This is a genomic window from Rhodococcus sp. IEGM 1379, assembly GCF_030056815.1.
GTDB lineage: Bacteria > Actinomycetota > Actinomycetes > Mycobacteriales > Mycobacteriaceae > Rhodococcus_F.
The window spans coordinates 1-57,671 of sequence record NZ_JASHKR010000019.1 but is presented as its reverse complement, the minus strand read 5'-3'; the positions used below and the strand labels follow the sequence as shown (position 1 = coordinate 57,671).

The 57,671-nt window shown below is 60.7% G+C and carries 57 protein-coding genes and 4 tRNA genes (1 of these 61 running past the window's edge); 29 read left to right on the top strand and 32 right to left on the bottom strand.

Going from position 1 to position 57,671, the window contains the following annotated elements:
* Positions 1–204: the final stretch of a hypothetical protein gene (locus tag QM600_RS13550; RefSeq protein ID WP_283261968.1), read on the top strand. The gene continues 780 nt to the left of window position 1, outside the view; 204 of the gene's 984 nt are visible here — the last part of the coding sequence; its start codon lies beyond the left edge, outside the window; its stop codon occupies positions 202–204.
* A gap of 124 nt (positions 205–328) precedes the next feature.
* A complete protein-coding gene (locus tag QM600_RS13545; RefSeq protein WP_283261967.1) occupies positions 329–1,054 on the top strand; it encodes a queuosine precursor transporter in 726 nt (241 codons plus the stop codon).
* On the opposite strand, the gene tgt is transcribed toward QM600_RS13545, so the two are convergent.
* From tgt to QM600_RS13520, 5 genes are all read right to left on the bottom strand, one after another.
* The gene (tgt, locus tag QM600_RS13540) at positions 1,045–2,334 is read right to left on the bottom strand and encodes a tRNA guanosine(34) transglycosylase Tgt (RefSeq protein WP_283261966.1); all 1,290 of its coding nucleotides are present in this window, start codon (positions 2,332–2,334) and stop codon (positions 1,045–1,047) included. The genes QM600_RS13545 and tgt overlap by 10 nt on opposite strands.
* 375 nt (positions 2,335–2,709) lie before the next feature.
* Complete coding sequence (locus QM600_RS13535) at positions 2,710–4,641, bottom strand: ABC transporter ATP-binding protein (protein WP_283261965.1); 1,932 nt, start codon at positions 4,639–4,641, stop codon at positions 2,710–2,712.
* Positions 4,638–6,371, bottom strand: coding sequence for an ABC transporter ATP-binding protein (locus tag QM600_RS13530; RefSeq protein WP_283261964.1), 1,734 nt, complete (start codon positions 6,369–6,371; stop codon positions 4,638–4,640). The genes QM600_RS13535 and QM600_RS13530 overlap by 4 nt, the downstream gene beginning before the upstream one ends.
* A 124-nt stretch (positions 6,372–6,495) precedes the next feature.
* Complete coding sequence (locus tag QM600_RS13525; protein WP_283261963.1) at positions 6,496–8,844, bottom strand: MMPL family transporter; 2,349 nt, start codon at positions 8,842–8,844, stop codon at positions 6,496–6,498.
* Between the two features lie 66 nt (positions 8,845–8,910).
* Complete coding sequence (locus QM600_RS13520) at positions 8,911–9,525, bottom strand: TetR/AcrR family transcriptional regulator (RefSeq protein WP_283262016.1); 615 nt, start codon at positions 9,523–9,525, stop codon at positions 8,911–8,913.
* 231 nt (positions 9,526–9,756) lie between these two features.
* On the opposite strand from QM600_RS13520, the gene QM600_RS13515 reads away from it, so the two are divergent.
* Complete coding sequence (locus QM600_RS13515) at positions 9,757–10,872, top strand: diguanylate cyclase (RefSeq protein ID WP_283261962.1); 1,116 nt, start codon at positions 9,757–9,759, stop codon at positions 10,870–10,872.
* A gap of 72 nt (positions 10,873–10,944) precedes the next feature.
* On the opposite strand, the gene QM600_RS13510 is transcribed toward QM600_RS13515, so the two are convergent.
* Complete coding sequence (locus tag QM600_RS13510; RefSeq protein WP_283261961.1) at positions 10,945–11,400, bottom strand: RrF2 family transcriptional regulator; 456 nt, start codon at positions 11,398–11,400, stop codon at positions 10,945–10,947.
* Positions 11,401–11,525: 125 nt separating this feature from the next.
* Here QM600_RS13510 and QM600_RS13505 point away from each other — a divergent pair, with 125 nt between their 5' ends.
* Complete coding sequence (locus tag QM600_RS13505) at positions 11,526–12,467, top strand: sterol desaturase family protein (RefSeq protein WP_283261960.1); 942 nt, start codon at positions 11,526–11,528, stop codon at positions 12,465–12,467.
* Here QM600_RS13505 and QM600_RS13500 read toward each other — a convergent pair.
* From QM600_RS13500 to QM600_RS13470, 7 genes are all read right to left on the bottom strand, one after another.
* On the bottom strand, positions 12,433–12,771 hold the full coding sequence (locus QM600_RS13500; RefSeq protein WP_283261959.1) for a DUF202 domain-containing protein: 339 nt from the start codon (positions 12,769–12,771) through the stop codon (positions 12,433–12,435). The genes QM600_RS13505 and QM600_RS13500 overlap by 35 nt on opposite strands.
* Position 12,772: 1 nt before the next feature.
* The gene (locus QM600_RS13495; RefSeq protein ID WP_283261958.1) at positions 12,773–13,123 is read right to left on the bottom strand and encodes a YidH family protein; all 351 of its coding nucleotides are present in this window, start codon (positions 13,121–13,123) and stop codon (positions 12,773–12,775) included.
* A gap of 110 nt (positions 13,124–13,233) precedes the next feature.
* The gene (locus tag QM600_RS13490; RefSeq protein WP_283261957.1) at positions 13,234–13,917 is read right to left on the bottom strand and encodes a YceI family protein; all 684 of its coding nucleotides are present in this window, start codon (positions 13,915–13,917) and stop codon (positions 13,234–13,236) included.
* A 193-nt stretch (positions 13,918–14,110) separates the two neighbouring features.
* A tRNA-Ser gene (locus QM600_RS13485) sits at positions 14,111–14,201 on the bottom strand.
* 56 nt (positions 14,202–14,257) lie between these two features.
* Entirely contained in the window at positions 14,258–14,449 is a 192-nt protein-coding gene (locus QM600_RS13480; protein ID WP_283261956.1) for a CsbD family protein, read from the bottom strand.
* Between the two features lie 141 nt (positions 14,450–14,590).
* Complete coding sequence (locus QM600_RS13475) at positions 14,591–15,052, bottom strand: nucleoside deaminase (RefSeq protein ID WP_094270801.1); 462 nt, start codon at positions 15,050–15,052, stop codon at positions 14,591–14,593.
* Positions 15,053–15,592 carry a tRNA adenosine deaminase-associated protein gene (locus QM600_RS13470; protein WP_283261955.1) on the bottom strand — a complete coding sequence of 180 codons (540 nt, stop codon included), beginning with the start codon at positions 15,590–15,592 and terminating at the stop codon, positions 15,053–15,055.
* Positions 15,593–15,663: 71 nt separating this feature from the next.
* Between QM600_RS13470 and QM600_RS13465 the strand changes: the two genes are divergently transcribed.
* Complete coding sequence (locus tag QM600_RS13465) at positions 15,664–16,635, top strand: prephenate dehydrogenase (protein WP_283262014.1); 972 nt, start codon at positions 15,664–15,666, stop codon at positions 16,633–16,635.
* Positions 16,636–16,641: 6 nt separating this feature from the next.
* Here QM600_RS13465 and QM600_RS13460 read toward each other — a convergent pair whose 3' ends face one another.
* Positions 16,642–17,229 carry a putative glycolipid-binding domain-containing protein gene (locus QM600_RS13460; RefSeq protein ID WP_283261954.1) on the bottom strand — a complete coding sequence of 196 codons (588 nt, stop codon included), beginning with the start codon at positions 17,227–17,229 and terminating at the stop codon, positions 16,642–16,644.
* A 248-nt stretch (positions 17,230–17,477) separates the two neighbouring features.
* Between QM600_RS13460 and QM600_RS13455 the strand changes: the two genes are divergently transcribed.
* The 5 genes from QM600_RS13455 to QM600_RS13435 all read left to right on the top strand — a co-directional run bounded on the left by QM600_RS13455 (position 17,478) and on the right by QM600_RS13435 (position 21,901).
* On the top strand, positions 17,478–18,623 hold the full coding sequence (locus QM600_RS13455) for a DNA cytosine methyltransferase (protein WP_283262013.1): 1,146 nt from the start codon (positions 17,478–17,480) through the stop codon (positions 18,621–18,623).
* Positions 18,620–19,477, top strand: coding sequence for a hypothetical protein (locus tag QM600_RS13450; protein ID WP_283261953.1), 858 nt, complete (start codon positions 18,620–18,622; stop codon positions 19,475–19,477). Before QM600_RS13455 ends, QM600_RS13450 begins: the two co-directional genes overlap by 4 nt.
* A gap of 9 nt (positions 19,478–19,486) precedes the next feature.
* Positions 19,487–19,891, top strand: a complete 405-nt coding sequence (locus QM600_RS13445) for a very short patch repair endonuclease (protein WP_283261952.1) — start codon at positions 19,487–19,489, stop codon at positions 19,889–19,891.
* Positions 19,892–19,900: 9 nt separating this feature from the next.
* Entirely contained in the window at positions 19,901–20,560 is a 660-nt protein-coding gene (locus tag QM600_RS13440; RefSeq protein ID WP_283261951.1) for a DUF998 domain-containing protein, read from the top strand.
* Positions 20,561–20,662: 102 nt separating this feature from the next.
* Positions 20,663–21,901, top strand: coding sequence for an alpha/beta hydrolase family protein (locus QM600_RS13435; protein WP_283261950.1), 1,239 nt, complete (start codon positions 20,663–20,665; stop codon positions 21,899–21,901).
* On the opposite strand, the gene QM600_RS13430 is transcribed toward QM600_RS13435, so the two are convergent.
* The 4 genes from QM600_RS13430 to QM600_RS13415 form a co-directional block, all read right to left on the bottom strand.
* A complete protein-coding gene (locus QM600_RS13430; protein WP_283261949.1) occupies positions 21,898–23,085 on the bottom strand; it encodes a cation:proton antiporter in 1,188 nt (395 codons plus the stop codon). The genes QM600_RS13435 and QM600_RS13430 overlap by 4 nt on opposite strands.
* Positions 23,086–23,230: 145 nt before the next feature.
* A tRNA-Arg gene (locus QM600_RS13425) sits at positions 23,231–23,303 on the bottom strand.
* A gap of 73 nt (positions 23,304–23,376) precedes the next feature.
* Positions 23,377–23,468 (bottom strand) — tRNA-Ser (locus QM600_RS13420).
* A 96-nt stretch (positions 23,469–23,564) separates the two neighbouring features.
* Positions 23,565–24,290: a dienelactone hydrolase family protein gene (locus tag QM600_RS13415; protein WP_283261948.1), complete on the bottom strand. Its 726-nt coding sequence runs from the start codon at positions 24,288–24,290 to the stop codon at positions 23,565–23,567.
* Positions 24,291–24,352: 62 nt separating this feature from the next.
* Between QM600_RS13415 and hisC the strand changes: the two genes are divergently transcribed.
* From hisC to QM600_RS13400, 3 genes are all read left to right on the top strand, one after another.
* The gene (gene hisC, locus QM600_RS13410; RefSeq protein WP_283261947.1) at positions 24,353–25,429 is read left to right on the top strand and encodes a histidinol-phosphate transaminase; all 1,077 of its coding nucleotides are present in this window, start codon (positions 24,353–24,355) and stop codon (positions 25,427–25,429) included.
* Positions 25,430–25,547: 118 nt separating this feature from the next.
* Positions 25,548–27,233, top strand: a complete 1,686-nt coding sequence (locus tag QM600_RS13405; protein WP_283261946.1) for a bifunctional metallophosphatase/5'-nucleotidase — start codon at positions 25,548–25,550, stop codon at positions 27,231–27,233.
* Between the two features lie 37 nt (positions 27,234–27,270).
* Positions 27,271–28,140 carry an MYG1 family protein gene (locus tag QM600_RS13400; RefSeq protein ID WP_283261945.1) on the top strand — a complete coding sequence of 290 codons (870 nt, stop codon included), beginning with the start codon at positions 27,271–27,273 and terminating at the stop codon, positions 28,138–28,140.
* A 100-nt stretch (positions 28,141–28,240) separates the two neighbouring features.
* Here the strand turns inward: QM600_RS13400 and QM600_RS13395 are convergent, their stop codons facing one another.
* Positions 28,241–29,227 carry an alpha/beta hydrolase gene (locus QM600_RS13395; protein WP_283261944.1) on the bottom strand — a complete coding sequence of 329 codons (987 nt, stop codon included), beginning with the start codon at positions 29,225–29,227 and terminating at the stop codon, positions 28,241–28,243.
* A 396-nt stretch (positions 29,228–29,623) separates the two neighbouring features.
* Between QM600_RS13395 and QM600_RS13390 the strand changes: the two genes are divergently transcribed.
* The 3 genes from QM600_RS13390 to QM600_RS13380 all read left to right on the top strand — a co-directional run bounded on the left by QM600_RS13390 (position 29,624) and on the right by QM600_RS13380 (position 31,077).
* Positions 29,624–30,244, top strand: a complete 621-nt coding sequence (locus QM600_RS13390; protein ID WP_283261943.1) for a LysE family translocator — start codon at positions 29,624–29,626, stop codon at positions 30,242–30,244.
* 81 nt (positions 30,245–30,325) lie between these two features.
* Positions 30,326–30,730 (top strand): DUF4259 domain-containing protein, encoded by a 405-nt coding sequence (locus QM600_RS13385; RefSeq protein ID WP_283261942.1) that lies wholly within the window; start codon positions 30,326–30,328, stop codon positions 30,728–30,730.
* 116 nt (positions 30,731–30,846) lie between these two features.
* A complete protein-coding gene (locus QM600_RS13380) occupies positions 30,847–31,077 on the top strand; it encodes a hypothetical protein (RefSeq protein ID WP_283261941.1) in 231 nt (76 codons plus the stop codon).
* A gap of 71 nt (positions 31,078–31,148) precedes the next feature.
* Here the strand turns inward: QM600_RS13380 and QM600_RS13375 are convergent.
* The 3 genes from QM600_RS13375 to QM600_RS13365 all read right to left on the bottom strand — a co-directional run bounded on the left by QM600_RS13375 (position 31,149) and on the right by QM600_RS13365 (position 33,021).
* Positions 31,149–31,238, bottom strand: a tRNA-Ser gene (locus QM600_RS13375).
* A gap of 50 nt (positions 31,239–31,288) precedes the next feature.
* On the bottom strand, positions 31,289–31,714 hold the full coding sequence (locus QM600_RS13370; protein ID WP_283262012.1) for a MarR family winged helix-turn-helix transcriptional regulator: 426 nt from the start codon (positions 31,712–31,714) through the stop codon (positions 31,289–31,291).
* Between the two features lie 128 nt (positions 31,715–31,842).
* On the bottom strand, positions 31,843–33,021 hold the full coding sequence (locus tag QM600_RS13365; RefSeq protein WP_502942965.1) for an alpha-hydroxy-acid oxidizing protein: 1,179 nt from the start codon (positions 33,019–33,021) through the stop codon (positions 31,843–31,845).
* A gap of 57 nt (positions 33,022–33,078) precedes the next feature.
* Between QM600_RS13365 and QM600_RS13360 the strand changes: the two genes are divergently transcribed.
* Positions 33,079–34,068, top strand: a complete 990-nt coding sequence (locus QM600_RS13360) for an NAD(P)H-quinone oxidoreductase (RefSeq protein ID WP_283261940.1) — start codon at positions 33,079–33,081, stop codon at positions 34,066–34,068.
* Between the two features lie 15 nt (positions 34,069–34,083).
* Here QM600_RS13360 and QM600_RS13355 read toward each other — a convergent pair whose 3' ends face one another.
* Positions 34,084–35,286, bottom strand: coding sequence for a cysteine desulfurase-like protein (locus QM600_RS13355; RefSeq protein ID WP_283261939.1), 1,203 nt, complete (start codon positions 35,284–35,286; stop codon positions 34,084–34,086).
* Positions 35,287–35,418: 132 nt separating this feature from the next.
* Between QM600_RS13355 and QM600_RS13350 the strand changes: the two genes are divergently transcribed.
* The 6 genes from QM600_RS13350 to QM600_RS13325 all read left to right on the top strand — a co-directional run bounded on the left by QM600_RS13350 (position 35,419) and on the right by QM600_RS13325 (position 40,696).
* Complete coding sequence (locus QM600_RS13350) at positions 35,419–35,973, top strand: bacterial proteasome activator family protein (protein WP_283261938.1); 555 nt, start codon at positions 35,419–35,421, stop codon at positions 35,971–35,973.
* Positions 35,974–36,027: 54 nt separating this feature from the next.
* On the top strand, positions 36,028–36,900 hold the full coding sequence (gene wzm, locus QM600_RS13345; protein WP_283261937.1) for a galactan export ABC transporter permease subunit Wzm/RfbD: 873 nt from the start codon (positions 36,028–36,030) through the stop codon (positions 36,898–36,900).
* Between the two features lie 9 nt (positions 36,901–36,909).
* The gene (wzt, locus tag QM600_RS13340; RefSeq protein ID WP_283261936.1) at positions 36,910–37,716 is read left to right on the top strand and encodes a galactan export ABC transporter ATP-binding subunit Wzt/RfbE; all 807 of its coding nucleotides are present in this window, start codon (positions 36,910–36,912) and stop codon (positions 37,714–37,716) included.
* Positions 37,713–38,609: a galactofuranosyltransferase GlfT1 gene (gene glfT1, locus QM600_RS13335; RefSeq protein WP_283261935.1), complete on the top strand. Its 897-nt coding sequence runs from the start codon at positions 37,713–37,715 to the stop codon at positions 38,607–38,609. The genes wzt and glfT1 overlap by 4 nt, the downstream gene beginning before the upstream one ends.
* A 155-nt stretch (positions 38,610–38,764) precedes the next feature.
* Positions 38,765–39,823: a ribosome small subunit-dependent GTPase A gene (gene rsgA, locus QM600_RS13330; RefSeq protein ID WP_283261934.1), complete on the top strand. Its 1,059-nt coding sequence runs from the start codon at positions 38,765–38,767 to the stop codon at positions 39,821–39,823.
* A gap of 45 nt (positions 39,824–39,868) precedes the next feature.
* On the top strand, positions 39,869–40,696 hold the full coding sequence (locus QM600_RS13325) for a TylF/MycF/NovP-related O-methyltransferase (protein WP_283261933.1): 828 nt from the start codon (positions 39,869–39,871) through the stop codon (positions 40,694–40,696).
* A gap of 3 nt (positions 40,697–40,699) precedes the next feature.
* On the opposite strand, the gene QM600_RS13320 is transcribed toward QM600_RS13325, so the two are convergent.
* Both QM600_RS13320 and QM600_RS13315 read right to left on the bottom strand, forming a co-directional pair.
* Positions 40,700–42,565 (bottom strand): glycosyltransferase, encoded by a 1,866-nt coding sequence (locus QM600_RS13320; RefSeq protein WP_502942970.1) that lies wholly within the window; start codon positions 42,563–42,565, stop codon positions 40,700–40,702.
* A gap of 70 nt (positions 42,566–42,635) precedes the next feature.
* The gene (locus tag QM600_RS13315; protein WP_283261931.1) at positions 42,636–43,430 is read right to left on the bottom strand and encodes a glycosyltransferase; all 795 of its coding nucleotides are present in this window, start codon (positions 43,428–43,430) and stop codon (positions 42,636–42,638) included.
* A gap of 104 nt (positions 43,431–43,534) precedes the next feature.
* On the opposite strand from QM600_RS13315, the gene QM600_RS13310 reads away from it, so the two are divergent.
* A complete protein-coding gene (locus QM600_RS13310; RefSeq protein ID WP_283261930.1) occupies positions 43,535–45,745 on the top strand; it encodes a putative glycosyltransferase family protein in 2,211 nt (736 codons plus the stop codon).
* On the opposite strand, the gene QM600_RS13305 is transcribed toward QM600_RS13310, so the two are convergent.
* Positions 45,700–46,680, bottom strand: a complete 981-nt coding sequence (locus QM600_RS13305) for a Gfo/Idh/MocA family protein (RefSeq protein WP_283261929.1) — start codon at positions 46,678–46,680, stop codon at positions 45,700–45,702. The two genes, QM600_RS13310 and QM600_RS13305, sit on opposite strands and share 46 nt — an antisense overlap.
* Positions 46,681–46,682: 2 nt before the next feature.
* Positions 46,683–47,783, bottom strand: a complete 1,101-nt coding sequence (locus QM600_RS13300) for a DegT/DnrJ/EryC1/StrS family aminotransferase (RefSeq protein WP_283261928.1) — start codon at positions 47,781–47,783, stop codon at positions 46,683–46,685.
* Positions 47,784–47,891: 108 nt separating this feature from the next.
* Here QM600_RS13300 and QM600_RS13295 point away from each other — a divergent pair, with 108 nt between their 5' ends.
* Positions 47,892–48,608, top strand: a complete 717-nt coding sequence (locus QM600_RS13295) for a DapH/DapD/GlmU-related protein (protein ID WP_283261927.1) — start codon at positions 47,892–47,894, stop codon at positions 48,606–48,608.
* 173 nt (positions 48,609–48,781) lie between these two features.
* On the top strand, positions 48,782–49,735 hold the full coding sequence (locus QM600_RS13290; protein WP_349307259.1) for a lysylphosphatidylglycerol synthase transmembrane domain-containing protein: 954 nt from the start codon (positions 48,782–48,784) through the stop codon (positions 49,733–49,735).
* Positions 49,736–49,739: 4 nt separating this feature from the next.
* On the opposite strand, the gene rfbB is transcribed toward QM600_RS13290, so the two are convergent.
* Positions 49,740–50,744: a dTDP-glucose 4,6-dehydratase gene (gene rfbB / locus QM600_RS13285; RefSeq protein ID WP_283262010.1), complete on the bottom strand. Its 1,005-nt coding sequence runs from the start codon at positions 50,742–50,744 to the stop codon at positions 49,740–49,742.
* Between the two features lie 111 nt (positions 50,745–50,855).
* Here rfbB and rfbA point away from each other — a divergent pair, with 111 nt between their 5' ends.
* From rfbA to QM600_RS13270, 3 genes are all read left to right on the top strand, one after another.
* Positions 50,856–51,731 carry a glucose-1-phosphate thymidylyltransferase RfbA gene (gene rfbA, locus QM600_RS13280; protein ID WP_283262009.1) on the top strand — a complete coding sequence of 292 codons (876 nt, stop codon included), beginning with the start codon at positions 50,856–50,858 and terminating at the stop codon, positions 51,729–51,731.
* Between the two features lies 1 nt (position 51,732).
* Complete coding sequence (locus tag QM600_RS13275; RefSeq protein WP_283261925.1) at positions 51,733–52,338, top strand: dTDP-4-dehydrorhamnose 3,5-epimerase family protein; 606 nt, start codon at positions 51,733–51,735, stop codon at positions 52,336–52,338.
* 100 nt (positions 52,339–52,438) lie between these two features.
* On the top strand, positions 52,439–53,590 hold the full coding sequence (locus QM600_RS13270) for a S1C family serine protease (protein ID WP_283261924.1): 1,152 nt from the start codon (positions 52,439–52,441) through the stop codon (positions 53,588–53,590).
* A gap of 1 nt (position 53,591) precedes the next feature.
* Here QM600_RS13270 and QM600_RS13265 read toward each other — a convergent pair whose 3' ends face one another.
* The 4 genes from QM600_RS13265 to QM600_RS13250 all read right to left on the bottom strand — a co-directional run bounded on the left by QM600_RS13265 (position 53,592) and on the right by QM600_RS13250 (position 57,614).
* Positions 53,592–55,022 (bottom strand): HNH endonuclease signature motif containing protein, encoded by a 1,431-nt coding sequence (locus tag QM600_RS13265; RefSeq protein WP_283261923.1) that lies wholly within the window; start codon positions 55,020–55,022, stop codon positions 53,592–53,594.
* 128 nt (positions 55,023–55,150) lie between these two features.
* Positions 55,151–56,092, bottom strand: a complete 942-nt coding sequence (locus QM600_RS13260; protein ID WP_283261922.1) for an alpha/beta hydrolase — start codon at positions 56,090–56,092, stop codon at positions 55,151–55,153.
* 19 nt (positions 56,093–56,111) lie between these two features.
* Positions 56,112–57,050, bottom strand: a complete 939-nt coding sequence (locus QM600_RS13255; RefSeq protein WP_283261921.1) for a PIN domain-containing protein — start codon at positions 57,048–57,050, stop codon at positions 56,112–56,114.
* Between the two features lie 54 nt (positions 57,051–57,104).
* Positions 57,105–57,614, bottom strand: a complete 510-nt coding sequence (locus QM600_RS13250; RefSeq protein WP_502942964.1) for a GtrA family protein — start codon at positions 57,612–57,614, stop codon at positions 57,105–57,107.
* Between the last annotated feature and the right edge of the window lie 57 nt (positions 57,615–57,671).

Genomic DNA, 57,671 nt, shown 5'->3' with positions numbered 1-57,671 from the left:
GCAATCAGCGGCATCAAGTCCAGCTTTGCCCTCACATCTAAGAACGTGGGGCCACTGCTCCTTCTGGCGCTGGCACTGATCGGCATCAACATCGTCGGAGCAATCCTGTTGCTCGTCGGATTGCTCGTGACCCTACCGATCTCGTTGATCGCGTCGACCTACGCGTACCGCGTCCTCACCGGCCGGTTCGTCGCTGCCATCTGATCCGTTCTTCACACCTGAAGGCCCGGCAGTTTCCCCGTGAAACTGCCGGGCCTTCAGTGTGTTCTCGACAACTGGACGGTCGCCAACTCGCCTCCAGGCACCCTGAGGTGCTTGGATTGCTGACGTGACAGCTCAGGATCAGCAAGACGAAACAGCCCAAGAGACCAAGTTTGCGCACGTCAGTACGGGTTACTACCCGACGATTGTCGCCCTCTTCACCGCGACACTACTGATCTCGAATGTGGCCGCAACCAAGGGCGTCGCATTCTTCTCGGACTCCGAGTTTTCTTTGGGACCGCTTCAGCTTCTCCCGATCATCACCGACGGCGGGTTCTTCCTCTTCCCCCTCGCGTACGTCCTCGGCGACGTCCTCAGTGAGGTCTACGGCTTCAAAGCCACCCGACGCGCTATCTATCTCGGCTTCGGGGCTCTCATGCTTGCAGCTGCGTGCTTCTGGCTCGCCGTTCAGTTGCCGCCAGCCGCCTTCTACGAAAACCAGGAATCCCTCGAAACCGTCGTCGGCGTCATCCCCAGACTCCTGGTCGCCGGATTGGCTGCCTACCTCGTCGGACAGCTCCTGAACTCGCTGGTTCTGGTCATGATGAAGAAGCGCATGCAAGAAAAGCACCTGTGGGCGCGTCTCATCGGCTCGACCGTTGTCGGAGAATTCGCCGACACCCTCATCTTCTGTTCCATCGCGGCCGGCGTAATCGGCATCAGCACCTGGGAAGACTTCATCAACTACGTGCTGGTCGGCTTCCTCTGGAAGACACTCGTCGAGGTTCTGGTCATGCCGATCACCTACCGCGTCATCGCGTACGTGAAGAAGCGCGAACCGACCTACAGCTGAGCCGCCTGAATCTTCTTGGCGTAGAACTTTCCGAGCATGTCTGCCTTGAAGTCGTGGAAATATCCACCTTCGATGCTGGCCCGGATGTCGTCGACCAACTTCACGGTGAATCGCTCGTTGTGAATGGTGCAGAGCGTCGACGCCAGCATTTCCTTCGCCTTGAACAGGTGATGGATGTACGCGCGGGTGTAGTTGGCGCAGGTGTAGCAGTCGCACTCGTCGTCGATCGGCGTGAAATCACGGCGGAAGCGGCTGGTGTTGATGTTGAATCGACCGGAGCGCACATAGATCGCGGCGTTGCGCGCCACCCGTGACGGGTTGACGCAGTCGAAGGTGTCCGCGCCGTTCTCGATGGCGACAAAGAAGTCGTCGGGCTCACTGATGCCGAGCATGTGGCGGGGCTTGTGCTCGGGCAGTTCCTCGTTGCACCAGCGAACGATGGTGCCGAGGTTCTGCTTCTCGAGTGCGCCGCCGATGCCGTACCCGTCGAATCCGTAGCCGTTCTCACCCTCGATGGACTCGAGGCCACGGCAAGCTTGGCGACGCAGATCCTCGTACTGCGCGCCCTGAACCACACCGAACAGCGCCTGGTACGGCTTGTCTGCGCGCTCAGCGGTGAGCTTTTCATGCTCGTTGATGCAGCGAATGGCCCACGCTTGCGTGCGTTCGACGGACCGCTCCTGGTAACCACGAGTGTTGAGGAGCGTGGTGAGCTCGTCGAAAGCGAACATGATGTCTGCACCCAGCTGATGCTGAATCTGCATCGACACCTCAGGCGTGAAGCGATGCTTGCTGCCGTCGAGGTGCGATTTGAAGGTGACACCCTCGTCGTCGACCGTGGCGAGGCGTTCCTTGCCCTTGGCGATGACGTCGTCGGACTGCACGCCGACGGCTTCCATCGCGAGCACTTTCTTAAATCCGACGCCCAGCGACATGACCTGGAATCCACCGCTGTCGGTGAAAGTGGGTCCGTCCCAGTTCATGAACTTGCCCAGGCCACCGGCTTCGTCGACGATGTCGGCGCCAGGCTGCAGGTACAGGTGATAGGCGTTGGCAAGCACCGATTGTGTGCCGAGGTCCTTGATGGATTCGGGCAGCACGGCCTTGACCGTCGCCTTGGTTCCGACCACCACGAACGACGGCGTCGCAATGTCTCCATGCGGCGTGTGGATGGTGCCGGTCCGACCCAGACGGTCTTCGAGGCGGGTCCCGATCGTGAAAATAGATTCGGGGCGCTTCGAAGGAGACGCATCAGGCTGGGGCTGTACTGCAGAATTCACGGCACAATCCTGTCACAGCTGTACGAACATCTTCATAGTCCCTGGTCACGATCCTGGCGAAGTCGATGCCCCAAGCGATGCAGCGATTGCCGCAGTAGTAGAGACCGGAGTTGCTGCGATGGATTGACTCCCCCGGTCCTGCAAACTCGCATAGAGCGCCTTGCGGGTGCCTTTCGCCAGACGATTGACTGCTGAAACCGGCCTGATCGGTGCCTTCCCTGCCCGAGGGATACGACACCGTCATCGACCAACAGCGCACCACCCAGTGCGGCGTCGACATATGTCGACGAGCGCAGTAGTTTCCCACTGATGTCGTCGGTGGCGAGCAACAGTAGATCCTCAGCGATCAGCGTGCTCGCCACCGTAAATGTCCGACTAGATTTCCGCCCCCACGAACTGACTGTTGTACAGGCGGAAGTACGCACCCCGCGACGCGAGCAACGCGTCATGGCTGCCTTGCTCCACGATCCGACCGTCCTCCATCACGACAATCAGGTTTGCATCACGAATTGTCGAAAGACGGTGCGCAATAACAAAACTGGTGCGGTCACTGCGCAGCACGGCAGTAGCACTCTGTACCAGGAGTTCGGTACGGGTATCCACGGAACTGGTGGCCTCGTCGAGGATCAGTATGGACGGCTGCGAGATGAATGCACGCGCGATGGTGATGAGCTGCTTCTCACCCGCACTGATGTTGTTGCCCTCTTCGTCGATGACGGTGTCGTATCCCTCGGGCAGGGAATGCACGAACTTGTCGACGTAACTCATCTGCGCGGCGCGCTGAATTTCCTCTTCGGTGGCATCAGGTTTGCCGTAGGCGATGTTCTCGCGAATGGTGCCGCCGAACAGCCAGGCATCCTGAAGGACCATACCGATACGCGAACGCAGATCATCGCGGGTCATCTTTGAGATGTCGATACCGTCGAGAGTGATTCGACCCGAATTGAGTTCGTAGAACCGAAGAATCAGATTGACGAGCGTGGTCTTGCCGGCGCCGGTGGGGCCGACGATGGCGACCATCTGACCGGGCTCGGCGACCAACGACAGGTCCTCGATAAGAGGCTGTTCGGGCTTGTAGCTGAACGTGACGTTCTCGAAAGCCACGCGGCCCGTGGACGTTGCGGGCGACTGAGCATCCGTGGGATCGGTGGACTGCTCTTCCTGATCGAGGAGAGCAAACACCCGCTCGGCCGACGCAACACCGGACTGGAGCAGATTCGTCATCGAAGCGATCTGTGTCAGAGGCTGAGTGAACTGGCGTGAGTACTGGATGAAAGCCTGCACATCACCGAGCGTCATGGTTCCCGAAGCAACACGCATGCCGCCGACAACAGCGATGGCAACGTAGTTGAGGTTGCCGAGGAACATGACGGCCGGCATGACCAGACCGGAAATGAACTGCGCCTTGAAACTCGACTGGTAAAGATCTTCGTTCTGCTTACGGAAGCGCTCTTCGACCTCGTTCTGACGGCCGAACACCTTGACCAGCTCATGGCCACTGAAAGCTTCTTCGACCTGTGCGTTGATGCCGCCGGTGCTCTTCCACTGCGCCACGAAGTGTTTCTGCGAACGCTTCGCGATCACGGCCGTCACGATGATCGACAAGGGAACAGTCGCGATTGCAATCAAGGCCAGGATCGGGGAAATGAACACCATCATGACAAGAATGCCGATCACCGTCATCACCGACATCACCAGCTGGCTCAGTGTCTGCTGCATGCTCTGCGCAACATTGTCGATGTCGTTGGTGACGCGCGAGAGAACATCACCACGAGCATGAGTATCGAAGTACCGCAACGGAAGACGATGGATCTTCTGCTCGACGTCCTCACGCAACCGGCGAACGGTGCGCTGAACCACGATGTTGAGCAGGTACGACTGCAACCAACTGAACAGCGCCGCACAGACGAACAGCAGCAGCACAATCATCAGCACTCGGCCGACTTCGTCGAAGTCGATTCCGGTTCCGGGTACGACGTTCATGCCGGACACCATGTCGGCGAACTGGCCCTGACCGTCCGCACGTAGGCCCTCGACCGCTTGCTCCTTGCTGACTCCGGCAGGAAGTTGCTTGCCGACAATCCCGTCGAAAATGAGGTTCGTGGCGTTACCCAATATCTTCGGAGCAATCGATGTCAGCACCACGCTGATCGTCACCAAAACGAAAATCAGGACGACGATCGGCTTGTCGGGACTGAGCCGCGAGAGCAGACGCTTGAGCGAAGGCCCGAAGTTCATGGCCTTCTTGGTGGGATCGCCACCACCGGGCGGGCCGATCGGGGGCGAAGAACTCGGTCGATTACTCATGATGCGTCCTGTACGGCTAGCTGAGAGGCGACAATTTCGCCGTAGGTGGGACAAGTGACTTGCAGTTCTTCGTGCGTGCCGACGCCGACGATTGCACCGTCGTCGAGCACGATGATCTGATCGGCTTCGACGATGGTGGAAATACGCTGCGCGACAACGATGATGCACGCATCCTGGGTGACCGGCCGCAGCGCTGCACGAAGGCGGGCGTCCGTGGTGAGGTCGAGGGCGGAGAAGGAATCGTCGAACAGGTAAATCTGCGGCTTACGCACCAAAGCTCTGGCAATCGCGAGTCGCTGACGCTGACCACCGGAAACCGTCGTACCGCCCTGGGCGACCGGGGTGTCCAAACCTTCGGGCATGTCCCGGACAAAATCTGCGGCTTGCGCAATTTCGAGGCACTCCCACAACCACTCGTCGGTGGCGTCGGGATTTCCGTAGCGAAGGTTGGATGCGATGGTGCCGGAGAACAGGTACGGCTTCTGCGGGACCAACCCGATGACCGAACACAACAGTTCCGTATCGATCTCGCGGACGTCGACGCCACCGACCGATACCGATCCGGAAGTGGAATCGATGAGGCGCGGAATCAGATTGAGCAGCGTCGTCTTTCCCGATCCGGTACCACCGATGATTGCGGTGGTCTTGCCGGGTTCAGCGCGGAAGGTGATGTCGCGCAGCACCGGTTCCTCGGCTCCGGGGAACTGGAACTGAGCTCCCCGAAGTTCCACGACACCGGGGGTGCGAAGTTCGTGGATCGGATTCTTGGGCGGGATGACTGAGGAGTCGGTGTCGAGGACCTCGGAAATACGTTCGGCGCACACCGACGCGCGTGGCAACATGACGGCCATGAACGTCGCCATCATGACGGCCATCAGGATCTGCATGATGTAGCTGAGCATCGCGGTGAGTGAGCCGATCTCCATGGACCCGCTGTCGATCTGATGCCCACCGAACCAGATCACGGCCACGCTGGTGACGTTGCTGATCAGCATCACCAACGGGAACATGAGCGCCATCAGCTTGCCGACTCCGAGAGCAGTCTCGGTGAGTTCGTCGTTGGCCTGACCGAAGCGCTTGACCTCGGAAGGTTCGCGAACAAACGCTCGAACTACGCGAATACCGGTGATCTGTTCACGGAGAACACGGTTGACTGCGTCGAGGCGCCCCTGCATGAGACGAAAACCTGGGACCATGCGGGCAATGATCAAGCTCATCGCAATCACGAGCAGTGGGACGCTGACGCCGAGAATCCACGACAGGTTTACGTCCTGACGCACCGCCATGATGATCCCGCCGATACACATGATCGGAGCCATGACGAGGATGGTGCAACTCATCACGACCATCATCTGAACCTGCTGGACGTCATTGGTATTGCGCGTGATCAGTGACGGTGCACCGAAATATCCGACCTCGCGGGCCGAGAATGTTCCGACTTGATGGAGCACCGAGGCTCGCAGGTCACGCCCGATGCCCATGGCGACGCGGGCTCCGAAGAACACCGCACCCACCGAGCACAGGATTTGCGTCAGCGTGACTATGAGCATCATCCCGCCCGTGGACAGAATGTATCCCGTATCGCCTTTGGTGACACCATTGTCGATGATGTCAGCGTTGAGGCTCGGAAGGTAAAGGGCAGCCATAGTCGCAATGAACTGCAGGACAACAACGCCCGTGAGTTCGCCGCGGTACGGCTCGAGGTAAGTGCGTAGCAGCCTGATCAGCATAGTGAGCGAAGGCTACCAAGCGTCACCGACAACTGCCCGCGAATATTCGACTCAGCAGACGAAAAATGCGCGTGCCCCAACCGACTGAAGTGTCGATCGGGGCACGCGCTTCCGGATAACCGAACTAAGCAGATGTTGCGGCTAGTTCCGCTTCTTTGTCTTCGAGGAGGGCTTGGTTGAGCTTCTCACCCTCGATGTCGACATTCGGCAGAATCTTGTCGAGCCACTTCGGCAGCCACCACGCCTTGTCACCGAGCAAAGCCATGACGGACGGGATGATCAGCATGCGCACGATGAAGGCGTCGAAGAAGACCGCTGCCGCAAGCGCGAACCCGATCGATTTGATGAACGAGTTCGGCTCGGCCATGAAGGCACCGAACACGGAGATCATGATGACCGCCGCGGCACTGACCACCCGGGCACCGTGGTTGAAGCCGATGGTTACGGCTTGCTTGGCGTTGGCCCCGTGGACGTATTCCTCACGCATTCGCGTCACGAGGAATACCTGGTAGTCCATCGCCAGTCCGAACACAACACCGATCAGGAAGATCGGCATGAAACTCACGAGCGGTTGCGGGTTCGCGATGATGCCGAACCAGCCGTACTGGAAGATTCCGACGGTGGCTCCGAAAGTCGCCAGCACACTGAGCAGGAAGCCCAACGTTGCGGTCAAGGGAACCAGAATCGAACGGAACACCAAGAGCAGCAGGATGAATGCCAACCCAACGACTACGGCGAGGTACGGAATCAGCGCGCCCTGGAGTGTTTCCGAGATATCACCTTCGAGAGCAGTCTGACCGGTAATGCCGTAGCTGACGCCGATCGAATCATGCAGCGCCCCTTCGGCACCGCGGATACTGCTCACCAGATCCATTGTCGCCGGATCGGTGGGGCCACTCTTCGGAGTGATGAGGGCCTGTGCAGTATCACCTGCAGTGTTGACCTTGACAATCTGCGCATTCGATACATCGTCCAGGCCCGAGATGGTGGAGATAACCTTCTCGAAAGCTTCGCCTGCGGGAATGTTTGCATCCTTCGCATCGATGACAGCAATCAGCGGACCATTCTTTCCACCACCGAAGCCCTCACCGATCAAGTCGTAGGCCTGACGCGAACTGGTTGACGGGTCACCCGTCGCCTCCGACGGCAGTGCCAAGCTCAATCCCGTTGCAGGCAAAGCCAAAGCGCCCAGAAGTACGACGCCGCCGATCAGCGGGACAAGCGGTCGGCGCACGATGGCACTGATGTAACGAAGAGCCCATGTCGGCTTGCCCGAATCCTCGGCGTCCTGAGCCTTGTTTCCGATGAACGGAATCTTGCCGGCAAAAGCCTTGCGGCCGAACATGCCCAGGATCGCGGGGAGAAGCGTCAACGCGATAAGAACCGCGATCAAGACCGTAAATGCAGCCGCCGCACCCATATCCGAGAGGAACGGGATACCGACGACACGCAATGCCACCAAGGCGATGATGACCGTCAAACCTGCGAATACCACTGCGGATCCAGCGGTTCCGACGGCACGACCGGCAGCTTCCGAACGATCGTCGGTAAGTGTGAGTTCGTGCCGGAACCTGGACATGATGAACAACGAGTAGTCGATCGCCACCGCCAGACCGATCATGATCGCCAGCGTCGGGGTCATGGAACTGAGATCCATGAATCCCGTGGCAACGGTAATTCCGAGGCTGCCGATCATGATGCCGATGATCGCCGTAATCAACGGAAGACCGGCGGCCACGAGCGAACCGAACGTAATAGCAAGAACGACGGCAGCTACGGCGATACCGATCAGTTCGGTGGCGCCACCGGGAATGCCGGCTTCCTGCACCGCAGAACCGCTGATCTGGACGTTGAGACCCTCAGCTCGTCCGACGTCGGCTGCAGCATTGATCGAATCACGCAATGCCTGGTCCGCATCAGTGACACTGCCAGTGAAGGGTGCCTCGATGTAGCCGACCCGACTGTCCTGACTGAGCGGCGACAACGCTGCTGCGTCGGACAGCGCTTGTTCTTCGGAAGTTCCTGCAGCCGCAGCCTTTTCCTTGAACATCGCAACCATCGAGTCGTTCACGGCAACAGGGTTGTTGATCGTCTCTGCGGCCTGCTCCGGCGTCGCGTTCGCCGGATCGATCTTGGCGCCCGGCGCAATCTTGTCGATGCCACGAATCTTCGCGAGCATCTCGTCCATCGCCTGGACGTTGGACGGGTCCGACAAGACCGTGCCCGCGGGCGCCTCAATGACAAAGCGTGCGCTCAGAGCATCCATCGGACTGGCAGCGCCCGGGAACCGCTCGGCCATCAAATCCTGCGCCTGCTGGGCAGGCGTACCGGGAATGGAGAACGAGTCCTTGGTGGGGCCGGACAGAGTCGCCGCCCCGATACCCATGAGAACAAGAATGATCAACCAGAGGCTGAGGACCGCACCTTTTCGCCGGTAGGCGAACTTGCCGATCCGATAGAGATAGGTGGCCACGACGGGCTCCTTGCTGTTTCGGTGCGTGTACGTGGACAGATGTGATGTGTAACCCGAAGATCCTCGTCAGGAACGTGGTGGTGGAGCCGGGAGCCCCGCCCGAATCTGGCGAAAGGCGTCACGAACGAGTTCCTCTGGGCCGGAAGCCTCCGACTTCCCTCCGATCCAGACGTCGATCGCCGATTTACATGCCCCTCCCACCGCCGCGAGGAGGAGGGTCGGATAGAGATCCCGGTCGACATCGGTACCGGTGCGGTCCGCCAATGCCTGGGCGACTTCCCGGCCGATCCGTTGGTGCATTTCAGCAGCCTTGCGATACAACGCTGGACTGCCATCCAGCAGGACGCCCACTTTGGCGGACTCTTCGAGAGGCCTACTGGGGTCGTTCACGATCCCGATCACCAAAGCCTCGAGCGAATCGAGAATCGGCTCGTCTGCCGGCCGCGCCGCAAGCATCTCGAGCCACTCGTGGACAGATTCTTCGAAGTGCGCGAGTACCGCCTCCTCCTTGCTGGAGAAGTAGTTGTGGAAAGTCCTCGTCGACACTCCTGCTTCGGAAGCGATCGCGTCGGCAGTGACGCATTCGATTCCGAGTGCACGAGCAAGCCTTGCCGCCGCATCGCTGAGCGCGGAACGGGTTGCTGCCTTCTTGCGGTCACGAAGGCCTGGCTCGAATATCACTCCGCCCACGCTACCGAACTTGCAGACATCTGCAACTTTGCAGAGCACTGCAAAATTGTGGATTAGAGCACACCCGCACGGCAGCTGTAACCCCAGTCACACATGTCGATAGAAATTGCACGCTCTCGACAAACCCACACCCACGCCAGACAATTACGCAATATGGTTGCCATTGATTAACCAACCGACTACCCAGCGTCGAATCGCCACCTTGAACCGCTAAGGAACTCCATGGATTCACTCCTACACACCTGGCCGGTGCCGTCCTCGGCCATGCTGTGGGGGACGAAGAACAGTCCCGGATCAGTGCTGAGACTCGTCAACATCACCATCGGGTTCTGCTCGCTCAACTTTTCCATCGTCGCGTATCTGTTCCTGATCAGCGGCGAAGGCCCCGATGGACCCTTTGCTCGCGCTTGGCTCATCACCTTCGCGACGGCCAACCTCTTCCCCACCGCTGCATGGTTCCTGGGGAAGGTTCGCGGACCGCGAGCCACCAAACTCTTCGGAATCTGGGCGGATCTGGGGACAGCGTCCGTCATCATCACGTTCACCAACCACGATGCAGCGCTCTTCGCCGCCGCGCTCTTCGTGGCCTCCGGCGCCTATTTCACCTACTTTCTCAACTTTCGATGGCTCGCCTTCCACCTGGCCTTTTCCTGCACTTTCATCATCTCCCTCGCGATCCTCGCCATAGCCGACGGAACCTCGTCCAGTGCCGGCATTATCGCGCGCACCGACGTCGTACTGTGCGCCGTCATCTTCATTCCAGCCACCATTCAGTTCGCCTGGCGCCAACTCCTGGCCCGCGCGACGGGCTCGAAAATCGACGCACTGACCGGACTGCTCAACCGTCGAGGACTGTGGGACATGTCGGAACGCGTCTGGTCGATCGCCCACGCCAACCGAGCCGACATCGCCGTCGCGGTCGTTGACATCGACAAATTCAAATCCGTCAACGACGCCTACGGCCACGAAGTCGGCGACACAGTCATCATCAGAACCGCCAACCGACTCCAACAACACGTCAACGGCTTCGGCTACGTCGCGCGCACCGGCGGAGAAGAATTCACGATCGTCATGATCGGAACGCCCTACGGATTGCGCAAACGCATCGCGACGCTCCCCCGCGCCGCCATCGAACCCACCGACGCTCCCCTTGCGACCGTCAGTGTCGGCGCCGCCACAATGCCGTTCATTCCGCAATTGGAACAGTTCGACTACAACGCCTTCTCACGCGCAATCGTGCATGCGGATTATCTGATGTACCAAGCAAAGTCGGCCGGCGGAAACTCTGCAAACACAGCCCCACTCGACATGACGCGGTTCAATCAAACCGAGTCGTAATCAGCGCCGCTACTACAGCAAACGTCAGCGCCGCTACTGCAGCAAACGTCAGCGCCGCTACTGCAGCAAACGTCAGCGCCGCTTCCAGGCCCCCGGATCCGCCGTCAACTCGTGAACGAATTCCGGGAGTCCGTCGACTGCGACGTCCGCAATCGTGACGTTTTCGAGTACCGCGCGGAGGTTCACCCGAACCGCGATCCATACTTCTTTGAGGGGCGTCGCCGGGCCGCTGTAGTCGACATCCTCCGGTCGTTGACCGCGAATCGACGCCAACGGCCCCTCCACTGCGCGGATGACGTCGGCAATGGTGATCTCCGACGCCGGCCGGGCAAGCCAGTACCCGCCCTCCGGTCCGCGCTTGCTGCTGACGAGTCCGCCGTGTCGTAGATCTGACAGCACGGCCTCGAGAAATTTGTGGGGAATCACCTGTGACGTGGCGAGAAATTCAGCTTTGGCCGGTCCTGGGCCGACTGCCGCGAGTTCAGCCAAAGTCCGCACGGCGTAGTCAACCTTTGCGGTGATGTGCACCGGGAATTCCTACCATTCCACTATGGAAAGGCGCAAGGGGAAAGGCACAAGGGCCATTCTCTTCCATACAGTTACATCCCTGGTGCATGATGTAACGACTCAATGGAGAGAACAGGACAAAGTGCATGTGGGAGACCCTTCTCCAATCCTGGAAGTCGTTACTCGAACCGCTTCATGATCCGGTAACGCTGGCCATCCCCGCGTTTGTCCTCTTCCTGGTGATCGAATGGATCGCAGCGCGAACACTCGAAAATCAGCCTGACGACGCGGACGGTCGAGCACGACCCGCAGTGGGCGGTTACCACCTGGTCGATGCCCGAACCAGCATCCTTCTCGGGTTGGTCTCCCTGGCAACAAGCGCCTTCTGGCAAGTACTCGCACTGATCGGCTACGCCGCGGTCTGGGTGTACGTCGCGCCGTGGCATCTGCCGCCGAACGCCTGGTACACCTGGGCGATTCTCCTACTCGGAATCGATGTCCTCTACTACACGTATCACCGTATGGCACACAGAGTTCGGGCTATCTGGGCAACTCATCAAGCACACCATTCGAGCGAATACTTCAACTTCAGCACGGCACTTCGCCAGAAGTGGAACCAAAGCGTCGAAATCATCATGTGGCTTCCGTTGGCGTTTCTCGGAATGCCACCGTGGATGATCTTCGTCGGAGTCTCGGTCAGCCTGATCTACCAGTTCTTCGTTCATACGGAACGAGTTGGAAAACTCTGGCGGCCTATCGAATTCATCTTCAACACACCGTCACATCATCGTGTCCATCACGGGTCCGATGCCGAATATCTAGACCGCAACTACGCCGGAATCCTGATCATCTGGGACCGCTTGTTCGGCACCTTCGAACCTGAAACCCACAGGCCCACCTACGGACTCACGACGCCGGTCGGAACCTACAACATCTGGAAACTGCAGACCCACGAATACGCTGCCATCGCCCGTGATTGGCGCGGCGCAGCAACCTGGCGAGACAAACTCGGCTACACCTTCGGCCCGCCCGGCTGGGCACCGAAATCCGAACTCACTTCAGCAGAATCCACAGCCCCGAAGCACTGAGGAGAAGCAGGCTCACCGCAAGCACGGCCCCCATGCCCAGTGCGGGCGCGGCCTTTTCGGTCGCGAACTGCGCCAATCGTGCCGGCCTCGAACGACGTTCGTGAACAGTCACTCCGACGATCAGCAGCGCGGCGAGCGCGGGGCCGATCAAAGCCACCGCTCCGAACGGCGGCAGCCATCGCAAACACGCCACAGCCAAACCGAGAATTGACAGGCTCGTCCGAACGAACGAAAGCGACGTACGTTCGGACTGTAATCCCTTGTCCGGAGGCTTCGGTGCGTCTTCAGATCGGACCGACGTCACGTCAGCTCACAACCTCGATCACCAGGACCGTCGCGCAGATCACCAGAACAATGCCCACCGCTGGTGCCATCAACGGAACCGGTAGTGAGCGTTCCGCCCGCAATGCGCGTTCCGCACTGATCCAGTGAATGAACGACGTGATGGCGATCAGCGCGCCACCGACAAGAAGTAATGCAGCCAAAGCAGCACGGACCGTCGCGGACAGAATGTCGCCACCAAAGGCTTCGAGTCCGACTCCCGACGCCACAAATGCCGTCGCGGTACGAATCCAGGCGAGATATGTCCGCTCGTTTGCGAGTGTGAATCGCGGATCCGGGTCTTCACCCGACTTGAATGGCCGCCACCTGACCATCACAACTGCTGCCCGTAGCGACAACACTCGTATCCGCGCGAGCGGTTAAGAAACAAGTACATGTCCTTAATCTTCCCTGGCGACTCCTCCGCGCCCACACTCGGGCCGGATCAGGACACCGCGAGCGATACCAGGAAATCCACCGAGCCACTGCCGTCAACCGTGACGAATCCGAGCGAAGGCGGCTCGACACCGAAATCCGTCCAGGTGACCGGAATCGAGCCCGATGCGATCAGCGCGTCACCCGAATGCAGAACGGTCATGTCCACGGAAACGGGCTTGGACACTCCTTTGAGCGTCAATGTGCCCAGCACAGTCACCGTCGCGGTCGTTCCGTCCGTCGGCACCGAAGAGAGGTCGACGGGCGAGTTGATCGTGAATGTCGCGGTGGGATAAGTGCTGGTTTCCATCACATTGCCGGTGAACTGACTGTCGCGACGTCCCGAATCCGTCGCTATGGTCGCGACCTGCACCGTTATTTCTCCGGCGGTGAGCTTCTCGCCCGCGATCGTCGCGTTGCCACTCACGTCACCGGTGGTACCCACAACCGTCACACTTGCCCCGTTGAGCACTTCGTGCACCGTGTATCCGGCAGAAGTCTGGTTGTCACCCTGACCGGCCGCCACCGTCCATGTGCCGTCGATCGATCCGGACGCCGCTTCTGCCCCCTGAGTGGACACCACTGCAGCTGGGGCGTCGTCCTCGGCGACGAACTTTCCGTACGCCCACGGCCCTACGAGCAAGCCGAGCACGATCAGGACGACAGCTCCGCCGATCCACCATATTTTTTTCATGACCCCAAGGCTAGTTGCAGCTTCAACTATTGTCAGGAGTTCCTAGCTGGGAAAGCGCTGTGAAGTGCCTCCGAACTCGAGCGAACGGTACGTTCGGCGCATCTGAGGCGACGAAAGCGTCGTTCGCACCATCAGGGGGGCGCACAAAACGCACAAAAAAGTCCCCCACCTGCATAAGCAGGCGGGGGACTCTTGGCGGTGGCGGAGAGATTTGAACTCTCGGACGGGGGTTACCCGTCACACGCTTTCGAGGCGTGCTCCTTAGGCCGCTCGGACACGCCACCGTTGGTTACTTTACCGGACGTGTCCCCGAGAATAAAAATCGCCAGGTGACGCGGCTTTACGTCAGCTTGTCCTTGATGCTGGAAGCAGCATCCTTGGCCTTCTCACCAGCATCCTTGACCGCGGATTTCACCTGGTCGGCCTTGCCTTCGTTTTCGAGGTCTTTGTTTCCGGTGGCACCGCCTGCAGCTTCCTTGGCCTTGCCCCCGAGGTCTTCTGCCTTGTTCTGAGCTTTGTCTGCGATTCCCATGAGTGCTCCCATCGAATGAACGCGAACAAATCACCTTCCGGCAATTCGCCGATGCCGTGACAGCATCTGCCTCCACCATGCCCTCGATATCCGGTTCCGGCTACCCCGATGTGGAATTGATCTCCGTCGGGAATACCGGTGTCAGGACCGATGCTCGCGGAAAAAATCCTCCAAAAGCCCAGCGCATTCGTCCTCGAGGACCCCGCCGCGCACCTGCGGACGGTAGGTCAATCTTCTGTCCCGAACCACGTCCCACAGCGACCCGACGGCCCCGGTTTTGGGTTCCCACGCACCGAAAACGACGCGAGAAACACGAGCAAGTACCAAGGCTCCGGCACACATCGTGCAGGGTTCGAGTGTGACGGCGAGCGTCGCACCTTCCAGACGCCAGCCGTCGCCGTACACGCGTGCGGCAGCCCGCAAAGCCAGAATCTCGGCATGCGCGGTGGGATCGGACGACGCTTCACGCGCATTGGCCGCGCGAGCAACCTCGACGCCGTCGGCATCGAAGACCACGGCGCCCACGGGAACATCGGCGTCCGACGCACCGAGTGCGGCATCGATGGCCACACGGATCATGCGCTGATCGTCAGCGAGAGACATCTACCGAGGAAGTTTGTCGAGCGCAGCTGAGAATTCGGATTCGAATCCGAGTCGCTGAGCGATCATCGTCAACTGCTCGTCGGGGTACAGATCGGTGTCGGCCGAGATAATTGAGAGGACGGGTTCCGGCAATCCCAGATCAGCCAGAACCGACAAATCCCCTTCTGCCCAGGGTTCCACGCTGTCGAGCTCGTCCGGATCGATATCGGGGATCTCGACGTTGAGTGCGTCGAGTACGTCGGCCGCAATGTCGTAGTCGATGGCTGCGGTCGCATCGGAAATCAACAGATGCGTACCCGTCGGCGCGGGACGCAAAATGATGAAGAACTCGTCGTCGACGTCGAGAAGACCGAAGACTGCACCGGAGCTACGAAGCTCGCGGAGTTCGGTTTCGGCAGTCGCCAGTGACGTCAAGGCTGCGGAAGTCAACGGCTTGACCGTCCACTTTCCTTCTTCACTTACCACCGCCAACCCGAAGCCTTCGAACTCCTCCGACTGATTCGAGGAGGCGCTCTTGTTACTCGCGCGCTGTGCACCCATGGCGCAACGGTAGCCCGGCAAGTGCGAGGTAGTGAAGTCCGTACCTGCCAGGTAGCGAAGTTCCAGTCCGGATATGCCAACCTGAACGAGTGCCTGCGACAGTTTCCGCCCCTCCCGTCTGCGTTCTCGGCCTCGGTTTGATCGGTGGTTCGCTGCTGCGGGCCGCTGCGCGCTCAGGTCGCCAGGTGTGGGGCTACAACCGTTCTGCCGAGTCGGCTGAAGCCGCCCGTGCGGACGGTTTCGACGCCCAAACCGATCTGACTGCCGTTCTTCGGAAAGCGCACGCTACCAGTGCGATCATCGTGATCGCCGTCCCGATGCCGGCGGTCGACGCCACCCTCGAAGCCATTGCGTCGCACGCCCCGAACAACCCGATCACCGACGTCGTCAGCGTGAAAGGTGAGGTGAAGGCTGCCGTCGAGCGCCGTGGTCTGGGTGCGCGTTTTGTGGGCGGCCATCCCATGACCGGAACCTCGGCCTCAGGCTGGGCAGTGGGCGATGCGGACCTCTTCACCGACGCCGTCTGGGTCGTGGCAACCGACGAAGGCGTCGACGCCGACGTGTGGACACAGGTTGCGGACCTGGCTCTCGATTGCGGTTCGGTGGTCGTTCCAGCCGAGTCCCTCGAACATGACCGGGCTGTGGCACGGATTTCGCATCTGCCACATCTGCTGGCCGAAACCTTGGCGATCACCGGCGCAGCAGGCGGTGAACTCGCTCTCGGACTGGCCGCCGGATCGTTCCGCGACGGCACCCGTGTGGCCGGCAGCGCACCGGGACTGGTGCGTGCGATGTGCGAGGGCAACCGCGACGCCCTGCTGATCGCACTGGACGAAGCACTCGAACTACTGCAGCGCGCGCGAATCGATCTCCACGAAAATGGCTCGACGGCAGAACTCGTCGACGCGGGATTTGCTGCGCGAGGAGCCTACGAATCGCAGGAACGCTGGGACATCACCGACGTAAGCGTCGGAGAACCCGGTTGGATCGATGGGATGCGCGACGCCGGACGTCGTGGTGGCGTTATCCGTCGGAGCCACTAGCTCCGTTTAGATCCGAGCAGCCAGACCCGGATAGTCGAGGATGAAACCGTCATGGTCCACGGACACTGTGGAACTGGACACCGGGGACATGACGCTGATGCCGTCGACGCCACTGCTGTAGGTGATGGTGGCGCCCTCGACACGCAGATCCAGCAGGTTGACGTACACAACCGGAACCTCCACGTCGTCGGTGTTGTTCTGCAAACCGAAGCGGCGGATGGGGAGGGTGTTGAAGAACGGGCTGAGGATCACGTCGACATCAAGCGCGCCGTCGAATGACGACCGCTGATGGTGGGCGCCGTTCTCCACCATCCAGGTGCCTTCTTCGTCGCGACTGATCGACATCTGACGCTCACCGGCCGCGAGAGCCGTGCGCACCGAGAGCCTGCGCGTGACACCAGCTTCGTCTGTGACCAGGTCATATGACGCACTGAACGCGGGATGTTCGCTGCAAGCGCCCCCGATAATCCGGCCCGAGGCCTTGATGCGGTTGCCGTTCAACTGCACACGAACCGACTCCATACGCGGAGCATTGTGGGCCTGCCAGGTCAATACCGCAGGCCAGGACGCGCTACCGGAAGGTTGGATGCTCACCCGACCACGGTAATGGACGAAGGCCCACAGAGCACTGCTGGTGTGGATTATTGCCGAGGATCAGGGACCTTTTCCGATGCGATCGGTGAACAACGACCACGTATGTAAGCCGATTCACAGCCCGATTCGGCTTCCGAGAGGGGCTGAACGCCTGATCGGGAAAACCTTTGGCAAAAGCTGTCGGACTTCTCGAGTAACGTGCTTAAGGTCGGTTCGTGAGGAAGGGTGCTGTGACGTCGTCGCGAAGCATGGTGGGGTTGTTTGCCGGTATCGGCGGGCTCGAGTTGGGCCTGTCGGAACATGGGTGGAACACCGAACTGCTGTGTGAAATCGATCCCGGCGCCCAGGCGGTTCTCCGCTCCCGTTTCTCGGATGTCCCCTTGCACGGTGATGTCACGAAACTCCGTGCGCTCCCCGCGAACATCGACCTAGTTGCCGCAGGCTTCCCCTGCCAGGACCTCTCCCAAGCCGGCAAGACGGCAGGAATCACGGGCGCCCGTTCCGGCCTGGTCGACGAAGTATTTCGACTGGTCAAACGTAAAAAGGGCCCGCGATGGCTGGTCATCGAAAACGTTCCCTTCATGCTGCAGCTCAGCAAGGGCGCTGCCATGCGTCACATCACCGACGCCCTCGAAGACCTCGGTTACACGTGGGCCTACCGGGTTGTCGACGCCCGGGCATTCGGCCTGCCACAGCGCCGCCAGCGCGTGATCATGATTGCCTCACGCACCGAAGACCCTCGTGAAATCCTCTTCGGCCAGGACGCTGGTGAGCGACTCGGCGGCGATCCCGCCGACTTCCCGTGCGGTTTCTACTGGACTGAAGGCACCCGCGGCCTCGGCTGGGCCGTCAATGCCGTCCCAACGCTCAAGGGCGGATCGTCCATCGGAATTCCCAGCCAGCCCGCCGTCCGATTGCCTTCGGGTGAAATCGTCACGCCAGGTCTCGTCGACGCCGAGCGTCTGCAAGGTTTTGATCCCGACTGGACGCTGCCGTCGGTCGACGTCCCTGGTCTGCGCCACAGTCACCGTTGGAAGCTCGTCGGCAATGCCGTGAGTGTGCGGATGGCGTCGTGGGTAGGCAGCCGGTTGAACGATCCCATCCAGTACGACGCCAGTAGCGAGACCCCCCTGGAACCCGGCGATGCCTGGCCCAGTGCCGCCTGGGGCCGCAACCGTCAAGCCTTCCGCGTCCATACCTCGACTTGGCCGGTCCAGGACGAGTACGAAGATCTGAGCGGTTTCCTCGAAGACACACGTTTGCTCTCTGCTCGGGCTACCGCCGGTTTCCTCAAGCGCGCCCGGATGGGCAACCTCCGCTTCATTCCCGGATTCATCGAGGACGTCGAAAGTCACCTCGAACGGATGGGCGGATACCCCGAGGCCGTCGCATGAACGAATTGTTTCCCGAGCCTGACACTCTGTTTTCCACACCGGAACACGAACCCCTCTGGGACGCACTGCAACTCGCCGGCGACAAACCTGCCGCCGATGCCGATCGCGGCGAAAAGAAAAACTACGCACAGCGGTTATCCAACCAGTTGGCACAGACCGTCGCCGATGCCCTGCGGCCGCTGTACCCCAACATCACTCCGACCGCGTCGGGCGAAGGCCAGGAAGCGACGGTCGACGTCGCCAAAGGCCGAAAGCGCTTGGACGTCAAGGCACTCGACCCCACCCTCGGTCTAATTCTGTGCGTGTCGATCAAGACGTACAACTTCCAGGATTACAGTCCCGGTAGCAAGAAGCTGGGCCGATGGACCAAGAACATCGTCCGCAACGATCACGAATTGCGCGGCGAGGCAATGGTTTTGCATCAACGTCAGCCGTACAGCGTGCTGGTGGCCGTCATGTTCGAACCGTATGCCACGTGCGATGACGGCGATCCCACCAAGACCAGCGACACCGGAAAATCCTCGTTTGCCCACCACGTCACCACACTGTCGAAGCGTTCCGGACGCGGCAAGCGTGCCGTTGTCGGCGTCCCGGGGAAGGCGTGGGTCGATCTCGGCGCCGAGGACACCCGCTACGACCTCTTCGAAAAGGTCTACATCGGCCTGTACGAAAGCGATGGCGCAGTAAGGTTTTTCGACGTCGACGAGCCGCCTCCACGGAACGGCCGCCCGACGGAAAGCCAAACGTTGTCGTTCAACGATTTTGTGACCGTCGTTCACGGTGAAGTGGAGCGTCGCAACAGGTTTGCACCGACGTGGTCAGACCCGGACGACAGCGAAGACTCCGACGGTTGAGGTACGGCGGTGCCTGCGACAGATCCTGTGACCAGCGCTCGAATGAGCGTGCAGCGTCGCCGCGACACCAAACCCGAACTCGCACTGCGACGCGAACTCCACCGGCGCGGCCTTCGGTACTTCGTGGATCGAGCTCCCGCCAAAGGCATTCGCCGACGGGCCGATCTGGTTTTTCCGCGTCGCAAAGTGGCAGTGTTCGTGGACGGCTGCTTCTGGCACTGCTGCCCGCAGCACGCGACGTTCCCGAAGAACAATGCGCAGTGGTGGGCGGACAAGTTGGCAGCCAACGTTGTTCGGGACCGTGATACCGATGCGCGACTGGGCGAACTGGGCTGGACCGTGATCCGAATTTGGGAACACGAAGACCCATTGACTGCGGCCGATCGCGTCCAGAATGCATTGACCAGTCCGTAAGCTCGCAGTGTGAAGCAACGCAACGGGGCGCGATGGGGTTTGGCGGTCGCGCTGGCACTCGGTGGAATTGTCTATTCGTCGTGGATTCTCGAATTCTTCCTCCCGACCGGACTTGATCCCGTGACGTCATTTCTCAGTGAACTCGATGCCGCAAATCAGAAGTATCGCGACGTATTCAGCAACGCCGACATCCTGTCTGCCTGTTTGATGTTGGTGGCAGCGGCGCTGGGACTACTCACGACTCCACGGCGCAAGCTATACGTCACGGGATGGGTAGCGCTGGCAGTGTTCGGCATTGCCACCGTCGCCGACGCCTCGTTTCCACTGGAGTGTTCCGGGGCGAGTTGTGAGGCAAGCGCACCGGGCGGACTACTCCCCCAATTGCATCACATTCATGCGTTGACCAGCAGCGTAGCGGTTTTCGCGATCTTTATCGCAATGATCGCCTTTACGGTTGGCGCATTCCGTTACCGCGAATACCCGTCGCTGCGCACGTTCGGGCTGGGCATCTTGATCGCGACTTCCCTTGCGACGGTATGGATGTTGACAACCAACGGGATAGAACTAGCCGGCGGCGGTAACCTGGGCTTGGGAATTGCTCAACGCGCACAGGTTCTGGGTATGTCGTTGTGGCTATGCACGCTGGGGTTTGCAGTGTCACGGCGTTAGGAAAGGGTCACGGCGTTAGGAAAGGGTCACAGCGATAGAAAAGGTTTTGACACAGCGGTTTCGGGCGATCCTGGAATAGACGGACCTACCAAAGGTGTGCCCATGTCTCTTGCGTCGTCGCTCTTCTCCCACCCCCATCAGGCGTTTACCACCGGGTTCTATCGCAACGAGTCTTTCGACTACGAACTGCGAATACTGCTCGGACAAGCCACGTATGGCGCCACTGATACCGGAGAAGTACTCTCGGCCATCACCAACATCGGCGACAAAGACCACGAAGGTTGGTACGAGGCCTGGTTCGATCTCGGATCACGAATCTTCGAGCAAGCCGAAGCGTCTGCGCACGCCGGGCACCTGCGCAGTGCATCGAATGGGTACCTGCGGGCAGCGTCGTACTTCGGCGTCGCAGTCAATGCCGTCGACGGCCTGCGCGACGACTCGGTCCTGGTCCCCACATTCAGGCACCACCGGCAGGCTTGGGATCGTTTTGTCGACACCACGGCGCAACCCGTCGAGCGCGTCCGGATTCCGTACGAGGACATCACGCTGCCGGGCTACTTCTTCCGCCCACCCGGAGATGTACGACGGCCGACGCTCATCATGGTGAACGGCAGCGACGGTCCCATCAGTTCGATGTGGGTCAGCGGCGGCAGCGGCGCTCTGGAGCGCGGCTACAACGTCCTGATGTTCGACGGACCCGGCCAGCAGTCCATGCTCTTCGAGCACAATGTTCCGTTCCGCCACGATTGGGAAACGGTAATCACTCCCGTCGTCGATTTTCTCGTCAACCGCCCGGACGTCGACGCGTCGAAGTTGGCGATCTACGGGATAAGCCAGGGCGGTTACTGGGTTCCACAGGCATTGGCGTTCGAGCATCGGATCGCCGCCGCTGTCGCCGATCCCGGCGTAGTCGATGTGTCGGCGTCGTGGCTCAAGCACATACCGCGGGGAATGCAGAATCTGCTGGACGAGGGCAAAGCCGATGCTTTCGACCGCGAGATGGCGATGGGGATGAGGGCGTCGAAAGATACTGCTCGCACCTGGCGGTTTCGCTCCCGGCCGTATCTGACGGAGGGTTACTACAACACTCTCGCCGAGGTCCGGAAGTACCGCCTCGAGCATGTGGCCGGCTCCATCACCACGCCCATGCTGATCACCGATCCCGAAGGCGAACAGTTCTGGCCGGGGCAATCGTCTCGCCTCGCCGAACTGTCCGGTGGATCCACCACCGTTGTTCCTTTCACGGCCGCCGAGGGCGCAAACCTTCACTGCCAGCCGATGGCCCGACGCCTCACCGATCAGCGAATGTTCGACTGGCTCGACGAACAATTGGGGCTCTAACTCTCTGTTCTGGACTTCTCCTGTCGGTTCAGCAGCGTCGCACACATCGGCAGGAGCAGAACGGTAATTGCACCCGCTGCCACCAGAATCGACGCATTGTCCGACGACATCTGACCCGCGCTGACGGCTGCGCCGGTAACAGCCACGATCATCGGCAATCCGGTAGCGCCGTACAGCGCCACCTGCGCACTCTCGCGGGTACTGAAAGGCGGTTCGATCTTCTCGAACTTTGTTGCCATGAACATAGGCACACCGCGGACCACGATAATGAGGAGCAAGAACGCTAGCAGGACAACAGGATTGGCAGCCACGGCCGAAACGTCGATTGCCATTCCGGATGTGATGAAGAAGATTGGAATAAGGAATCCGAAAGCAATGCCTTCGAGTTTGATCTCCAAACGCTCATCACCCTCAGGCATCAAGCGCCGCAGGATGAATCCTGCCGCAAAGGCGCCGAGAATGACGTCGAGAGAGAATACGGCCGACAGCACGCCAAGACCGACCAGCAGCAGCACCGTCAGACGGACCGTCGTCTGCGCAGTTGTATCCGCACCCGAGCGGACGAGTCGATGCGTCCATGATCCTTGCGCCACAAGCTTCGTCGGCAATACGGCAACAAGCACAGCGATCAGCGCAAAGGTCGCAAGCACTACCAACGACAGGAAAGCGCCACGCGCGCTGAGTAATACGGCCATCGCAACCACGGGCCCCAGTTCGCCGACCGCACCGTGATTGAGAACAGTTTTACCCAAACGGGTGCCGAGGAGTTTGTTGTCCTTGAGAATCGGCAGCAACGTACCCAGAGCAGTCGACGTCATCGCGATGGCAACCGCAGCCTCGGCGGAGATCACGTTTCGGATGCCCAACAGGGCAACTACTCCGAAAGCCAGAGCGAGGCAGAACAGCCACGTATACAGCGCTCGTCGGCCACCCTTGCCGCTGAGTTCACTGCGGTCGATCTCATAACCTGCAAGCAGGAAAAGCATCCCGAGGCCCAGTTCCCGCAGGAGCCCGATCGCTTCACTCTCGACCGCGATATTGAGAGCGAACGGGCCGACGGCGGCTCCGGCAACCAGCAGCAGCACCACTTCGGGCACCAGTCGCCGCGGGAACAGGCCCGCGACAATGGGCGCGAGCGCAGCGATCAACGCGATCCAGAACAGCGACGAGGCAATTGAGGGCACGGATTATTATGGGGCATTTGCGACAGGTGTGGAGGTAGTCACGATTGGGCGCGTCGAACGCCCGTGAGGTGATGATCACAGTCACGCAAGCACGTGCATAACGCAGAAAACCCCGCCACTGTTAAGTGGCGGGGTTTTCTGTTTGTGCGCCCGAAGGGATTCGAACCCCTAACCTCCTGATCCGTAGTCAGGTGCTCTATCCGTTGAGCTACGGGCGCATGTTCTGTTGTACTGCTTGTCTTGCTGTCGTAATTTCTATCATTTCAAACCCGCCGGTCAAAATCACCGGCGTGGCGGAGGCGAGAGGATTTGAACCTCCGGTCCCTCGTAAAAGGGACAACTCATTAGCAGTGAGTCCCATTCGGCCGCTCTGGCACGCCTCCCTGGGGGTTCCGATCCTTTCGGACCGCCGGGATGAAAGATTACACATGTCTCACCACCAAAGGCAAAACGAGTGGTCAGCGGCCCAATTCATGCACTTATCGCAGGTTGCTGTCGAACCAGTCGAAAATTCTGGTTCGAGCATCGATGATCGAGGCCGTATTCGGATCGTCCTCGTCCTGACCGTCGGGGACCTGCGGTGGTTCGTCGGCGCGATGCGCCAAGCCGGAGTAGCTCACCACCAAGGTGGCGACGTCAGCCTTGGCCGTCGCCTCCCGAAGTTGGTTGACGTGTTCGAGTGGAGTTGCAGGATCGTCGTCGCCGTACAAACCGAGCCAGGGAGCTTGTAATGACACGGCGGCCTCCATGAGCGCCTGCGCGTCGACGGACAACGCGTCGACGATCCCGCGGGCGGCGACGCTGACAGCAGCACCAACAGGGCGACTGGTGGCGACGAGCATTGCGGCTGTACCGGCGGCATCGAAGCCGAGGACGCCGATGGTGTCGACCCGAACATCTCGGACCGTCAGCCAATCGAGGGTGGCGTCGAAGTCGGTAAAAAGGTTGTCACCGAAAATGTCACCGTGCATCTGCTCGGGTTCCCGATGGAAGAGATGCGGTGCGACGGTCACCCAACCTTCCAGCGCGAGGGCTGACATCAACTCCAGGAGCGCCTCACCGAATTGCCTCGCCTCGTGCAGAACGACGATGGCACCACGCGTCGGGCCGTCAGGTTCCACCACGGTGAGCGGCACAGCGATGGCGACGTCACCGTCGGCCCCCGGCAAATGCAAATACGCGGTGTCCCGGAACATTCCCGACATACCTCCTACTCTGACACGTGGACGCCTCGAGCGCACCGAATCAGGCAGCGCATAATCAGGGAGTGACTCCTCGCATTCGGCCTGACCTCGCCTCGATTCCCGCCTACGTTCCCGGACGCAATTTTCCCGGCGCCATCAAGCTGGCGAGTAACGAAACGACGATCGGCCCACTTCCCGGGGTTCGCGATGCCGTCGCCGACGCTGTTGCGAACGCGAATCGCTACCCCGACAACGCCGCCGTCGCCCTCATCGCGGCACTCGCCGCGTTCCTGAACGTCGAACCCGCGAATGTCGCCGCCGGCTGCGGTTCGGTGACGCTGTGCCAGGAATTGGTTCAGATCACGTGCGACCAGGGTGACGAGGTCATCTTCGCGTGGCGTTCCTTCGAGGCGTACCCGGTGGTCGCCCAGGTCGGCCACGCAGTTTCCGTGAAGGTTCCGCTGACCGAAGAGTTCGGCCACGATCTCGATGCGATGTTGGCCGCGATCACCGATCGCACCCGACTGATCTTCATCTGCAACCCCAACAACCCGACCGGCAACGCCCTCTCGAAGGCGGAACTCGAGAGCTTCCTCGACGCGGTGCCGACGCACATCGTCGTAGCTCTGGACGAGGCGTACTACGAGTACTCCCGCTCCGATTCGGACGGAATCGAACTGTTCCGCAGCCGCCCCAACGTGGTTGTTCTGCGCACGTTCTCCAAAGCGTACGGATTGGCCGGCATTCGCGTGGGTTACGCGGTGGCTGATCCGGAGATCATTACCGCGCTCGGCAAAGTCCACACGCCGTTCACGGTCAGCGTCGTCGCACAGGCCGCCGCAATCGCTTCTCTGGCTGCGGCTGACGAACTCCTCGCTCGCACCGAGGGCGTCATCGCGGAGCGGGCGCGCGTTCGGTCAGCGTTGATCGACGCCGGCTACACGGTCCCGAAATCGTCGGCGAACTTCGTCTACCTCCCCCTCGGCGAGCTCTCCCCCGGCTTTGCCGAGGCAAGTACCGAAGCTGGGATCCTGATTCGCCAGTACGGCACCGAGGGCGTCCGGATGACCATCGGCGATCCAGAAGAGAACGACGCATTCCTCGCTTTCGCCCGAACCGACGCTGCCCGACGCTTGGCCGGCATCGGCATCAGTGCGTAAAAGTTGATGCCGGCGTGACACTTGATACCTAACTGTTACGCGCAGAGCTAGAATTCGTTATCGCGGCCAGGCACACTCAGGAAGGTTCGAGATCGGTCCGAGCAAGGGAGCCTGACGTATGACGCGACGCATCACGCGCGCTTGTGCTGTGCTCGCAGCTTCCCTTCTCGCCATCACCGCAACCTCCCTGAGTGCTGTCGCGACGGCCCAATCCGTCAACACCCTCTCGGTCCGCCTACTTGCGTTCAACGATCTCCACGGCAGCTTGCTGCCCCCGGAAGGCGAACGCAGCGAGATCATGCAGGCCGACGGTTCCTTCACACCAGCCGGCGGGGCGGCATACCTCGCGGCCTATGTCTCGCAACTGCGCAGCCAAGCCACAAATTCGCTGCTCTACTCGGTAGGCGACAACTGGGGCGCGTCGGCGCTGGAATCTTCGATGTTCAACGACGAACCAACCGTCGAACTGCTCAATCGCATGCAGATCAATGCGTCGGCGATCGGTAATCACGAACTGGACAAGGGTCTGGCCGAGTTTCATCGCCTGGAATCGGGTGGATGCTCCGCCGCCAATGCGTGCACATTGAGTCCGTCGTTCAGCGGTACCAACTTTCCGCTGATGGCCGCCAACATGACCTACGCCGACGGCACACCTGCGACACTCCCCTTCACCGTCAACATGGTGGACGGAATCCCGTTCGGAGTGATCGCGATTGCCCCGAGCAACACGGCGCAGATCGTCTCACCCGACGGAATCGCGGATCTGAGATTCGGCGACGAGGTCGAGGCGATCGATCGCACTGCCGACATTCTCGACTTCTTCGGTGTCAAGGCCATCACCGTGCTGCTGCACCGCGGAGACGAACCGGACCGGGCCGGCGGACCCAACGATTGCAACATCACGTCCGGGCCGGCACGCGATATCGCATTGCGCGCTTCACCCAAGGTCGATGTCATCTTCACCGCGGACAGCCATCAGCAGTACAACTGCGAATTCCCGGATCCGGCCGGAAATCCCCGAGTTGTGATGCAGGGCGCCTCGCACGGCCGGATCGTCTCCGTTGCGGACGTAACCATCGACCGAAACACTCGCGACGTGGTGCGGGACCAGACATCGGCATTCAATCAGATAGTGACACACGATATTTCGCCGGATTCCGAGATTCAGGCACTATCGGATCGCGCCTGGAAGGCAGCCGCGGAAGTAGCGCAGCGCCCGGTCGGGACACTCACCGCCGCACTCACCCGAGACCACATCGTCGGCGCCGAATCAACGCTCGGCAACCTGGTTGCCGACGGCCAATTGGCCGCTGGAGGTGCTCGCGGAGCTCAAATCGCGCTCACCAACCCCGGCGGGATCCGCGAAGACCTCAGTCCGGGCGTGGTGACGTACCGCCAAGCTCACGCGGTCCAGCCGTTCGGCAACAGCCTCGAAGTGCTCTCCGTCACAGGGTCGGTATTGAAAGAAGCCCTGGAGCAGCAGTTTCAGTACTCGATCGAAGGCAGCACCCTCGAACGGATTCTCGCACCGTCGAACGGCTTTACCTACACCCTCGATCGCAAAGCACCCCCGGGTTCCCGGATCTCGGAAATGCGCCTGAACGGCCAGAATATCGGCCCGGACGTGGTCTATCGCGTGGCCGTCAACAAGTTCCTCGCCGACGGCGGCGACGGCTTCACCGCACTGAAGCAGTCGACGGAAACAACCGGTGCGGGCACTGATCTGGACGCCTTGGCCGCGCTCTTCACAGCCGGTTCACCGGTCTCCCCGCCGCCCACCGATCGAATCCACGTCATCGACTGAATAGGCATCGGCGGTCAAGATTGCCTAGTCTCGACACGTGATCATCGCGACCCATAACGGCAAATTCCACGCAGACGACGTCTTCGGCGTATCGCTGCTCAAGCAGCTGTACCCCGACGCCACAGTCGTTCGCAGCCGCGACGAGGACGTCCTGAACAGCGCAGACATCGTGCTCGACGTCGGCGGCCGCTACGAACCCGCAGCCGGACGCTTCGATCATCATCAGCGCGGTGCGGGTGAGCGCAGCAACGGCATTCTTTACTCGGCATTCGGTCTGCTGTGGCAAGAATTCGGCCTGCAGTTCTGTGGTGGCGACGAGTCCGTGTGCCGCCGGATCGACAGCCGCTTGGTCGAAGGCATCGACGCCGTCGACAACGGCCAGGAGATCTACACCCTCAACGAGTTCGGCACCAAGCCATTCGACCTGTCTTCGGTACTGGACCTGTTCAATCCCATCTCGTCCAGTGACGAAGAGTTCGATACGCAGTTCGAGCTCGCAGTGGTTCTGGCGACACAGGTCCTGATTCGCCTGCGCGCCAAGTACGCCGGCGACGCAGCAGCCGAACGCGAATTTGCCGATACCTACGCCAAGGCGTCGGATCCGCGGTTTGTCGTCCTGGAACGATTCATTCCGCACGGCCGTGCAGCGTCGGCTCAGCCGGAACTTCTGTTCACGATCTTCCCGAACACCAACGGCGGCTGGTCGATTCAGACCGTCAAGCCGGCCGACTCGAAGTTCGGTTCACGAAAGCTGTTGCCGGAACTGTGGCGCGGCCTCAACGGCAAGGACATGGCAGCCGAAACCGGCGTCGACACTTCGGTGTTCTGCCACAAGGCCGGATTCATCGCTGCCGCACAAACTCGCGACGACGCGATGAAGCTGCTGGAACTCGCTCTCGCAGAGTAAAACTTCAGCGCTGCAGATATTCAGGGTTGTAGAACTTCAGGGTTGTAGAACTTCAGGGTTGTAGAACTTCAGGGTTGTAGAACTTCAGGGTTGTAGAACTTCAGAGGCCTAGTGCCGATTGCAGCGTCGGCCAGGAATCATGCAGTGCATCTTGCCAATACGGCCACGAATGGGTTCCGCCGTCCCGGTAAGCGACTACCGCTGGGATTGCGAGTCCGTCAAGCCTGTTCTCGAATAGTTGAGTACAGGTATGAGCGAGCGCTTCCAGCGGTCCGCCCACGACGGCAATCAGACGCCCGTCCGGAGTGAACAGGTCGTCGTACACTCCGGGCAAGCCAGTGCTCGAAGAAATATAGATCGCCTTGCCGCGCAACGTCTCTGCATTGTAGGACGGATCATGCTCGCGCCACGCCGGATCCGAGACCGGTCCCCACATGTTGGTGGCATCGCCGTTCTTGCTGGCGACCGTGACACGCACGGAATCCTGCGACGATGCAGAATTGTCGAGACACCCACTGTACGAAGCCAATCCCGTATACAAGTCCGGGTGGCGCGTGATCAAGTTTCCGGCCCCGAGCGCGCCCATGGACACTCCGCCCACCGCGTTGGTTCCATTGCCACGGAAGGCCTCGTCGATCAGGGGCGGTAGTTCGTCGGCAAGAAATGATTCCCATTTGTTCACACCGAGATTCGGATCATCGGCACGCCAGTCGGTGTAATAGCTTCCGGTGCCGCCCACAGGCAGAACAACATTGACGTCTTTGTCTGCGAAAAATGTTTCGATGTCGGTCTTCTGAGTCCACGTACTTTCGGTGTATCCGGATTCGGAGCCGGCACTCACCCCGTCGAGGAGATAGAACGTCGGCCGACTGCCGTTTCCGTCCGCGGGATGCAACACCTGAACCTGTATTTCCCGTCGCATCGACGGGGAATCGACGAACACCGCACTCCGAGTGGGGGTCAGTTGGTCGATCCGATCGATATGAGCGCGCACTTGCGGTTCCGCCTGAGCAAGGTTGCTGCAACTGAGTGCAAATACTGCCAAGGCCACCCCGAGCACCCCAGCCTTCTGCCGTTTTCTCCGCATCCGTGAGCACCCCTTCTCACATGCAATCATCCCCGACTGATCGGTCGTAACTCACGATTCGACAGCACGAATGCTGCGAGGTCAACCCTTCGTTTGGGGTTGACTGCCGCCGGGTATACCCCCGGGGGGCTTGCAAGTTCGGCACGTTCTCCACCGATGCACACACAGGTGTGGATAACTTAATTCACATCCCACCCGAGTCTGTGCATAACCTGTGGACAACTACATGAATTACACGAAGGTTATTCTACCTACCTGCAGCGATGAAGTTATCCACAGTGTGGATAACTTCGGCGCAAAATATTGTCACCTTGTCTCTTTCGGGCGTGTCCACGCAGTTCCGCACCAACGGTCCACGATTTGTTCACAAGCAAGCAACCTCTCCATACTTAGTGCATGATTTCCGCGCTGCTGGCGGCTGCCGCCGTCCTCGCACTACTCACGCTGGTACCCGGACCGGATATGGCCGTCGTGACACAGGCGGCGCTCACCGGCGGACGATCCGCCGGATTTCGGGTATCGGTCGGCATCGTCAGCGGCCTACTCGTGTGGGGCCTCCTGACCGTTCTGGGACTGTCTGCGATTCTCGCCGCGTCCGCAGAGGCCTACACCGCCGTCAAACTGGCCGGCGCCGCCTATCTCATCTATCTCGGGGTGCGGGCGCTCTGGCAGAGTCGCGCTTCCGCCTCGGTTCACGGACCGAACGCTTCGGTCTTGCACAAAGCCGGAACGTGGAAGACCGGATTCACGACCAACCTGCTCAACCCCAAGATCGCCGTCTTCTACACCGGACTGTTGCCCCAACTCGTCCCGGCGGGATGGCCGACAGGACCGTCCCTCGCATTGTTGGTCCTCATCCACGTCGCGATCTCCATCGCCTGGCTCGCCACGTACGTCGTACTGCTCTCACGGGCACGTAGCACCTTCGAGAAGCCGAAGGTGCGGCAGATGCTCGAACGCGTCACCGGAACGGTACTTCTAGGATTCGGGGCGAAGATTGCGCTGGAAGCGCGCTGACCAAACTGCGCAGCAGGCGCGCTGACAAAACGCTTGAACCCATACAGCTAGAACCAATACAACAGTAGGAAAGAGTCGACAGTGGGCGCGTGGGGATCAGGACCGTTCGAGAACGACGGTGCCGGAGATTTAGTTGCATCCATCGGGCACCGTGATTTCACCTTCGCATCGGTGGAGTGGGCATTCGAAGACGACTATCTGGAAGTGGACGGCGGCCAGATCGCCGTTGCACTACTCGAATTGGTGCTGATCGTGCGCGCAGACCGCAAGCGCGATCCTGCTGTCGAAGAACTTGATCTCGACGACTTTGCCGACGCATTGACCAGTGAGCGCCTCACCTGGCTGATCGACATGGTGGAACGCACCATCGCGTCGACCGATTCGGAACTGTTCGAACTGTGGGACGAGCGGGGTCCCGAAGAACTTGCCGCGTGGCGCATCCCGATCGTCGACGGCCTCGAGGATCTGCGGGTGTTGTCGGTCTAGCCATTTGCCTTGGCGATTGAATCCTTGCCTTCTGCGGCACCGCCCTTGATTCCATGCCCGGGGTGGAACCACCACGCGAGTCCAATTCACTTGCACTCGATGTAGGTCGGGCGAAAATGAAGACCCCACTTCCCGACTTCAACTGGGCAGAACGAGAGGAACGCTGGACGTACATCACCACCCAATTGCCGACCATGTACAACGATCTGATGAACAATCAGCCCGCGTTGTGGCGGACTACACTCTCGACCCCGGTCTCGCGACGGATCACCGAGCAGGGAATGCTCGTGCGACTGCCCGAGATGCTGCGTTCGATGTTGTCCACGGTCGAGATCGACTGGAACTGATCGAGGTAGTTCGATATTCGTGGAGTTTGCATAAAAAAGTCCCCCACCTGCATCAGCAGGTGAGGGACTAGTGGCGGAAGCGGAGGGATTTGAACCCCCGGTGGGTTTAACGCCACGCTCGCTTTCAAGGCGAGTGCATTCGGCCGCTCTGCCACGCTTCCGTGGGCGATCCTATCCGGTGCACTCGAGCGCCGTGAAACGGCTCCCCTTCTCAGCGATCTCCGACAGCTTTGTCCACCTTCGCGAAGACGGTAGCCAGCACTTCCAACTCCTTGGGAGTCAGCAAGTCCACCAAATTCCGGCGTACACCCGCGACGTGAGTGGGAGCCGCAGCAGCAAGCCTCTGCCGACCCTCCTCGGTGATCCGGGCAAGTACTCCACGGCCGTCCTCGGCGCAGGTATCGCGTATAACGATGCCCTGCGATTCCATCCGACGGATTTGATGCGTCAGGCGGCTACGTGACGACAGAACGCCGTCCGCGAGATCGCTCATCCGCAGCGAACCGTCCGGGGACTCCGACAGCATGACCAGGATGCGATAGTCAGCCAACGACAGGTCATGCTCGTCCTGAAGTTCTCGGTTGAGCACTTCCATCAGACGCTGATTGCCGTCCATGTAGCCGCGCCAAGCACGCATTTCGGCGGGAGTGAGCCAGGGCGTCTGCTCCGGCTCCGATTGGGCCGTCTGTTCAGTGGTTATTTCTGCTGTCACAGGGTCCAAGCTTAGACCCGCAACCAACACCGGCAGCCGACCCCGGACAAAGGTTACGAACCAGACAGCAACACGGATCGGTCGATCTCCGCAACCGAAGCCAACCCGGCAAGCCCCATCGTCAAGTCCAGATCTGCGAGCAGGATCCGCAATGCGTGACGCACACCATCGGCACCAGCGAGCCCCAATCCGTACACCCAGGGGCGTCCGTACAGGACTGCATCGGCGCCGAGAGCCAGCGCGGTGATCACATCAGCGCCACAACGAATACCCGAATCCATCAGAATGTCTGCCTCATGGCCAACCGCCGACACTATGGGCCCCAACGCATCCAAGGCCGAAATCGCGCCGTCGACTTGGCGTCCGCCGTGATTGCTCACGATGATGCCGTCCGCACCCGCAGCGACCGCGCCGCGGGCATCGTCGGGATGCACAATTCCCTTGACCGCGATCGGAAGTGACGTCCACCGGCGAAGTTTCGCAATATCCGTCATCCGAACGGAATGATTGCCGAACAGTGAAACCCACGTCAACACCGCAATCTGCAGTGCCTCGGCGCTCTCCTCGGGAGGCGTCGCCAACTTGGCCCGGAAGACCGGATCGGAGAGATAGTTGGCGATCCCCTTGGCCTGCAGGAACGGCAGGTGACCCAACTCCAAATCTCTTGGACGCCAACCCATGCCCGGAGTATCCGCAGTGAGAACGATAGCCTTGGCGCCGGCTTTCTCGGCGCGGCGGACAAAGGACTCGGCCAGCTCGTCGTCCGCCGGCCAGTACAGCTGATACCACCAGTTGTCTCCCGACACGGCAGCTACATCTTCGATGGTCGACGACGCCGCCGTCGACAACACGGAGCCGATCCCCAACTCCGCCGTCACCGCTCCGACCGCGACCTCCGCATCCTCGTGAACCAGACCGAGTACACCAACCGGCGCGGTCAGGATCGGCGCAGCCAAACGTGTGCCGAGCACCTCGACGCTCAGGTCACGGGCATCGGGGGCTGCGGTGCCTCGAAACATGCGCGGCACTATCGCGTGTTTCTCGAATGCACGAAGATTCGAAACGGCGGTGCGTTCCGTCGAAGCACTGCCTGCGATATACCCGAAGGCCTCGGGCGAGAGTTGCTCACGCGCGGCAACTTCCAACCCCGCAGCCGTCATCGGCAGCGACGGTTTGGTGCCGCCTAGCCCGGTCAGATAAATCTCGTTCTGCATGTTCCCGAAGTAAGTCACCACCGCGACGGTAGCGGCAAAACCCATCGCGCGCGGAGATTCGATAGCGTCGTATCCATGTACGCCATCACGATCGATCAGCCCGGCGGTCCCGAAGTCATGGTCTGGGCACAGCAACCCGATCCCGAAGTGCCTCGCGGGCACGTTCTGATCGACGTCGCCGCCACTGCCGTCAACCGCGCCGACCTCCTCCAACGCCAGGGCTTCTATCCGCCGCCGCCCGGCGCGAGCAACTTTTTAGGCCTCGAATGTTCTGGTGTCATCAGTGAACTCGGCGAGGGTGTGAGCGGATGGGCCGTCGGCGACGAAGTGTGCGCCCTGCTCGCCGGAGGCGGCTACGCCGAGAAAGTTGCGGTACCCGCAGCGCAACTCCTGCCGATCCCCAAGGGCGTAGATCTGCGAGTCGCTGCATCCTTGCCGGAAGTCGCCTGCACAGTGTGGTCCAACGTCGTCATGCGCGCCGGACTGCGCCGCGGACATACCCTCTTGATACACGGGGGCGGGGGCGGGATCGGTACTCACGCCATCCAGGTCGGCAAAGCCCTCGGCGCCCGCGTGGCCGTCACAGCCGGATCCGAGGACAAGCTGAATCGCTGCCGTGAACTGGGCGCCGACATCACGATCAACTACCACGAACAGGACTTCGTCGCCGCACTCGCCGACGCCACCGACGGGCACGGCGCCGACGTCATTCTCGACAACATGGGAGCGTCGTACCTGGGACGGAACGTCGACGCCCTCGCAATGGACGGCCACGTCGTAATCATCGGAATGCAGGGCGGGCGCACGGGTGAAGTAGACATCAGCAAGCTGATGGGCAAGCGCGGAAACATAACATCGACGGGCCTGCGCGGTCGCCCGATCACCGGACCGGGAGGGAAGGCGGAGATCGTCGCCGACGTCCGAGCGAAACTGTGGCCGCTGATTGCCGACGGGGCCGTTCACCCGATCGTTTCCACCGAACTTCCGATCACCGAAGCAGCGTTAGCTCATCAGTTGCTGGATTCGCCGGAAACTGTGGGCAAAGTGATTCTCACGGTGAACTGACTTACCGGTGCGAGATCAACCCAGAGTGCCGAGTTCGGCGACCAACTGGTTGATCTCGTACCGCGTCGTATAGGGCGCCAACCCGACCGTGACAGCGCCACCCTCGTCATTGACACCCAACGCGTCGAGCAGTCGTGAGTTGCCGTGCGTACCACTCACCACGGCAATGCGCTTGTCTGCGAGATGCGCTGCCACCTTGTCGGCAGCCATACCCTCGAGAGTGAAACTGAGCGTCGGAACACGTGTCGGTGCGTGGCCGATGACCATGACGTTGGGTAGCGAAGACAGCGAACGCAACAGGTGGTCGAAAAGGCCGTCCTGATAGTTCTGCAGAGAGCTGATCGACGTTTCGAGACGCTCGCGGCGAGTGCCCGTTGCCGATTCGTCGAGGCCGGCAAGGAAGTCGATCGACGACGTGAGACCCGAGAGTAGAGCGAACTGGTGTCCACCCACCTCCAACCGCTCGGCACCGCGTGCGTACGGGTTCAGTGACACTGCCGGAATTCGATCCAGCAGACCCGGATCGCGGAACACCAAGGCGCCGACCTGCGGCCCACCCCAAGACGGCGCGCTCACCGCGACAATGTCCGCCCCGAGCTCGGCCATATCCAAATGTGCATAGGGAGCAGCGCCGACGGCGTCGACCACCATGAGTCCGCCGAATTCGTGCAGTCGATCCGCGGCGGCGCGCACGTTGGGCGCCGAGCCGACGATCGGAGAAGCAGCAGTCAACGCCACAAGCCTGGTTGTCGAAGTAATGAGCTCGTTGAACTGCCAACTCGGAAGCTCGCACGTCTCGATCTCAACCTCGGCCCAGCGCACCTGAGCGCCGTAACGGCTGGCGACGCGCAGCCAGGGCGCCACGTTCGCTTCCTCATCGAGCCTCGAGAGAACCAGGCCGGTACCGAGCCCCAGCCGAGAGCTCAGAGATTCCGCCAGCCAGGCAAGCAGTACAGCTCTGTCTGCACCCAAGACGACCCCAGCAGGGTCGCCACCGACAAGGTCTGCAACGGCGGAACGCGCACTGTCGAGAATTGCCGCACTGCGACGGTTCGAGACGTGTCGACCCGACGACGACGATGCAGCCGCCCGGAATGCGGTGGACACCGTCCGCGAGACCGCGTCGGGAATCTGCATACCCGCTTGCGGGTCGAGGTGGATCCAACCGTCGCCGAGTGAGGGAATCAATCCCCGTACACGGGCAACGTCGTAAGCCATGCTCGACACTCTAGGGGCACGGCGCTTCTTAGTCGAAGGCAGACACCTAAATGCGCATCATTACAGTTACTTTTTAGTTACCATATTGGGGGTTACGCGTAGTTTGTCGGCCCGACACGACAAGATGGAGACATGGAGAACTCAGGCGAAGAACAGGTAGTTGTCATCGGCCCCGATGGCACCGAGGCAAACACCGATCAGCAGGGCGCCGATACCCCGGACGGCAAGGACCCCGAGGGCGAATCCATCGCCGACATGGTCGAGCAACCCGCCAAGGTTATGCGGATCGGCACCATGATCAAACAGCTCCTCGAAGAAGTGCGCGCCGCACCGCTCGACGACGCCAGCCGGGTCCGACTCAAGGAAATCCACCGATCTTCGATCCGTGAACTAGAACAGGGGCTGGCCCCCGAGTTGCGCGAAGAACTCGAACGCCTGACCCTCCCCTTCACCGACGACTCCATCCCGTCCGACGCCGAACTGCGCATCGCACAGGCCCAGTTGGTGGGATGGCTCGAAGGTCTCTTCCACGGCATCCAGACCGCGCTGTTCGCCCAGCAGATGGCAGCGCGTGCTCAACTCGAACAAATGAGACAAGGAGCACTACCTCCGGGCATGAGCATGGGAGTCCCCCATTCCGCCACGCACCCGGACCAACAAGGGGGCGGAACAGGCCAGTATCTGTAACCACGGTCACCACAGAAAGTCGGTGCCGCGCCGAGGCCGGTAGGCTCGACCTCCGTGTCAGCATCCGCAACCGAATCAGAGACGTCGGAGCAACCCATGCCCGTGTCCGACTCCCAGACATTCCATCGCGCCTTCAAAGACCTGCGCGATGGTCTGCGGCAGCGCGAGTTGTGGCTGAGCCTCGGCTGGCAGGACATCAAACAGCGTTACCGCCGGTCGGTCATCGGCCCCTTCTGGATCACCATCGCCACCGGTGTCCAGGCTGCGGCAATGGGCCTCCTGTACTCCGCTCTGCTCAATATTCCGCTCAAGGAATTCCTGCCGTACGTCACCGTCGGACTGATCGTCTGGAACCTGATCAGCGCCAGCATCCTCGAGGGCTCCGAAGTTTTCATCGCCAACGAAGGCCTGATCAAACAGCTGCCGTCGGCGCTCAGCGTGCACGTTTATCGTCTGGTGTGGCGTCAGGTGCTGTTCTTCGCGCACAACATCGTGATCTACGTGGTCCTCCTGTTCGCATTCAGCATCTGGCAGAACCTGACCTGGACGGCACTTGCGGCAATACCGGCATTCGTTCTGATCGTGGCCAACGCCCTGTGGGTGTCCATCGTGTTCGGCATCTTCTCCACCCGATACCGCGACATCGCACCGATCCTCGGCAGCCTCACCCTCCTGCTGTTCGTGCTGACGCCCATCATGTGGACGACGCAGTCGCTCAAGGACCAGGCCGGACAAGCCGCAGAACGAGTGAAGCTTGCCGAACTCAACCCGCTCTACCACTACCTCGAGATCATCCGAGCGCCACTTATCGGAACAGACCAGCAGGCCTACCACTGGTACATCGTCATCGCCATCACCGTCGTCGGCTGGGCCGTCGCGATCCTGGCACTCCGCAAGTACCGGGCACGCGTGCCCTACTGGGTCTAGAGGAAACACATGAGTCAGCCAGTCAGCATCCACACGCAGAACGCGTGCGTCGACTTCCCGATCTTCGACGCCAAATCGCGTTCACTCAAGAAGGCATTCCTCGGCAAAGCCGGCGGATCCATCGGCCGCAACGACTCCGACGTCGTCGTCGTCGAAGCACTCCGCGACATCACGATGACGCTGAAAGAAGGCGACCGCATCGGACTGGTCGGCCACAACGGCGCTGGCAAATCCACGCTGCTGCGCTTGCTCTCCGGCATCTACGAACCGACCCGCGGAACGGCCAGCATCCGCGGACGTGTCGCCCCCGTCTTCGACCTCGGCGTCGGCATGGACCCTGAAATCTCCGGCTACGAGAACATCATCATCCGCGGCCTGTTCCTCGGCCAGACCCGCAAGCAGATGCTCGCAAAAATGGATGAGATCGCCGACTTCACCGAACTCGGCGAATACCTCTCGATGCCGCTGCGCACCTACTCCACCGGCATGCGCGTACGCGTCGCCATGGGCGTCGTCACCAGCATCGATCCCGAGATCCTGCTGCTCGACGAAGGTATCGGCGCCGTCGACGCAGAATTCATGAAGAAAGCCCGCATCCGCCTGCAGAAGCTGGTGGAACGCTCCGGCATCCTGGTTTTCGCGAGCCACTCCAACGAGTTCCTGGCCCAACTCTGCAACAGCGCGATGTGGGTCGACCACGGCCAGATCCGCATGCAAGGCGACATCGAAGACGTCGTCCGCGCCTACGAAGGTGACGACGCTGCCGACCACGTGCGCCACGTCATTCGGGACATGGCCCGGGAGAACAACCCGTGAGCGCGCCCGAAAAAATTATCGGGGTTGTCGTCACGCACAAGCGTCGTGAACTGCTGGCCGAATCCTTGAAGGTTCTCAGCACCCAGTCTCGGCCGCTCGATCACCTCGTCGTCATCGACAACGCCGACGAAGACGCAGTTCGCGAACTCGTCGAGAATGCCGCGCTGCCCACAAGTTACATCGGTTCCAAGCACAACCTCGGCGGTGCCGGAGGATTTGCCCTGGGCATTTTGTACGCACTGTCACTGGGCGCAGATCGGGTATGGCTCGCCGATGACGACGGTCGTCCCGAGGGTCCGGACGTCCTGGAAACCCTTCTCGACTGCGCGATTCGGCACAATCTCGCCGAGGTCTCACCCGTCGTCTGCGACATCGACAACCCCGACCGCCTCGCGTTCCCACTACGCCGCGGCGTGGAATGGCGGCGTCTGCGTAGCGAACTGGGCTCCGAAGACCTCTTGCCCGGAATCGCATCCCTCTTCAACGGCGCGCTGTTCACTGCCGACGCGATCGACGCCGTCGGCGTCCCGGATCTCCGCCTGTTCGTCCGCGGCGACGAAGTGGAAGTGCATCGTCGCCTCGTGCGGTCCGGCCTGAAATTCGGCACCTGCTTGCAGACCGCCTACGTCCATCCAAACGGCGCCGACGAATTCAAGCCGATCCTCGGTGGCCGGATGCACACCCAGTACCCGGACAACGAGACGAAGCGCTACTTCACTTACCGCAACCGCGGATACATCCTCTCCCAACCCGGAATGCGCAAACTGCTTCCGCAGGAATGGATTCGGTTCGGCTGGTACTTCCTGATCACTCGCCGCGACCCCGCCGGCCTCCGCGAGTGGATGCGCCTACGCAAACTCGGCCGACAAGAGCGATTCGAACGTCCGAGTTAATTCGGTTGCGCAAACCAATCACTGCCTGAGACGATTCCGCACTGACGCATGGTGCGTCCTGAGTTAAACGAGGAGTGAGTACTGATGACTGTCGTGTTCCGCACTTTCAACACCGTCAACACACTCACTTCTTCGCCCTCGAGGACACACTCACCATGCCAGAAAATAGCTCTTTCCTGACCGAATACGGCTGGAACACAATACTTTCAGAGAAATTTGACGCACTGACACCGGCCGGCGACAAGCTCGGACGCGTCCTTCGCGTCGACCGCGGCCAATGTGATATCGCCGCCGCCACAGGAATCTCCCGCGCCGTCAGCGGCAATGAACCGCTGTGCACCGGAGACTGGGTGACACTTGCCGGCGGCTTCCAGACCGACTGGACCGAAACATACACGGTCACTTCGATACTCCCCCGATCGAGCAGTATCATTCGATCCTCCGCCTCGGGAAAATCCGAGGGTCAGCTTCTCGCCGCGAATGTCGACACAGTCGTCGTTGCCACTGCTGCTGACGGTGATGTCGATCTGGGTCGCATCGAACGACTACTTGCACTCACCTGGGAAAGCGGCGCAACTCCCGTCGTCGCACTCACCAAAGCTGATGCAGCTCAAAACATTTACGACGCTCTCGCCGCGGTCTCCGTAGTCGCACCTGGCGCTACCGTCCTGGCGGTCAGCGCCGAAACTCACGAAGGAATGGACGTACTCAATGCAGTTCTGGACGGCACCGTGGCGATACTCGGTCCATCCGGGGCCGGCAAATCAACCCTCGCCAACGCACTCCCCGGCCATAGCTCCCTCGACACCGGCGCCGTCCGAACAGGAGACGGCAAAGGCCGACACACCACCGTCACGAGGGAACTGATTCCACTCTCCGGTGGACGGACCCTGATCGATACACCAGGCCTACGAGGAGTCGGCATGTGGAACGCCGGCGAAGGTATCGACAAGACCTTCCCCGAAATCGAAGAACTGATCTCGATCTGCCGGTTCTCCGACTGTTCACATACATCGGAGCCGGATTGCGCCGTTCGGAATGCCGTGGAGTGCGGCGAGATCCAGGAAAGAAGACTGGCAAGTTACCGCAAACTGCAGAAAGAAAACGCCTGGAACGACTCACGCAACAACGCTCGCCTGCAGGCAGAACACACTCGCGAGATGAAGGTGCGGTCGCGGCAGTTGAAGGCCCGCTACTGGGCGCGGGGACAGTAGCCGGCGGTCCTGGCACCATGGAGGCAGTCCCGACGAGAGGTTGCCATGTTCGAGCAGTTCCGCTCCAATGCCAGGACCAAGGTTCAACGTGCAGTATCCGAGGTGGTGGAGGACGTTGACAAGCGCAATGACGACCGCTTCCATCGGGTGCTCGATGCACTGACACACTCACGCGATGAAGTCGCTGAGGCCCGCAAGGACATTGCGGGCCTCAGATCCAGGATCGACGAGCTGGAATTTCGTCAACGCCGCGATCTCGCCTACGCGGTCGATCTGGAAGCAACGGCGTCGAGCGCGGCGTTCATCCTGGAGAACATGCGTGTAGTCGAGACGTTCGGGCATCCGCACGACACACTGCGGCACGCATTGAATTTGGTCGAGACTCCGGGCATGGCCCTAGAGTTCGGTGTCGCCAGCGGAACAACGCTAAAGATCATCGCCGACGAGTTTCGCGAACGCGAAGGAACCGTCGCGGGCTTCGACGTGTTCTCCGGCTTACCCGAAACTTGGCGTACCGGATTCCCGGTGGGCGAATTCGCCCAGGACTCGATTCCCGAAGTGCCAGGGGCGCAACTTGTTCCAGGACTGTTCGAAGAAACACTGCCGTCGTTCCTCGAACAGGAAACCGGCCCCGTCGCGTTCCTTCACCTCGACGCGGACCTCTACTCGTCCACCAAAACCGTGCTCGATCTGCTCGGTGACCGTCTCGTTCCCGGGTCGATCGTGGTATTCGACGAGTTCTTCAACTACCCCGGATGGCAACACCACGAGTACCGGGCGTGGACGGAATTCGTCACACGCACCGGCATCTCGTTCGAGTACGTCGGATACACCGTCGACAACGAGCAGGTCATTGCCAGAGCAATCCGGTGAGAATCACTTCTCGTACAGGCGGGCCCAGTTCTCGCGGCTGGTGAGCTGCGGGAACTCGTTGATGAACGCCTGAGCAACACTCGGCGCCTCGGCATAAAAGCGCTTGATCACGCCGGCGAGACGGCCGCTCATCTCAGCGGCCTTCTCGCTGTCGAACCGGCGCTCACGCACTCCGCCCTGTGACGCATCGGTGACAAAAACATGATCGAACCGGCCCACATGCCACCACTGTGCGTCCTCGTACGAGATCGCGACAGGACCCCGCTCGAGCTGGTTACGCGCCTGTGTCACAGCACGTTTCGCGAGAACAAGATCAGTCCACAGGCCCGGCTTCGGGCTTGGCGCCACCCGGCGGATCGGCAACCTGCTCGGCAACTCGGACGCCGGACGAGTCACTGTCTCCGGGAACCGCTTTCGCTCCTGATTGATCGCAGCCAGCGCCTTCTGGCCACCATCCGCCAATCCGGCGGGACCTTCGAGGAATCCCTCGATAGCCCGAATCTGTGTGTGCGCGAGACCGTACTGCAAACCGACTATCGAATGTGAAATGTCGCGGGCCAACTGCTTGGCCAACGTCTTCGGCGCAAATCCGGGGTCGAGTGAAGCAGTAATCAAACCGTTGCGAGTACTGAAGTAATGGGCGAACCCGTCGACGTCCTTCCAGTAGAAGTCCGCATGCCAGACGGCAGCCGAGGGCAGCGTGATGGTGGGAATGCCCGCCCGGCCCGCCCGCAAGCTGTACTCGACGTCATCCCACTGGAAAAACACCGGCAACGGCAAACCGATGCGTTCAATGGCCTCGGCAGGGATCAGGCACGTCCACCAACCGTTGTATTCGGCGTCGACGCGACGCTCCGGAAGCTTCTCGAGAACACTGGTGTTGCGGACACCGTGCTCGTCCGTCGGTACACCACGCTGAAGTGTGCCCAAATCAACGCGTTCGCCCGATGCCAGCAGATAGTCCGGATTGAACAGGAACAGCATCTGCGCGCCGATCAGCGCCGGTTCCGTCGTCATGTTCGAAAACGCGCTCAACCGCAGAACCGACTCGGGCTCACAGAGAATGTCGTCGTCCATCAGGATCACATCGGCATTCGGTCCGGCTTCCGAAGCCTCGTACAGGCCCCTCGTGAAACCACCGGCTCCGCCGAGGTTCGCCTGGCGCAGGTAATGCAACCGCGAACCGAACTTCTTCGACACGTCCTGGAACAGCTCACGCGACTCGACCGGATCAGTTCCCTGATCAACCACGTACAAGGCGTCGAGCAAGGCCAGGACACGATCGTCCGAAGCCAGCGCAGCAACAGTGCGCGCACAATCATCAGCGCGATTGAACGTGCAGATGGCAATCGCCACCGGCCGAATCGTTTCTGGCGACGCCACCGTCCACTCGACTTCGTCGACCACGGCATTGCCGCCCTGAGCCTCGAACTGCAGCCACAGGGCACCACCGTCGACAAAAGTGTCGAGCGGCGCGGTCAAAGAGACAGTCTCGCTACCCGTAGCAACGACATTGGTCACGATGCGCCGATGCCCGCCGATATCGGAGGCCTGGAGCTGGATGCGGCAGGTGGTCTCGGCCACGACACGCGCGGTAACAGTAACCTCGGTGACGTTGGTCCAGCGCTGCCAGTAGCTGGCCGGGAATCTTCCGAAGAATGTGTTGGTATGCGCAACGGCTCCGGGCTGAAGACGCAACTCGAAGCGCGTCCGCGTCACCATTCCCACCTTAGTCACGGCATACAACTCGTCGCTGGCTACCGGCGACGTTCCGGTGAATAGCCCACGCTGCACGAGGAGTCGATCCGACGTCGCGCGGTGGGAAATCAACTCGACTCCAGGATTGGACTGGTTTTCGGTCTCATTCACGGTATCCACGCCCCGCAGGGTATCGCGAAACAACGAAGAAATGGTGTCTGCGCTGGTCAGTGAGACTTACTCAGCCGGCAGATGCTGCTCGCGTCGCCGCATCTCGAAGCTCGGCCTTACGTCGGCGAAGGGACACCAAGCCCTTCGCCATCTGAAGAACGTCCTTCGGTGAAATACGGCTCGCATGAGCAAGGTGGTCGTCACTCAACCGAATCGGTACCTCGACAGGACGGATTCCCGCCAATTCGAGCGCGTAGTCCAGTTCTGTCGTGAACAGGAATCCCTGTTCCGACAGTCCCGACGCGATACGACGCAGCAAAGTTCCGTCGACGATGAACGTTCCCTGCGGATCGCCGGTCCGGGTACCCAGAACCACCCGTCGAAGGGTCGCGAATCCGCCGGTCATCACGACACGCAGGAGACCACGTTCCACCTCGGACTGCGCATGCGCCTTCGAGCCGATGACCGCCGGGGGAATGGATCCGAGCTCCGCCATGACGCGGTCGGCGCCTTCGATGTCACCGAAACCGAACGGCAGATCGTCAGCGGTGAGCAATACCCGCTGTCCGCGGGAGGCGAGGGTTCCGGCCCGCAAGGCCGCGCCCATCCCCTTGTCGCTGCTCATCGGATGGAACGTCACACCCGGCCACGCCCATGCCTTCGACAACGCACCGCACACATCTGCGGTGTTGTCGGTGGAACCGTTCTCTACAACGATGATCTCGACCTGACGGCCACTGAAGTACTCGGCAAACTGCTTGACCGTCGACTCCAGTACCGCTCCCGAGTTGTACGCAGGAATGATTACCGACAGTTCCGGAGCAGCTGATTCCCCGCGAACAGGTTCCGTCCGCGATGTCACCACGTACCGATCTCCTTCTTCCCCGACTGCAGTTCGAACTCGTCGGAATACTACGCTCCGAGCAACAGGCCACGGCCCAGCCACCTACTCGACGACGAAAGCACATAGTGAAATCTGACCTGCCGCTTGCCCACCGTGTAGTACCACCGATACTTCTGGCCGCCCTTGTGTCCGTCGTCGCGGCGATCCCACTGATCTCCAACAAGTGGTTCTACTACTGGGACGACAGCGCTGCTGCATTCACACCCGGCTGGCACACGATCGGCGAGCGCATCCTCTCCGGTTCTTGGCCGACGCTGATTCCCGAACTGTGGGCCGGCGGAAACGTCACCGCCGAAGCCCTCTACGGAACATACAATCCCGTGATCCTGCTGGATTCCGTTGCCATCGCACTCATTCCGAATCTCGCCATCGGAATCACTCTTGTCAAAATGCAATTCATGGCGATTCTTGCAGTGGGCGTCTACCTCGTCGCGCGGCAATACGGCGCCAACAGGTCAATGGCATTCATCGCCGGCTTGGCAATGCCGTTTGCCGGATACACCTTGTACTTCGACGCCTCCAGTTGGGCGTCCGGACTGATCGCGTTCGCCTGGATCCCGCACGTGTGGTGGTCTACCCGCGCCAGTGCGCTCGGACGTGTGAACCCGTTAGTACCGATCCTGTTCGGGTACCTCGCCATGACTACCGGCAATCCGTACGGAGCAGTCGGTGTCGCGGTCGTCTACGTCGCGGTCATCGCGGAATGCATCGCCGTCAAGCGCGGGCGCAGCATCAAGTCCTTGCTCGTCAGCGCGACGGCAATCATCATGATGTCGCTGATCGTCTACCTACCACTGCTCTTCACGACCGGTGTATCCGTTCGTACCCAGTCAGGAATATCGAACGACGGGTCACTGCGCCCCGATCTCGGCGATCTGATCAACCTGTCGGGTCCGTCCAACCAACCGTACGTAACCGCATTCAGCGTGCCGGCGATGACAATTCCGCTGGTGTACCTCGCTTGGTTCCTGATCCCCCTTGCGCCCTGGATACAGTGGAACTCGCTGAAAAAGCTCGGCCGCCACAGTGTTTCACTACTCGCATTCGGCGGAATCTACGTCGTACTGCTGCTGGGTCCGTCCAACCTCTGGCTGTTCCGGTGGCCGGCGCGCCTGCTCGAGTACGGGCAACTACCTGTCATCGTGGCTGTTGCCGTAGCACTGTCCGCAGGTCTGCACCGTGACCGCATCCGGCCGAGAGCCGTCATCACTGCGGGACTACTCGCACTCCAGTTCTACCTCGCGTGGTCGAATGTCCCCGAGGACATCGGCATTCACTTCGCATCGCTCGTCATCACCGTAGCCTTGACCGCCATCGCGCTGATCGTGGCCTACCGGAAACCACGATTCCTCGCCGGCGTCCTCGCTGCCGGAATCATCGTCGTTCTCAGCGCCCAGACCAACTTCTGGTTTACCGGCAACTACAACGTGACCCCCTGGAAATTCCCGCGGCAAGTCGCCTTTCTCGAATCGAAATTCGAAGATCGCTACCAGGGAACCACATTCGCGATCGCAGACCCGGAGTTCATCCCCACCGACAACCCGACCGGCCACTGGGGTGACCTTCTCTTCGGAAACGCCTGGCAGCCCGCCGGTGTCGACGCAGTCAACAGCTACGCCGGAATCAGCTACAACGACTTCGTCCAAGAGTTGTGCATCAACTACTACGGCGGCGTCAAATGCCCCGACGCCGTCGATCGACTACTCGCAGAATCACCCGGAACCGGAGTGTCGTGGCTCGACGCGATGCGCGTCGACACCGTCGTCGTTCAGAACTCCGGACCGTACGGCGGCAAGCACGCACTCGACGCCCTCCCCGAGAGCGATTGGACCGTCGCACCGGATCGCCTTGTCACGGTCGGTCACCGCGAGGCCGGGCACCAATGGCCCGAAGGACGGGTATCCGCAGCCACTGAAGGACTCGACATCCGAAGCGACAGCGCCGCAACGGATACCCGAGAAAGCGTCGAGTACACCGGATCCGGCACCATCACCTTCGCGCTGCTCGCGTGGCCCGGATGGAGCGCCACCGTCGACGGAGAAACAGTGGAAACCCAAGCCAGCCCCGGTGGATTACTACAGGTGAACCTACCGCCGAGCGCCGCCGACGGCTCCACCCTCACCATCGAATTCAGTCCCCCCGGAAGCTCATTCGGATGGACCGTCGCCGGCGTCGGGTTGCTCGTAGCCTTGTCCCAAGGCGTCTGGGCATACCGACACCGGCGCGCTGATCAAGAAGAAACTGCAGCTGCGAGTGCAGACTCCGTAACCTCGTGAACCGCACGGTGAGCGGGCAGAATCGAAGCCCGCTCACCATCGGCGTCACCCGTGCCCTGCACTAATCCGAGGAAGTGCGTCAGCTGCGCCGCGAGGGGCTCATCGCTGTAGCGGATCGTCGGAATCTCGATGACCGTCTGCTGCTGGTAGCCGTCCCGATCGGTAGGCATGTTGTCGTCGATGTGACGGTAGATCGTGATGCCTCGACGAAGCAGATCGATCTCGATCAGTCGATCAGCCTCGAGCAGCGACAACTGACGAATCTTGCGATGGCTGATCCGGCTGGCCGAAATCGTGGCAACCGCACCAGAATTGAATCGCAGAACGGTATCCGCGCAATCCTCCGAACGGTTCTGCACAGACGTCGGATGGAAGTAACCGAACTCCCCCTTCGCCAAACTCGGTTCGGAACCCACAAAGCCGATCGCCAAGTCGATATCGTGAATCAACAGGTCCGTCGCAACGCCCGTCGGAATACGCGATACGAACGGGGAATGACGAATGCCGTTGACCTGCCACACATCACCGGAGAACTCCCGCGCCGTGCGAACGGCCGGGTTGAAGCGCTCGAGCAGACCACACATCAGCGGAACACCCGATGCCTGGGAACGCTCCACCAGATCAACGCTCTGCTCGTACGTCGCAGCCAGCGGCTTCTCCACCAGAACCGGCTTGCCCAGATCGAGTACCCGACCGGCCAATTCGTAGTGCGCGGGAGTCGCAGCGGCGATCACCACGGCATCGATACCGTCGAGGTCGTCGAAATCTGCAGCCCAGCGCGTATTGAACCGCTCGGCAACGGCTTTGCCCTGCTCCTCACGCGGCTCGATCAGCAGATCCAACTCGCACAATGCCGATTGCGCGATGACGCGCGCGTGCAGCGAACCCATCTGGCCGGAGCCGACAAGTGCAATACGTGGCTTGCTCACAGACATTTTCAGGCCTCCATAGCGCCGCGAACTGCGGCAACGATCTGATCGACATCACTTGCGGACAACGCTGCATGGACCGGAATGCTCAGGCATCGCGCCGCTACCGACGTGGCAACCGGCGTTTCCTCAATGATTACCCGCGGATGTTCCCGGTAGCACTCGTAGTCGTACACCGCCTTCGGATAGTAGATTCCGCTACCGATGTCCTTGGCGGCAAGACGCTCACTCAACTGATCTCGCGTGATGGGCGCATCCTCCGCCAGCAACAGCGTGAACTGGTGCCACACGTGACCTCGTCCGGCCAGTTCACTCGGAAGAATCAGTCCGGCAATGTCTTTCAAACCAGCGCGAAGAGCTTCCGCATTGCGTCGACGCGATTCGACCTGCTGCATATACGAACCCATCTGCGGCAGAGCCAAACTCGCCTGCAGGTCCGTCATCCGATAGTTCTGGCCGACCATCTCGTACTGGTAACGCGCCCGCATACCCTGGTTACGAAGTACCCGAAGTCGATCGGCGGTCACAGCATCGTTGGTCGTGATCATCCCGCCCTCGGCGGTCGTAAGATTCTTCGTCGCGTAGAACGAAAAACATCCCAACCCGAAACTGCCGGCACCCTGACCGTCGAACGTGGCACCGTGCGCCTGCGCAGCGTCCTCGACGACAGACAGTCCATGTTCGCCCGCCAACGGCATCAACGCGCCCATATCGGCGGCCTGACCGTACAGATGCACCGGCATCAGAACCTTCGTACGATCATTGATCCGCGCAGCTGCCGCCGCCGCATCAAGATTGAAATCAGCCTCGGTGATATCGGCGAACCTAGCCGTCGCCCCGGCCTCCAGAATCGCATTCAAAGTCGCGACAAATGTGAACGGAGTTGTCAGAACCTCATCGCCCGGCTGCAAGTCCTGCACCTGGAGCGCAGCGATCAGAGCCGTGGTTCCGTTGTTCACCGCCACCGCGTGCTCGGTCCCCACCAAAGCGGCGAACTCGTCCTCGAGTCGCTTCACCTTGGGTCCCTGCGCGACAATCCCGGACCGCAGAGTGTCCAGCACCTCGCGCTCGACGTCTTCTCCGAACGAGATACTGGATATCGCGATCACTGAGTTACCTCCGATAGGTTGCAAGCATCGAGAACCGACAGTTCCCGTATCAATTCAACTGAGGGTAACGAAGCCGTCGAAAGCCCCGCGAGAGGATTCCCGAACAACATGCCTATCGGAAAGAACTGCCAGATCCACCCCACCGCCCTGATAGGTGCGGATGTCTCAATCGGGACCAGTGTCACGATCGGTCCGAATGCGGTTCTGACCGGCCCACTCGAAATCGGCGACGACTGCTGGATCGGCGCGGGTGTAGTACTGGGAGCGCCCCCGGAAATCCTCGGAGCCCTGCACCCCATCTCATGGTCCGTCAGCGCCGGCCTGGGAATCCGGATCGGTGCCCGAACCACAATCCGTGAACTGAGCACTGTTCATCAAGGCAGCGAACGACGCACCGAAATCGGCGACGAATGCTTCCTGATGAACCGCGTCGGAATCGAACACGACGTGCAGGTCGGTAACCGATGCGTCGTCTCGTCCGGAACGACGCTCGCCGGGCACGTCAGCGTCGGAGACGGTGTCAACCTGGGTATGCATACCGTCGCCCACCAGCGACGCGTCATCGGCTCCGGGTCCATGATCGGTATGGGAACAGTCGTGGTCAAAGATGTTCCGCCCTTCTCCAAGGCGTTCGGCAATCCGGTGTCACTGCAGGGCGTCAACCGGATCGGAATGAGTCGCTCGGGTATCTCCGAGGAAGACATCTCTGCGGTCGCCGCCATCTACGCTGCCGGAACCTTTGAGGGACTGTCGACAATTCCGGCATCTCTGCAGGAAGCCTTCACCTGGTGGCGAGAACGGGCAGACAAGCCACTGGTCTCGTAAGGATCGGCGGCGGCGGTTGGTATCGTCTGCATAATGACGTACGGGCGGGAAGTTGTAAGCACGTGAGTAATAACCTCCCCGAATCTGACCTTCCCGAGAAGCCAGACGACGCAGTCACCTTGCCGAACGAAGCGGGCGCCGAGGCACACGACGCAGATGCCAAGCCGAACGCTCTGCGCGGCCTCCTCGCCAACGGATTCAAAGTCCTCGTCACCCTTGGGATAATCATCGCGATCATCTTCGCCGTGAAATCCCAATGGTCCGAGGTCAAGAGCACGATCACCGAACTGAACTGGTGGACACTGGCCGCGTCTTCGCTGTTCATCTTCCTCGGCATGGGCGCCGCGGTGCGGTCCTGGCAACACGCACTCGGCGCCCTCGAACAACCCATCCCTGCCTTCGACGCCGCCCGCTGTTATCTGGTCGGCCAACTGGGTAAATACCTTCCCGGCAGTGTCTGGGCCTTTGTGCTTCAAACCGAACTGGTACGCCGCGCGGGTGTCTCCCGCGCGGCAGGATTTGTCGCAGTACTGGTCACAGTGGGATTGAGCACCACATCCGCACTGGTTGTCGGATTGTTCGGCTTACCGGCTCTGTTCGAGGTCAGCACGGTAGCGGCCATCGGCGTCATAATCCTGGTACCGATTGCGCTGTTCTGCGCCTACCCACCGGTGCTCACTCGGTTGGTCAACCTCGCACTACGACTACTGCGTCGCGAACCCCTCCAGAAGCCGCTGACAATGCACAAGATCGCCTTGGCCTTGGGCTGGTGCGCAGCAAGTTGGGTGCTTTACGGCATCCAACTGTGGCTACTCGCGTCGAGTTCAGCCGGCTTCGAAATTCGCGGACTCGTCCAATGCATCGGCGCTCTCGCCCTCGGCATGTGCGCGGGTGTCCTCGTATTTGTCGTCCCATCCGGAATCGGCGTCCGCGAAGCCGTCATCGTCGCAGCGCTGTCGCCCTTCATGGATGCCGGCGTCGCCCTCGGCCTCGCGCTGGCGTCGAGGCTGCTCTTCACCCTCTGCGAAGTATTTGCAGGCGCAGTAGCGGCACTGGCCGGTTCACGAGTTCTTCGGAACGCCCTCGTGCACGAACATTCCCGCGTACCCGATCCAAGCAAGTCCTGAGCAGCTAGTCGGTGACCGTTTCCGAAGCTGAATAGCCGGCCTCGGTCGCAGCCTTCTGCGGACGCCACCACTCTTCATTGTCCCGATACCACTCGGTAGTGGCTTCCAATCCACTGCGGAAGTCCCGGTAGTGGGGTTGCCAACCCAATTCCGTCCGGATACGCGTCGGGTCGATCGCGTACCGCAGATCGTGGCCGGGGCGGTCACTGACGAAGTCGAAGTCATCCGGCTTGCGTCCGAAAATCTCGAGCAGAGCGGCAATGACCGTCCGGTTGTCGGTCTCCCCGTCTGCCCCGATCAAGTAGGTCTCGCCCGACTTCCCACGATCCAAGATGTCCCACACGGCTCGGTTGTGGTCTTCGACATGGATCCAGTCCCGCACGTTCTTACCCTCGCCGTACAACCGGGGGCGGACACCATCGATCAAATTCGTGATCTGACGCGGAATGAACTTCTCCACGTGCTGGTACGGGCCGTAATTGTTCGAGCAGTTCGAAATGGTCGCGTTGATCCCGAAAGAACGCACCCAGGCGCGAACGAACAAATCGCTCGACGCCTTCGACGCTGAATACGGGCTCGACGGGTTGTACGGCGTGGACTCCGTGAATCGCGACGGATCCTCCAACTCGAGATCGCCGTACACCTCGTCCGTGGAAATGTGGTGGTACCGGACCGAGTGCTCACGGACCGCTTGGAGCAACGCGAACGTACCCATCACGTTGGTCCGCAGAAAAGGCTCCGGATCGCTCAACGAATTGTCATTGTGGCTCTCAGCCGCAAAATGCACCACCGCATCGGACCGCGATACCAACTCGTTGACCAAGGGTTGATCAGCCACGTCACCATGAACGAAGTTGATGCGGTCCTCGACACCCACGAGAGACTGACGATTGCCGGCATAGGTGAGGGCATCGAGAACCGTTATCTCGACATCCGGACGCGAAGCCACCGTCTGATGAACAAAATTAGCGCCGATAAACCCGGCACCTCCGGTGACCAGTAGTCGCACGTCCATCTCCTCAGGCTTGTCGAACACCGCAAACTTTACCGTTGACGAATGTCTGACCCATTCGGTCCGACCCGTTTGCATCAGCACGCAAGAGTGCAGGACACTGCACGTATGCGTGGAATCATTCTGGCCGGTGGCACAGGCTCTCGCCTGCACCCGATCACTCTCGGAGTGAGCAAACAGATGCTCCCGATTTACGACAAACCGATGATCTACTACCCGCTCTCCACTTTGATGCTCGCAAACATTCGCGACATCCTCATTATCACCACCCCCCACGATGCCGAGCAGTTCCAGCGCCTACTCGGCGACGGATCACAATTCGGCGTCAATCTGACGTATGCCGTCCAGGATGAACCGAACGGACTCGCAACAGCTTTCGTTCTCGGCGCCGAACACATCGGATCAGAATCCGTCGCACTTGTCTTGGGCGACAACATATTCTACGGACCCGGCCTCGGAACCCAGCTCAAACGATTCTCCGACGTCGACGGAGGGGCCGTGTTCGCGTACTGGGTCTCCGACCCCACCGCATACGGTGTCATCGAGTTCGACAACACCGGCCGCGCGATCTCCATCGAAGAAAAGCCTGAATTACCGAAATCCAATTACGCAATTCCCGGCCTGTACTTCTACGACAGCGACGTCGTCGAAATTGCCCGGAACCTGAAGCCTTCCGCCCGAGGCGAATTCGAAATTTCCGACGTCAACCGCCACTACCTCGAGGCGGGCCGATTACAAGTCGACATCCTGCCTCGCGGAACTGCCTGGCTCGACACCGGAACACCCGATTCTCTCCTCGAAGCCGCAAACTACGTGCGAACGATCGAGCACCGCCAAGGCCTCAAGATCGGGTCACCCGAGGAAGTTGCCTGGCGACGAGGATTCATTACTTCCGACCAATTACGTTCCCAAGCAGAAACATTGGGAAAATCCGGCTACGGCGACTACCTCCTCGCACTACTTGAACACGGCAAGGAATGGTGACATGGATATCCGTGCACTGAAAATCGCCGGAGCCTGGGAAATCACGCCCAAACAGTTCGGCGACAACCGCGGCGTCTTCCTCGAATGGTTCAAAAGCTCCGCCTTCACCGCTGTAACCGGCCGAACCCTCGAACTGGCACAAGCCAATTGCTCCGTTTCCGCAGCCGGCAGCCTGCGCGGAATCCATTTCACCGACAACCCACCCGGGCAGGCTAAATACGTCACCTGCGTCAAAGGAGCATTCCTCGACGTCGTCGTCGATTTACGCGTCGGGTCTCCGACCTTCGGCGAATGGGATTCGGTACTGATCGACGACGTCGACCGCAAAGCTGTCTACCTGTCCGAAGGACTCGGACATGCGATCTTGTCTCTCGAAGACGGATCGACCGTCATGTACCTCTGCAGCATCGAATACTCCCCCGAGTTCGACCGCGACCTCGATCCCTTCGACCCGGAACTCAACATCACCTGGCCGACGACGGACCGCGCGGGCAACCCCCTGACTTACGAACTCTCGACAAAAGATGCGGCAGCACCGTCACTCCACGCGCTTCGAACCCAAGGATTGTTGCCTCGTTCTACAGTCCCGTCCCCCTCGAGTCGGTAATCTTCACATTTCGAAATCGAACGATCCGCGGGGTATGTGCGGGAACCTGAGTATACCGGGGATCATGGGCACACAGGGGAGTATGGGTACACCAGTGAGCATGGGGACACAGGGGAGCGAACGCCGCAGCGGTCAACAACACAGCGGTCAACAACACAGCAGACGACGCCGCAGTCTCTGGGTCGCCGCACTCCTCATACTCGGATTGGGTGGGCTGGCACTGGCCGCTCCGCCACTGACTCCCGGAACGTATCCCGGCACCACAGAATCTGCGCCCGTCACGGTCATCACCACCGCCCCGCCGTCACCCATCGTCTCTCTCACACCCGAAGAACTCGCGGCACGCGTAATCCCGAGCATCGTAACCATCACTTCGTCCGCAGGATTCACAACCACCGCCGGAACTGGCATCGTTCTCTCTCCTGACGGGGTGGTGGTAACCAACCATCACGTCATCAGCGGAGGTTCCGAGATAACCGCGACAAGTATGTCCACCGGCCTGGTCTACGACGTCGAAGTACTCGGCTACGACAGCGGCCAAGATCTCGCGGTGCTTCGACTGGCCGGCGCATCCAATCTGCCCAGCGCGACTGTGGGCACGGCCGAAAACGCCACGCGAGGCGATCCGGTCACCGCCATCGGAAACGCTGAAGGCGAAGGGGTTCCACTGCCCGCGCCCGGAGTCATCACCAATCTGGGCGTCACCGTCAATACCCGCAATTCGACGGACGGATCACGAAACCAGTTGAAGGGCCTCATCGAAGTGGACGCCGACATCAGGCCCGGCGATTCCGGCGGCCCTCTGGTGAACGCCGCCGGCGAATTGATCGGCATCAGCAGCGCCGGCAATGCCATCGCTGATCGAACCGAAACCTCGCCCGCCCCACAGTCGTATGCCATACCAATTGACACCGCCCTTCCTGTTGTCGACCAAGTACTCAGTGGACTCTCCTCCGAGACGGTTCGTGTCGGCCCGACACCAATTCTCGGCGTAGCTGTCAAGGATCACCGCGACGCCCCGCCCGGAGCGGAAGTTGTTGCTGTGAGCTTTGATTCACCCGCCGAGAAGGCAGGCCTCACCAAGGGCACCGTAATCACCGAATTCGGCGGCACCCCCATTACTACGTCCGCAGATCTCAACTCGGCAATGAGCTCACGAAAACCCGGAGACGCCATCGATGTGAAGTGGATCGACGCACAGGGTCAGCCGGCCGCCGGTTCCCTCGTCCTGGACGAGGGCCCGCCGCGGTAGTTCAGGTCGCTCCGGGATCTGCGTCGTCACCGGATGGATGCTGCCGACCCTCTTTCTCGCGGCGCTGAGTGTGATTGCGACGCCGGATAATTGCGTAGGCACGATCCAGCAGCTCGCGCGGATGGTGCCGAAAGTTGACCCGCGGGCGTCGTTCCGGATCGATGTGCGCGGGCGGAGTCCACTCGGTTCTGCCGGCATAGGCGTCATCGCCGGTCCGAGGATTGGTTTTCCAGCCGTCGCGGCCCTTCTTCACCGAACCATGACAACTGTCGCAAGCAAGTGTGAGGTTATCGATATCGGTGTGCCCTTTGTCATTCCATTCGGTCATGTGGTGCACGGCGCATCGCGATGGCGGCGCATCACAATCCGGTCTGGTGCACCCCCGATCTGCAGCGATGAGAGCCAATCTCTGGTCGACGGTGGCCAACCGTTTTCCTCTACCGAAATGTAGTGGTCGGCCGTTGTGATCGAAGAGGACCAGCACCGGGTGCGCTTTTTCAGACATCGCCAGCGCCTCGTGAATGGGAAGAATACCGCCGGTCGCGGTGGTTGCCACACCACCGATCGATTCTTCTAACTGCGCCAACGTCATTGTGATGATCACGGTTGCCGGGAGGCCCCGGTGCTTGCCCAATACGCCGTCCTCGAGCACACATTTGAGTAGTGCCGAAAACGCGTCGTGGTTCCGTTGACCTGCGGAGCGGGCGTCTCGTGCTGCAGCCGCAACGATGTCGGACTCGCGCACTTCACTACTGTCTCCGGTCGGCGATTCCGGATCGTCCGGGTTGTTCATGCCGGGCCTCGCCCACTTGGCCAGCACCACATCGAGTTGTGCACGCGCCACCGGATCCAGTTCGCCAGAGATGCGCGACATCAGATCCACATCTTGGTGCCGGACGTTGAGATACCGTCGGCGCCGACGATCTCTGTCGTCGGTCAAGGCACCATCGGGATTGAGCCACGCCAGTGCCTCGACCCCAGCAGCAGTGACTCCCTCGGGAGTCCCGGTTCGCGCATACTCGGCCAGGATCATCTCGAGGCTCTGGCGGTCTTCGAAGTCGACGGCGTTCGGAACCTTGTGCATTACGTCAGCAATGGACGAAATATGGTCACGCCCGATATCGCCGTCCCGCACTCCTTCTCCCGTTTCTGCCAGTACCGCCGGAAGTGGCTCCCCCAGGGGTGAAACCCGCTGCACCACAGACTTTGCCGCCCGCACTCGCCGCGACGCGTCAGTCGCGGAAATTCTCAGCGCCTGGATGAGCAGCTGATGGGGTGAGCGCAGTCCGTGACGGACGTGCAGACTCCGGCTCAGGCATTCCGAAATAAGCTGGTATGCACTGGCATCCAGAAACCGAACGACTCTCTCTAACCGTCGTAGAGACTCGAGAACTGCATCCTCCGTGAGCGCAGAAACAGGACATTGCGCCATTTCCTCGGCAGCACAAACCAACACATCGATCAGGTCGCCATGACCCCCGTCATCTGGCCGTATGTCTTCCACAGAACCCCCCGGTCCGAACTTGCTCCAAACCCTAAACCCGGGGTCCGACAAGAAACTCAGGCGATGCGAATCGAGATGAATCTCGCAACGTCGCGAAGCGCTGCCCGACTTTCCGGCAGGCTCGGCAACACCGCCGGAAATGCATGAATCTGACCATTCCAAATCTGCAGCGAACACTCGACTCCAGCTGCTGAAAGCCGCCTCGCCATCAGTTCCGAATCGACTCGGAGCACTTCGGATTCGGCCGCGATCAGCAGCGACGGCGGCAGGCTGGCGAGATCGCCGTCGATGGGCGACAACGCCTCACCGCCCAATTTTCCGATGGCCGCCAAGGCCGACACCGGAGCAATGACATCGCGTCGGGCATTGGCGTGAACAGCTTTGGTGGTGCAATCCAGATCGAGGAGCGGCGACAGCCCGACCAACCCGGCCGGAACTGCGAGTCCGGCAGCAGCGGCCGCCAATGCCGTTGCGAACACCAGGAATCCACCCGCCGAATCACCCACGAATACCGTCTTTTTCGGCAAAGCACCCTGCGCCAGCAGCCATCGATAGGCACTGAGGCAATCGTCGACCGACCCACTGATGGACGTAGTCGGCAACTGCCGATACGCGAGATGCAATACCGGCAGGCCTGTTCGCTTGGCAATACTCGCAACCACCGGACGATGTGTGTTGAGGCCGCAACACATGAACCCACCGCCGTGCAGGTACAGGACAACACCGTCACGAATATCGGCGGTCGAGCCGGCGATACGCACCAATTCACCGTCGAAACCCGGGAAGCGCACGACTTCTCGATCAATGCCTGACGGAATCCGCACCCCTGCCGCAGTATCCAGAACCGAAGCACGTCGAATAGCGCCGAGCGTCAGCGGTGCAACTCCCACCACCGGACGAACCATCCAGCGGCAGGCGTTATACAGAACCTGCGATTCGAGACTGGGCCTGCCGTACCGCATACCGGTCCGGCGAGTGACTATCGGCGTCAGAGACATCCGTTGAGGTTAGAAGCAATCAGCTTCCGAAGAGGTCGACTTCGTCAAGATCCTCGACGATCGTCATTTTCCTTTTCCGTCCGCCGATGACCTTGCCGAGATTGCGTAAACCACCGGTCGATGCTTTCGGAGCGGGTGGAATGCGCTGCGGTGCGACTCGGGTCCGAGCAGCCCGCTGCACAGGCTTAGGGGCAGGTGCAGCAGCAACAACCCGTGCAACAGGCGCCGGCGCCACAGCAACCACACGCTCTTCGACGAACTCCTCGACAACTTCCACCGCAACGACGTCAGTCGCAATTGTCACCGGCGCAACCGGTTCCGGCGTGACAACTTCAGCCTCGACAAACTCCTCGATCTGCGCCGGCCCGTCGAATGCGGGGAACTCCTGCGCCCACCGGACGTGACTGGCAAGTCCACGCGATTCGAGTTCGTGAACAAGATCTTCGTGCCACGATGCATCGCTGGAGTCCCCGAACGCGCGCGCATCGTCACTCACCCAGAGCACTTCGACGCCCGGGTTCCGGTCGGCAAGATCGAGCACTGTCAGCCAGTTCAGTGTCGCGGGATAGCCGTCGCGCTTTTTCTTGTCGACGTACGGCCTGCGCATCGCGATTGCCCGTTCGGCGATCTCGATGTGCGACACCTCGACTGGATCGACAACCTCGACTCCGATCTGCCGAAGATCGTCCACAACGTCTTGGACATACCCGTCGGCTCTGTCGTGGGCGGCGTCGATGAATCGAGTGAGGTCTCGGCGTAGGCCGAGTCGGTCGTACATCCGTGCCGACGCACTCAGCGCGGCGATCATCTCTGCGGATTCCGCGCGGTAGCGGTTGGCTACGTCGAGAACTACCAGGTGGGGTACGACTACGCGGAGTCCGCGGGCCTTGGCGTCGGCAATGGAATTGTCGAACCGCGCACCCCGAGACAGGGCGGAGGAATCGAGGACGATGATCATGGTCTCGATTCTCTCTCGAGGAACCGGACGAATACGCTAATTCACCCCGAACCGTTACTTGATTTTAAAGATCACAGTCCGCTGAACAACGAAGTTGATGACCGTCGCGGTGCCCTGCGCAATGACGAAGGCCAAGGGCAGACGCCACCACTGGTCGTCGAAAATGTGGTTCATCGCGGCATTGAGCCCGACCTGGATCCCGAAAGTCACGCCGTACAGCGCTACAACAGCCACGAATCGGGCACGCGAAGGCTCGGCCTTGAACGTCCACCGCCGGTTGATCAGATAGGCCGTCGTAGTTCCGACGACAAAACTGATCGCCTTCGCCACACTCAAATCGAGTCCGACCACTGTGAACAGGAAGACGTACAGCCCGAAGTCCACGATCGCCGATAGCCCACCGGTGACAAGGAACCGGATGATCTGCGTTTTCAGGTCAAGTGCGTCATCGGCGAGGTCCGTCGTGACGGGTATCTCCACCGGCAACGGGACATGGGGTTCGTGCTGGTGGTTCGCAGGCGTTTCAGGCACGACGACGAGAGTAACCACTCGAGCCGAAGCCATCCGCACTACTCCCAGGTAACCTCTACCTTGATGTCCACGACAGCAGAAGAGACGCCG

What these genes read in the sequence shown, in the direction of transcription:
- QM600_RS13535 (WP_283261965.1), bottom strand. Translation starts at nt 4,641, where the DNA reads ATGAGTAATCGACCGAGTTCTTCGCCCCCGATCGGCCCGCCCGGTGGT.
- QM600_RS13530 (WP_283261964.1), bottom strand. Translation starts at nt 6,371, where the DNA reads ATGCTGATCAGGCTGCTACGCACTTACCTCGAGCCGTACCGCGGCGAA.
- QM600_RS13515 (WP_283261962.1), top strand. Translation starts at nt 9,757, where the DNA reads ATGGATTCACTCCTACACACCTGGCCGGTGCCGTCCTCGGCCATGCTG.
- QM600_RS13505 (WP_283261960.1), top strand. Translation starts at nt 11,526, where the DNA reads ATGTGGGAGACCCTTCTCCAATCCTGGAAGTCGTTACTCGAACCGCTT.
- QM600_RS13495 (WP_283261958.1), bottom strand. Translation starts at nt 13,123, where the DNA reads ATGGTCAGGTGGCGGCCATTCAAGTCGGGTGAAGACCCGGATCCGCGA.
- QM600_RS13490 (WP_283261957.1), bottom strand. Translation starts at nt 13,917, where the DNA reads ATGAAAAAAATATGGTGGATCGGCGGAGCTGTCGTCCTGATCGTGCTC.
- QM600_RS13480 (WP_283261956.1), bottom strand. Translation starts at nt 14,449, where the DNA reads ATGGGAATCGCAGACAAAGCTCAGAACAAGGCAGAAGACCTCGGGGGC.
- QM600_RS13475 (WP_094270801.1), bottom strand. Translation starts at nt 15,052, where the DNA reads ATGTCTCTCGCTGACGATCAGCGCATGATCCGTGTGGCCATCGATGCC.
- QM600_RS13470 (WP_283261955.1), bottom strand. Translation starts at nt 15,592, where the DNA reads ATGGGTGCACAGCGCGCGAGTAACAAGAGCGCCTCCTCGAATCAGTCG.
- QM600_RS13455 (WP_283262013.1), top strand. Translation starts at nt 17,478, where the DNA reads ATGGTGGGGTTGTTTGCCGGTATCGGCGGGCTCGAGTTGGGCCTGTCG.
- QM600_RS13450 (WP_283261953.1), top strand. Translation starts at nt 18,620, where the DNA reads ATGAACGAATTGTTTCCCGAGCCTGACACTCTGTTTTCCACACCGGAA.
- QM600_RS13435 (WP_283261950.1), top strand. Translation starts at nt 20,663, where the DNA reads ATGTCTCTTGCGTCGTCGCTCTTCTCCCACCCCCATCAGGCGTTTACC.
- QM600_RS13415 (WP_283261948.1), bottom strand. Translation starts at nt 24,290, where the DNA reads ATGTCGGGAATGTTCCGGGACACCGCGTATTTGCATTTGCCGGGGGCC.
- QM600_RS13405 (WP_283261946.1), top strand. Translation starts at nt 25,548, where the DNA reads ATGACGCGACGCATCACGCGCGCTTGTGCTGTGCTCGCAGCTTCCCTT.
- QM600_RS13395 (WP_283261944.1), bottom strand. Translation starts at nt 29,227, where the DNA reads ATGCGGAGAAAACGGCAGAAGGCTGGGGTGCTCGGGGTGGCCTTGGCA.
- QM600_RS13390 (WP_283261943.1), top strand. Translation starts at nt 29,624, where the DNA reads ATGATTTCCGCGCTGCTGGCGGCTGCCGCCGTCCTCGCACTACTCACG.
- QM600_RS13380 (WP_283261941.1), top strand. Translation starts at nt 30,847, where the DNA reads ATGAAGACCCCACTTCCCGACTTCAACTGGGCAGAACGAGAGGAACGC.
- QM600_RS13370 (WP_283262012.1), bottom strand. Translation starts at nt 31,714, where the DNA reads ATGCGTGCTTGGCGCGGCTACATGGACGGCAATCAGCGTCTGATGGAA.
- QM600_RS13360 (WP_283261940.1), top strand. Translation starts at nt 33,079, where the DNA reads ATGTACGCCATCACGATCGATCAGCCCGGCGGTCCCGAAGTCATGGTC.
- QM600_RS13355 (WP_283261939.1), bottom strand. Translation starts at nt 35,286, where the DNA reads ATGGCTTACGACGTTGCCCGTGTACGGGGATTGATTCCCTCACTCGGC.
- QM600_RS13350 (WP_283261938.1), top strand. Translation starts at nt 35,419, where the DNA reads ATGGAGAACTCAGGCGAAGAACAGGTAGTTGTCATCGGCCCCGATGGC.
- wzt (WP_283261936.1), top strand. Translation starts at nt 36,910, where the DNA reads ATGAGTCAGCCAGTCAGCATCCACACGCAGAACGCGTGCGTCGACTTC.
- rsgA (WP_283261934.1), top strand. Translation starts at nt 38,765, where the DNA reads ATGCCAGAAAATAGCTCTTTCCTGACCGAATACGGCTGGAACACAATA.
- QM600_RS13325 (WP_283261933.1), top strand. Translation starts at nt 39,869, where the DNA reads ATGTTCGAGCAGTTCCGCTCCAATGCCAGGACCAAGGTTCAACGTGCA.
- QM600_RS13305 (WP_283261929.1), bottom strand. Translation starts at nt 46,680, where the DNA reads ATGTCTGTGAGCAAGCCACGTATTGCACTTGTCGGCTCCGGCCAGATG.
- QM600_RS13295 (WP_283261927.1), top strand. Translation starts at nt 47,892, where the DNA reads ATGCCTATCGGAAAGAACTGCCAGATCCACCCCACCGCCCTGATAGGT.
- rfbA (WP_283262009.1), top strand. Translation starts at nt 50,856, where the DNA reads ATGCGTGGAATCATTCTGGCCGGTGGCACAGGCTCTCGCCTGCACCCG.
- QM600_RS13275 (WP_283261925.1), top strand. Translation starts at nt 51,733, where the DNA reads ATGGATATCCGTGCACTGAAAATCGCCGGAGCCTGGGAAATCACGCCC.
- QM600_RS13270 (WP_283261924.1), top strand. Translation starts at nt 52,439, where the DNA reads ATGGGGACACAGGGGAGCGAACGCCGCAGCGGTCAACAACACAGCGGT.
- QM600_RS13265 (WP_283261923.1), bottom strand. Translation starts at nt 55,022, where the DNA reads ATGGCGCAATGTCCTGTTTCTGCGCTCACGGAGGATGCAGTTCTCGAG.
- QM600_RS13260 (WP_283261922.1), bottom strand. Translation starts at nt 56,092, where the DNA reads ATGTCTCTGACGCCGATAGTCACTCGCCGGACCGGTATGCGGTACGGC.
- QM600_RS13255 (WP_283261921.1), bottom strand. Translation starts at nt 57,050, where the DNA reads ATGATCATCGTCCTCGATTCCTCCGCCCTGTCTCGGGGTGCGCGGTTC.
- QM600_RS13250 (WP_502942964.1), bottom strand. Translation starts at nt 57,614, where the DNA reads ATGGCTTCGGCTCGAGTGGTTACTCTCGTCGTCGTGCCTGAAACGCCT.